The organism is Sporosarcina sp. P17b, from assembly GCF_002743115.1.
GTDB lineage: Bacteria > Bacillota > Bacilli > Bacillales_A > Planococcaceae > Sporosarcina > Sporosarcina ureae_C.
This window is the reverse complement of sequence record NZ_PDYP01000002.1, coordinates 346,029-398,664: the sequence shown is the minus strand read 5'-3', so window position 1 is coordinate 398,664 and position 52,636 is coordinate 346,029. Positions and strand designations below refer to the sequence as shown.

The following is a 52,636-nucleotide window of genomic DNA, read 5'->3' as shown; positions in this document are numbered from 1 at the left end:
CGTTGGGCTCATAACCCAAAGGTCACAGGTTCAAATCCTGTCCCCGCAACCAATGGTCCCGTGGTGTAGCGGTTAACATGCCTGCCTGTCACGCAGGAGATCGCCGGTTCGATCCCGGTCGGGACCGCCATTTTTATTTAAAAGTAAGCAATGTGGCTCAGTAGCTCAGTCGGTAGAGCAAAGGACTGAAAATCCTTGTGTCGGCGGTTCGATTCCGTCCTGAGCCACCATGAATGCGGGTGTAGTTTAGTGGTAAAACCTCAGCCTTCCAAGCTGATGATGGGAGTTCGATTCTCCCCACCCGCTCCAATAGGGGCCTATAGCTCAGCTGGTTAGAGCGCACGCCTGATAAGCGTGAGGTCGGTGGTTCGAGTCCACTTAGGCCCACCATTCCGCAGTAGCTCAGTGGTAGAGCAATCGGCTGTTAACCGATCGGTCGTAAGTTCGAGTCTTACCTGCGGAGCCATTTTTATGGGGAAGTACTCAAGTGGCTCAAGAGGCGCCCCTGCTAAGGGTGTAGATCGCGAAAGCGGTGCGAGGGTTCGAATCCCTCCTTCTCCGCCATAATTTTTGGCCCCTTGGTCAAGCGGTTAAGACACCGCCCTTTCACGGCGGTATCACGGGTTCGAATCCCGTAGGGGTCATACATAAAAAGGTATTGCACAAACGTGCAATACCTTTTTTCTATATTCATTTTAAAAGAATACATTAGTAAGTATATGTATAGGGATTATCACATTTTAGAATGTGCTGCTTGCTACAAAGTATTGGACTTTCATCCGTATAGTGTATGCTACGCAATCTACAACGTATCAGGTCCAGTGAGTTGACTAAATGAATGAACGTGGCAAAAAAGTATGTACTATGATTACCGCTCATAGTACATACTTTTTAAATATTACTTATCTTTCTCTGCATCGATGTAGCTGTCACCTTTTTTGTAAGGAATGTCGCCCAATGGTGATTCAATTCCTTCCTCATCTAATTCTTCTTCATATTCTACTGCTTCTTCATTTCGAACAATACCGGCTGGTTCACCCGTAATGTCGGAGACTGCAAACTCTTCGTATTCTTCTACACCTTCATCATTTTCGTCATCATACAGATCGTCATAATCACGGTTTTTACTTCCAATAAAGTCAGAAGGGGTATCAGATGTTCCGGACTCGGCAATTTCCTGGAAGCTGTCTTCGTAATCTATTACGTCACCTTCTCTACGGGCAGCAAATGTATTGGGTTCCGCCATGATTAGTAAATCATCTTCAACGGGTCGATCAGTCGGTATATCTTTTTGTGCATCTTCAATGCACACGGTAGTGTACGGGATTGCTTCTAAGCGCTCATGTTGTATTTCCTTACCACATACTTCACATGTACCGTACGTGCCGTCCTCGATAGCCTGTAGTGCGTTCTGGACTTTCTCCAGTTCGCCTTCTGCGTGCGTGTTAAGTGCCATATCTTTTTCACGTTCGTACAATTCGGTTCCCATGTCAGCAGGGTGATTATCATACATGGATAGTTCACCTACATCGTCCTGCGCATTATTTACAATCTCCGTCTCTTTTTCTGTTTCCGTTAGATGGTCTTCCATAGCACGTAGTTCCTTTTTTAGTGTTTCTATTTGTTTAGTAGTTAACAATGTAGTCACGACCCTTTCTATATTGCTTTCTTTATTGAAAAATGAAATCTGAGAAAGCTTTCTTACTTCAGTCTTTCCCTGTTTACAAGGAAGGGTAAACCTTTCCAACAAAAAAACGCCTACCTTTTTAAGTGTAGACGTTTTTGATACAGTTTATTCAGATGAAGTGAGCTATAAGAATGCCAATCCCAAGAAGTAGTCCAAACAGCGTATTGGTCACGCCTGTATCTTTCATAGCTGGCATGACTTGAAGGGGTTGTTCATACTTGCGGAATGTCTTCACAGCGTGCAAAGGTTTCGGGATGCTTAATAGCACAAGTAATGCCCAAGCAGATACGTGGCCAGTCAATACAAGCGCAATGATCCATACATACGATACGATGAAAAATATAGCCAAGATGGTCACTGCGTTATTTCGACCTGTTAGGATGGCCATAGTTTTTCTACCACCCTTGGTATCTTGTACGATATCACGTATGTTATTAGCCAGCATGATCGCACCGACTAGTAGCATGCTTGGTACGGAAAGTAATATTGCATTACCTGTAACGGTTCCTGTTTGAATGTAGAACGCAATCAAGATCAACAACATGCCCATTACGAATCCTGAAACGAGTTCACCGAATGGAGTATAAGCAATAGGATAGGGGCCGCCAGTATAAAAATAGCCGATCAACATAGCAACGGAACCTACTGCGGCAAGCCACCATGAAGTTTCCATGCAAATGTAAATGCCGAGAACAACGGATAGCCCGTAGAGCATGAGCGCTAAATTTAACACGGTCTTCGGCTGTACGCCGTTTCTGACGATCGTGCCGCCAATCCCGATTGAATGTTCATCATCAAGTCCACGTTTGAAATCGTAGTATTCATTAAACATATTCGTAGCCATCTGCAAAAATAAACTGGCTACAAGCATCGCTAGAAATAACGGAAAATGAAGTGGTCCGTATTGTAGCGCAATCATGGTGCCTAAAAAGACAGGCGCAAAAGCGGCAGTCAATGTGTGGGGGCGTGTGAGTTGCCACCAAACTCGCCAGCCGGTATCGGTTTCTATTGTGTGTTGCACGGGTAATCTCTCCTTATATGTGTAGTCATCATCTGATAGTATACAACAAAAATCAGCAGTTAGGTTATATGAAACAATAGTTGAAGATAATTGTCGTATCGTCTCCCATACAGCAAGACATTATATATTAAGTAAAGCGTCCAATGTGCTAGAATAGAGGTACTTATCGTTCAGTGAAAGTATGTCTGAACGTAAATTGACGAAAAATATTTTGTACGATGATAAGGAGAGAGTGGGATGAATCGGAAATTGACCGATCGAATGAGGACGGTTCCAGCAACAGGCGCTGATTCTCGTTTTTTTACGGAAACAATAGAAGTGGAAACACTAAGTCCACTTGCTTTTTTTGAAGCAGGTCTTTCACATTATGGTGAGCATCGTTTCTTCTGGCAGAATGCGGACAAGACAGTAAAACTTGTCGGATTAGGTCAAGCAACGGTATTAACAGCGGAGCTAAATCGTTTTCAATCGATTTCTTTACAGTGGGCAGCACTGTGTGAGGGATTAATTAAAGAAGAGAAAGATATCGATCCCGTGTTATTTGGCGGATTTTCTTTTGATCCTCATACTCGTCAAGATGATGAGTGGAGTGCGTTCCCAGCCGCTTATTTTACTGTCCCTCTATTCCAACTGAAAATTGAAAAAGGGAAAACGTATGTATCCATTAATTATATTACGGAAGAACCGCAAGCGGCGGCTGATTTTGAAGCATTGCGTCAAGAACGTGATCGGCTGATCCATATTGCACAAATAGATGAATTCACGTTCCAAGGAAAGCCTGATGTGATCAAGCAGACTGAGCTAGCAACGGATCGCTATATGGATGCAGTTGAACAAGTAACATCGCATATTAAAGAACAAGAAGCGGAAAAAGTCGTTATTGCACGTAAAATCAAATTAACGTTTGAAGAAGAATTTCAAAAGGCCGCTGCATTGCATACCATTACGAATGAACAATCGGCTAGTTATCATTTCGGACTGCAAATTGGTGATGAGATGTTCTTTGGTGCGACACCTGAGCGTTTAGTCGAAATATCAAATGGACATGCGTATTCTGCATGTGTAGCTGGCTCAATTGAACGTGGAAAAACGTCTCAAGAAGATCAGCAGCTCGGAGAAGTATTATTACGCGATAAGAAAAACCGTGAAGAACATCAATATGTAGTCGATATGATTACGCAAGTGTTCTCGGAGTTCTGTACATCCCTTCAAGTTAGTAAAACGCCTAAACTTCTAAAGGTGCGGGACATCCAACATTTATTCACACCGGTTGAAGGGGAACTTGCGAAGGACATGGATATATTCCGTCTAGTCGAAGCACTTCATCCGACACCTGCGCTTGGGGGAGTTCCACGTCAGAAAGCGCTTGAAATTATTCGTGAAGAAGAGCAGATGGACCGTGGCTTTTATGCTGGACCGATTGGTTGGACGGATTCCGCAGGTAATGGAGAATTTGCGGTGGCAATTCGTTCTGGATTGTTAACTGGCAATGATGCATATTTGTATGCTGGCGGTGGTATAGTAGCCGATTCTACACCGACTGAAGAATATGCGGAAACATGGGTGAAATTCCGTCCTGTGTTACGCGCGCTCGGAGGCCGTTTACATGAATGATCACCAGACAGGATTAACGAGTTATGTGCTTCGCTTAACGGATACGCTTATACGACAAGGAGCAACCAAGGCGGTTATTAGTCCAGGCTCCAGATCGACACCGCTTGCGTATGCGTTTACGAACTCTACAAATATGCAGACGTATATGCATACCGATGAGCGTTCTGCAGCTTTTTATGCACTTGGATTAGTGAAAGCGACTGGGCAACCTGTTGTTTTGCTATGTACGTCAGGAACAGCAGCATCGAACTATCATCCTGCTGTGACAGAAGCGTTTTATGCAAGACTGCCGTTGATCGTCATCACGGCGGATCGTCCGCATGAATTACGTGAAGTCGGTGCACCACAGGCGATTGATCAAATTCGCATGTTTGGAGAGCACGTCAAAGATAGTGTCGACTTCCCTGTGCCTGAAAACAGAGAAGACATTTTACGGTACATGGAACAACGTGCAGTTAGACTTCTATCCATTGCCAAAACTGCACCTCAAGGGCCTGTGCATTTGAATGTGCCGTTTCGTGAGCCATTGCTCATTGACTTGGAAGCCACAGCGCCTGTTAGCCGATTCCAGCAACAGTTAGTAGGGGATCTCGCTGTAACGGAAGAAATGAAAACTGTACTAGAATCGGCCATTGTGCAAGCGAAAAAAGGCATAATTGTAATGGGTGAGCAACCGACGACTCTAGATAAAGAACGTTTCTGGCAGTTCGCTAGAGCACTTCAATGGCCAGTATTATGTGATCCGTTATCCAATCTACGCTCACAAGTACCGACAGATTGTGATGATCTTTGTATCGATCAGTACGATGCCTTGCTAAAAAGTGAAATGTTTGCTGAAAACGTGCGACCTGATTGTGTCATACGATTTGGTCCGCAGCCCATTTCTAAGCCATTACTTTTGTTTTTGAAGAAGACTTGTCCTAAAACGTATATCGTAGTGGATGATTCACCAAATTATCGTGATCCGATTGGTCTGACTACTCACCACTTGCAAGTGAGTGCAGCGAGTATTTGGCAGCAAGTATCTGTACCACGCGAGCGAACAGAATATACGAAACAATGGACTAGAGCCAATCAAATTTCCGCAGACGTAATGAATGAAGATCAATATTTCAATCAAGATGAAGGTCACTTCGTTCGTCAATTTATTGCCAATTTACCGGATGGCTCTGATGTAGTCTGCAGTAGCAGCATGCCGATTCGGGACTTGGATACGCATTTCAAAAAGACGAACCGTGACATTTCGTTGTTCTGCAATAGAGGAGCAAATGGAATTGACGGAGTTGTCTCGACTGCTCTTGGAATTCAGGAAGGTCGTCAACGCAAGACCTATTTATTGATTGGTGATTTAGCGTTCTTACATGACGTGAACGGATTGATTATTTCCCGGTTACAGCAAACTGATTTGACGATTGTTTTAATTAATAACAATGGTGGCGGGATTTTCTCCTATTTGCCGCAAGCGTCAATTGAACAGCATTATGAACAATTATTTGGAACTCCAACTAATATGACGTTTAATCATGTCGCAGCGATGTATGAAGCACAATACGATGCAGTAGATACGACACGAGCATTTGAACAAGCGATGCAAGCAGCTAAAACGGCTAATTTACGAATTATTGAAGTAGCAACAGTGCGTGCAGACAATGTGGAAGCTCATCGCTCCGTATGGCGGGAAATTGCGAAGAGGGTGGAACGCATTGACAACTGAAATGTTGACGATCAGAGGTATTGATACGCATATTGCAAAGTTCGGGGATGAACGGTTGCCTGCAATTGTTTTGTTGCATGGTTTTACAGGTTCGATCGCTACTTGGCAGCAAACGATTGAAGAGCTTGCGGTGGATTATTATGTAGTCGCAGTCGATTTAATCGGTCATGGTAAAACGGAAGCGCCTGAAAAGATGAACCGCTATAGGATGGAAGAGCAAATTGAAGATTTGAATGAAGTCTTGCAGAAGCTTGAAATAACCAATCCCATTCTACTTGGTTATTCGATGGGAGGGCGTGTCGCGCTAGGCTATACGACAACCTACCCTGACAAAGTGAAAAGTTTAGTACTTGAGAGCAGTTCACCAGGCTTGCGTACGTCTGAACAACAACTTGCACGACGCACAGCAGATGCTAAGCTTGCGGAGAGGATAGAACAGCAAGGAATGATTGAATTCGTCAACTTTTGGCAGGAGATTCCGCTGTTTCATTCACAAAAGAAATTGTCTGACTCACAGCAACAAGCAGTGCGTAATGAACGCCTCAATCAACGGCCAATTGGTTTAGCAAACAGTTTACGAGGGATTGGAACGGGGAGTCAGCCTTCATACTGGCAGGCGCTAGAGCAACTTTCACTTCCTGTATTATTGCTTACGGGCAGTGAAGACGAGAAATTTGAAATGATTGCGCAGGACATGATGAAAAGCTTGCCAAATGCGCAGCATGAAACGATAAAAGATGCGGGGCATGCAATTCACGTGGAAAAACCTCAACAATTTGCTACAATGATAAAGAGCTATCTGAAAACAGTGTAAAAATCGAGGAGGAATTTATTATGACCCGTCAATGGGAAACGCTTCGTACATATGATGATATCAAGTACGAAATGTACAATGGTATCGCAAAAATCACGATCAATCGTCCGGAAGTGCGCAACGCATTCCGTCCGAAAACAGTTATGGAAATGATCGATGCATTTTCACGCGCAAGAGATGATCAGCGAATTGGAGTTATCGTGTTAACTGGTGAAGGGGAGAAAGCTTTCTGTTCAGGAGGCGATCAATCTGTTCGCGGTCACGGTGGATATGTTGGAGATGACGAAATTCCACGCTTAAACGTTTTAGATCTTCAACGCTTGATTCGCGTTATTCCAAAGCCTGTTGTCGCAATGGTTGCCGGATATGCAATTGGTGGCGGTCACGTGTTACATGTAGTGTGTGACTTAACGATTGCTGCAGACAATGCACGTTTTGGACAAACAGGACCTACTGTAGGCTCGTTCGACGCAGGATATGGTTCAGGATACCTCGCACGTATTGTTGGGCATAAAAAAGCACGTGAAATTTGGTACCTATGCCGTCAATACGACGCACAGGAAGCACTCGACATGGGCTTAGTCAACACAGTTGTTCCGTATGAGCAGCTTGAAGACGAGACTGTTCAATGGTGTGAAGAAATGCTCGGCAAGAGTCCTACTGCACTTCGCTTCTTGAAAGCAGCAATGAATGCAGATACAGATGGCTTGGCTGGTCTACAGCAATTAGCTGGGGATGCAACATTGCTTTATTATACGACGGATGAAGCGAAAGAAGGACGCGACGCATTTAAAGAAAAGCGTAAGCCGGACTTCGATCAATTCCCACGTTTCCCTTAAACAAATGAAAGCTGCCTAAATTGGGCAGCTTTTTCATTACGTCATTTTTAATTGGAGGAGTTTCACTTGATGATTCCTAATTGGCTTATGCAACGAGCTAAATTGACACCAGACGCATCCGCTCTTGTTACAAAAGAAGGGAACTGGTCATACCGTGAATTATATGAACAATCTCTTGAAATCGCACAACAACTTCATCATCTTGGAGTACAACCTGAGAGTAGGGTGGCGCTACTCAGCCAGTCCAATGAACAAACAGTCCTCTTTATCCATGCATGCTGGTTATTAAGTGTGGAAGTCGTCTGTCTGAATAATCGGCTGACAGAACAGGAATTACGCTGGCAAGTACGTGATTCCGAGGCAACACTTGTGCTTGTTGATGATAAAATAACCTCACTTCCGGAATTGGATGACATCAAAAGCGTATTCTATTCTGCGGTTCGAAAGACTGAACGAAAAGAGTTCACTTTACTGAAACAGTGGACTGAAGATCAGACGCTATCGATTATGTATACTTCAGGCACTACAGGGGTTCCTAAAGGGGTTCGACAAACAGCAGGTAATCATACGTCAAGCGCGCTCGCTTCAGCGCTGAATCTCGGATTGACCGATAAAGATTCATGGCTTTGCATGATGCCACTATTCCACATAAGTGGACTATCGATCGTCATTCGCTCAGTGATTTATGGAATGGAAATGCGCTTGTACGAAAAATTTGATGCGAAAGAAGCTGCTACACAAATCATGGCAGGACGTGTAACAGCGATGTCCGTCGTTGCGCTGACGTTGGATCAAATTGTTCGTGTCATGGAAGCGACTGATAGTAAAGCACATCCGCTATTTCGTACTATGCTCGTTGGAGGAGGACCGGTACCACTGGATTATTTGAATCGCGCGGCAGCGTGTGGATTACCGATACTTCAGACGTATGGCATGACCGAAACGTGTTCGCAAACGACGACTCTTGGAAAAGCGGATGCGGCGCGAAAGCTAGGTTCAGCGGGGAAACCGTTATTTTTCAATCAAGTTGCCATTAAAGATACCGTTCAACCGAGAGAAGTAGGAGAAGTGCTCATAAAAGGTCCTCACGTGACGCCAGGCTACATTGGAAGCCAACATACACGCAATGCGCTGACCGAGGATGGTTGGCTCGTTACAGGGGATGCTGGCTATCTTGACGAGGAAGGCTATTTATTCATTGTCGATCGACGTGCTGATCTCATTATTTCGGGTGGAGAGAATATTTATCCTGCCGAAATTGAAAATGTGTTGCTAGCGCATCCTGCTATAAAGGAAGCGGGCGTATGTGGTAAAGAAGATATGGAGTGGGGGCAAGTACCCGTCGCATTTCTCGTCGGTTCAGTTACTGAGGAAGAACTAGTAGAATTCTGTTCGAAACGTTTAGCACGTTATAAACTTCCAAAAGAATTTCGATTTGTAGAGCAACTGCCACGTAACGCATCAAATAAATTAATGCGCTTCGAATTGAAAAAATGGTTATAAAAAAACAGTGGAGTTTTCATCCACTGTTAGTTGCCTAATGCTTTTTTCAGTACTTCCAAATTTTGTTCCATGAGAGTGAAGTACGTTTCTTCTTTTTGTATGTCTTCTTCAGTAAGTACACTCAAATTATGCAAAGTTATCGCTTCGGCATCCAGTTCTTTTTTGATGACTTCAGCCAATTTTGAGCTGACGTTTTGTTCAAATAAAATATACTGGATGTCTTGTTCTTTTGCTTCCTTTACAAGTGAAGCTAATTCTTTTTGTGATGGTTCATTCTGAGAATCAAGACCAGATACTGCAAGTTGCTGTAACCCGTAAGCATCTGCCAAGTAGCCAAACGCTGCATGGGACACAAAGAATGTTTTGTTTGGTGACGCATCAGCCATAGTCTTAAATCCACGATCCAATTCTTCTAATTCATCATATAACGCATCAAAATTTTTCTTGAATGCCTCTGCATGTTCAGGTAATTCATCGGACAACTCTTGCGTGATTTTCTCTGCAAGTTTCGTGCTGAGATAAGGAGATATCCAAACATGTGGATCAACGGTATCCTCATGCCCATGCTCGTCATGATCATCTTCTCCATGCTCGTGAGAATGCCCCTCTTCTAATTCCTCGGGATCAATATAGTCGGCGATTGGAACGAACTGCACATCTTCATTTTGCAACGTCTTCTCCGTCTTTTGCACAAAACCTTCGAGTCCAAGTCCGATATAGAAGAATAAATCTCCTTTTGCCAACGCCATCATATCTTTCTGTGTAGGTTCAAACACATGCTCATCTGTCCCAGGCGGATAGATAGATTTCACGTCAACATACTCTCCACCAATGCGTTCAGTGAAGTATTGCAATGGGTAGACTGTCGTATAGACGAGTAATTGATCGGATGACGAATCATCCGGTTCGGTCGATGCCTTATTGGTACAACCACTTAAAACGAGTAGTAAAGCAGCGCCTAGCAACAGCAAACGATTTTTCATTAGAAAAGCCTCCGTGACGTAATCGGAATGATTACTATTTAGATTATTTTCTCATCATACAAGATATGATATATGTTTGCAACCTAGTACTGCTTGTTTCTATTCGTTTTTTTGGGAGGTACCGGATCGAATCCACCTTTATGAAAAGGATGACATTTTAAAATCCGCATGACTGCAAGCCAACTACCTTTCAGTGCTCCGTGTGTTTCAATTGCTTCTACCCCGTAATGTGAACAAGTCGGATGAAATCGGCAAGAGGGTGGTGATAAGGGAGAAATGAACTTTTGATAGAATCGGATCAATTGTATAAATACTTTCTTTAGCATATCCATCACCTTCTGACGTAATAAGGTTTAGTTTACCTATAGATGTGGTAAATTAAAAGAGAGAAGCATAATACAATTTAAGAGGAGTGTTTTTTTTTATGTCTAAAGAATTAATTCAAGAACTAAACAAACAAGTATCTACTTGGTCGGTGTTGTATGCGAAACTTCATAACTACCACTGGTATGTAAAAGGAAATCAATTCTTCACATTACACGCAAAGTTTGAAGAATTATATAACGAAGCAACAGCGCATATGGATGAAATCGCAGAGCGTGTGCTAACTTTGGGTGGCGAACCGACTGCAACACTATCACAGCATTTGACTGAATCTGTTATCGACGAAGCAAAAGGCACAGAAAAAGCGAATGAAATGGTACAGACACTAGTAGATGATTTCGATAAAACAATGAAATCATTGAAAAAAGGGATGGATTTGGCAGCCAAAGATTCTGATGATATGACAGAAGATATGTTGAACGCAATTTATCAGAGCGTAGAAAAGCATCAGTGGATGTTGAATGCGTTCCTTGGCGAAACAAACGAATAAAACTCTTTATTCAACAAAAAATTAACCGATAGTAAGAAGTGAACACCAGAAAGGAGTTGAACGTTATGGATATCAATTCAATTATGTCCAGCCAGTTGAGAAGCTTGCAATCAACCGTTCAAATGAGCGTCATGAACAAGGCCCTTTCAATGGAAACTTCTGCTATGAATGATATGTTGAATGGCCTCGAAAATCAGCCTGTCGCGCACCCCACAAAGGGCGCTTCAATTGATATCAAGGCTTGATTGGAAAACACACATCTCGTATGATTAGAGATGTGTGTTTTTTAACGGATGCAATCAAAAAGAGTGTTAAACTATATGAAAAAACAAGACATAGTAGGAGGTAGATTAAATATGGCTCAAGGCCAATTTCTACGTAATTTAATTATCGAAACACCTTCCAAACCTGGTAATTTGGGTAAGGTGACGATGGCAATTGGACAGTTAAATGGAGATATCGGTGACATTCAAACGATTAAAGTTGGTACGATTTCTACAATCAGAGAAATCGCACTATTATGTAATGATAAAGAACATTTAGAGGAAATTGTCGAAGCAATAGATAATTTGAAACATGGCATTAAAGTTCAGGCGATTACAGATGATGTACTGCAAATGCATGAGGGCGGTAAAATTCATATGAAAGCCACACATCAAATCCGTTCTCTTGCTGATTTACGCAGAGTGTACACACCGGGTGTGGCTAGCGTATGTAAAACGATTCACGAAGATCCCGAACAAGCCAATTATTTCACAGGCATTTCAAATTCCGTAGCAATCGTGACAGATGGTACAGCCATTTTGGGACTCGGAGATATTGGTCCAGTAGCAGGTATGCCTGTCATGGAAGGAAAGGCCGTATTATTTGATCAATTCGTTGGCATTAGCGGTATTCCGATATTACTTGATACGAGTGATCCGGATGAAGTAGTAGCTACGGTCAAACATATCCATCAAGGCTTCGGTGCAATTTTATTAGAAGACATAGGTTCTCCACATTGCTTTGAAATCGAAGAACGTCTAAAAAAAGAATTGCCGATTCCGGTTATGCATGATGACCAGCATGGCACAGCAGTCGTAGCATTAGCAGCAGCACTCACTGCCTGTAAACATGTCGGTGCAGATTTAGCTAATTCTTCGGTTGGACAAATTGGACTAGGCGCGGCAGGTTTAGCCATCAGTCGTATGTTTATGGCATATGGTGTAAAGGAAATGAGAGGAACGGATCCAAACCCTCACGCTAAAGAAATGTTAGCAGGGCACGGCGGTACTGTTGTCGATTCGATGGAGGAAATTATGGAGACTTGTGACCTGATCATTGCCACAACAGGTGTAGCTAACTTGATCAAGCCTGAAATGGTTCGTAAAGGTCAAATTATTTTGGCTTTATCCAATCCAAACGCGGAAATTGCTCCGGATGTCGCATTGGAAGCAGGCGCGGCTTATGCAGCCGATGGTCGTCTAGTGAATAATGTTCTTGGCTTCCCGGGTATCTTCCGTGGCGCATTAAACGCGAATGCCAAGTCCATTACATATCCAATGCTTATTGCCGCAGCTCTGGCGATTGTCGATAGCACAAAACGAGACGATTTAGTACCACATCCTTTAGATCCTAACGTACACATTAACGTGGCGTTGGCGGTTGAAAAAGTAGTATATGAAGAGCAAGATCAAGATCAAGAAATATAATACGAAGACCTATTGACGAGATGCCGTTAATAGGTTTTTTTTATGAAGAATATTTTCTTCGTAACGAGCCATGCTACGGTAAAAAGAAAGTAGGATGATTATGACAGAAGAAAGATATCCAATGTATATATCACTGAATCACAAATTAGTTCACGCGGATCCTCACTCCTCAACATGGGAATATAAAGTAGAAGTGACAAAGGAAGTATATCCTGTATTTGAAAAACTATTTTCTCAAATGGAACAATTAGAATTCCAAAACTTTCTCCGATCCCATTTACCGTATATTCCATATCACTATGACAAAGACAATGATAGGGTGGATTTGCGCTTAAAGAAGGTCTTTGCATTGATCCATGAATACACAGACGATGAGTCCAAACGTTTTATCGAGCAACTGCCTCTATTTCGTTGAATCTTCACTTACCTTTCCGCTACACTAGAGGAAAGGAAGTGATCCATAATGCTGAAATTTGAAGATTTACAGGGAGCCAATGTCGAATTGACGTTTGGACTGAACTCACATCAAATTGAATCTCGCCATGTGCTCGTTCTCATTAAGCACAACGAGCGTTGGTTATTGACTAAACATAGAATACGCGGCATTGAATTCCCAGGTGGAAAAGCAGAATGGGGAGAGACCATTGAACAAGCGGCAATTCGGGAAACAATGGAAGAAACAGGAGTCACTATAGAAAATGTGCATTCATTTGCTGAGTACGTCGTCTTTACCGATCCACCTTTTTGCAAAGCTGTTTTCACAGGGGATATTACGCATATAGAAAAGAACTTTACGTTAATGGAAACGGAAGGCGCGGTTTGGATGACAGACGCTGAGTTGGACGCTTGTACAGAACTTAGTTTTCATATGAAGGATCGTGGAATGAGTGAACTGAGAAAGTGGGTGGAAGCGAATGGTCGAACAAACTAATGGGAAAATCATTCGAAGAAGAGATTATCCTTCCCCAAACCCACACGTCAAATTGGAGGAAATTACCTATAGTTCTGACGGTTTGCTAGTAAAAGGCCTGTTAGCTACACCAAGAGCGGAAGGCCGCTATGACGGTTTGCTTTATTTACGTGGCGGCATTCAACATGTCGGGATGGTTAGACCGGCTCGTATTGCACAATTTGCGTCCCATGGTCTTGTGGTGTTCGCTCCTTATTACCGCGGCAATCGTGGCGGTGAAGGGAAGGATGAATTTGCAGGCGAAGACCGCAATGACGCAGTGGTGGGAGTTGATGTGCTGAAACAACAAAGTAGTGTCAACTCAGATCGAATTCATCTATTTTCCTTTTCAAGAGGCGGTATTATGGCGCTCTGGACTGCTATTATACGTGAAGACCTAACGTCCGCGGTAGCATGGGCAGGCGTCTCAGACGTAGTCTTCACATACAAAGAGCGACAGGATATGCGCCGCATGATGAAGCGTGTCATCGGTGGTACTCCAAATAATCAACCCGATGCGTATCGTGAGCGTACAGCTTTATTCCGTGTACAAGACATCGATATACCGACGCTAATTATTCATGGGACGCTGGATACAAATGTTTCATTTGAACAGGCGTTATTGCTCGAGACTGCTTTGAGTGAGGCGAATAAAGAGTTTGAAACTTGGTATTTGGAAGGCTACACGCATTATATTCCACCTGAAATGAATCGGCGGCTTGTGAAAGATGCAGTGGATTGGATGAAGCGGCAGAGAAGGGGATAGGTCAAACTTGGTAGATGTTTTTTGGGGGGCGTTGCTCGACATTGGTCTGTGTATGGAAAATAGTGAGGGGCATGCTTTGGACTCGCGCAGGCACGTGGGGGATTGCCTCCAGCCATGAGCCAACTAGCGGTGGAGCTGCTAGCTGTCTCATGGCCACGGCCTACCCCGCAGTTGTGCCTGCGCTACTGAGTGGTTAGCAAGTTTGTTTGTGGTTTATAGGAGATAAAACCAGTGACTGGGTAGTACTAGTTCCTATTCTTGCAAAACAAGTATCTGAACTGCCCTACACCCAATCTAACGTAGGCGGCTGACAGTGGTAGGCGTAGTAATGAGACAGCCAGGTGCACTTCCTGTCTGGCTCATTGCGGAAGCCATCCACCACCGCCGAAGTGGCGCCAATGACAGCCCCACTTACTTTGCCAGTCAAATCACTACTTTTGCATAAAATAAGGAAGAGTAAGGGTTCGCAAAACAGCTACCTAACATCGTATCCTACTTACTTGTATGAACAAATAATCCGCGCACTCGAAAAACAACTATCTGAACTGCCCTACACATAATCTAACGCAGGCGGAAGCCATCCATCGCCCCACTTACAATGTGGGTCAAATTTCAAACCAAAAAAGAGGCTGACCCAGAATTCTGGGTCAGCCTCTTTCAGCTATCATTACTTAATAACAGGTGGTCCACCTTTAATTGCGATGTCCTCTGAAACGTGGCTGAACTTCTTGAAGTTCTCACGGAAAGCATCAGCTAAGCGATTTGCTTCTCTATCGTATTCGTTCGGATCTTCCCAAGCATAACGAGGGTGTAGAACATTACTCGGTACACCTTCGATTTCAAGCGGCATATTCAATCCGAAGATTTCGTTCTTCTTTGTTTCTACATTATCTAATTTACCAGCGATTGCAGCGCGTACCATTGAACGTGTATAGCCTAAGTTCATACGTGAACCTACACCGTAGATTCCGCCAGTCCAACCTGTATTCACAAGGAATACTTTTGAGCCGTGCTCATCGATCTTCTTGCCAAGCATCTCTGCGTATGTTGCAGCAGGAAGTGGTAAGAATGGTGAGCCGAAGCAAGTAGAGAATGTTGGTTCAGGAGCAGTAATTCCACGCTCAGTTCCAGCAAGCTTGGAAGTGAAACCGCTCAAGAAGTGGTACATTGCCTGTTCTTTTGTAAGGATCGAGATCGGAGGCAATACTCCGGAAGCGTCGGCAGTTAGGAAGATAATATTCTTAGGATGACCAGCAACAGACGGTGTCACGATGTTATCGATATTTTCGATAGGGTAAGCGGCACGTGTGTTTTCTGTCAATGATTTATCATCATAATCTGGAATGCGCGTTACTTCATCCAATACAACGTTTTCTAAAACTGCACCGAAACGGATTGCTCCGAAAATTTCAGGTTCTTTTTCTGCAGAAAGATTGATACATTTTGCGTAACATCCACCTTCAATGTTAAATACGCCGTTATCAGACCAGCCATGCTCATCGTCTCCGATTAGTTTACGGTTAGCATCTGCTGAAAGAGTAGTTTTACCTGTTCCAGAAAGTCCGAAGAACAAAGCAACGTCGCCTTCTTCACCTACGTTTGCTGAACAGTGCATAGAAAGAATACCTTGTTCAGGTAGCAAGAAGTTCATAACAGAGAAAATAGATTTTTTCATTTCTCCTGCGTACTCTGTTCCACCAATCAAAACAATTCGTTTCTCGAGTGATACGATGATGAAAGTTTCCGAATTAGTGCCATCCACTTTTGGATCCGCTTTGAATGAAGGGGCAGCCAAAATTGTGAATTGCGATTCGTGTGCTTGTAATTCTTCTTCTGTTGGACGGATGAATAGCTGGTGAACGAATAGGTTCTGCCAAGCTAATTCATTGATTACTTGGATAGACAACTGGGAGTCTTTATCCGCGCCTGCAAATCCTTTAAAAACGAAGAGCTCGTCTTTTTCCTTCAAATGATCAATGACTTTCGTGTATAATGAATCAAAGATCTCTTCTGAAATTGGGCTGTTCGTGCTACCCCAATCTACTTTATCCTTAGACACTGCATCTTCAACGATGAATTTGTCCTTAGGTGAGCGTCCTGTGTACTTGCCTGTACGTGCAGTAATTGCGCCGTCTGCTGAAAGTTTAGCTTCGCCTCTTGCTGCTGCTTTTTCCGTTAATTCTGCTACAGACGCTTGGATCGTCACGTTGCTTCCACTAAGAAGACTTTTTAAACTATCATCAATTTTTGCAGATATCATATTTACATACCGTCCTTTGCGTAGTCGATTTATTTATCTTGATAAGAATATCCTAATTCGTAAATAGTATAACACATTAAGAATATTAATCTATACTAATGGAAAACTCAAGTGATTTAGAATAAAAAAATTGACAAAATCCAAACTTTTTAATAAGATGTGACATGAACGGATACTCTTATCCCGAGTTGGTGGAGGGTACAGGCCCTGTGAAACCCGGCAACCTGCAATAGACAGTAGTCTAGCGCGAAGGTGCCAAACCTGAAGCAAGGTTTAATTCCTTGGACGATAAGAGTGAAAGGTGCTGCGCGTGAAATTTTGCCTTTTACTCATGGATTGAATGTGAGTGAAGGGCTTTTTATATTGTCTAGCCCTGAATCCTTATGGTATATGCTTGACGTCTAGGCGTGGAACTTTACCAGGGACTTATGAGAGTACCGTATCATGATGCTTAATATAGGGGGAAACAAAATGACAAACCGTCGACTGTTTACATCAGAATCAGTTACAGAAGGCCATCCAGACAAGATGTGCGACCAAATTTCAGACGCAATTTTAGATGCGATCCTAACCGAGGATCCAAATGCGCGTGTGGCATGTGAAACGAGTATCACGACTGGACTCGTATTAGTAATGGGAGAAATCACTACGACAACGTACGTGGATATTCCAAAAGTAGTTCGCGATACTGTAAAGGAAATTGGATATGTTCGTGCGAAATACGGCTTTGATTACGAAACATCTGCTGTACTTACATCTATTGATGAGCAATCACCTGAAATTGCTGCTAGTGTCAACGTGGCACTTGAAGCGCGTGAAGGGTCTATGACAGATGAAGACATAGATGACATCGGAGCAGGTGACCAAGGTTTAATGTTCGGATATGCATGTAATGAAACACCGGAACTTATGCCTTTACCAATTAGTCTTTCTCATAAATTGGCACGACGTTTAGCAGAAGCACGTAAGGAAGAACTAATTCCTTATTTGCGTCCTGATGGCAAAACACAAGTAACAGTAGAGTATGATCAGGATAATAATCCAGTGCGAATTGACACGATTGTTATTTCCACACAACATCATCCTGAAGCTACACTCAAACAAATCGAGAAAGATATTAAAGAAGTAGTCATCGATGCAGTCGTTCCCATAAACTTGTTGGACGAGCATACGAAATACTTCATTAACCCTACCGGCAGCTTCGTCGTTGGTGGTCCTCAAGGAGACTCCGGTCTAACTGGACGTAAAATCATCGTTGATACGTACGGTGGTTATGCACGACATGGTGGGGGAGCGTTCTCAGGTAAAGATGCTACAAAAGTGGATCGTTCCGCTTCTTATGCAGCTCGCTATGTCGCAAAGAACATCGTGGCAGCAGGATTAGCCGAGCACTGTGAAGTTCAGCTGGCGTATGCTATTGGAGTAGCAAGCCCGGTTTCTATCTCGATTAACACATTCGACACGGGTAAACTATCCGAAACGCAATTAGTGGAGTTCGTACGTGAATTGTTTGACCTTCGTCCGGCAGGAATTATCAAAATGCTTGACCTACGTCGTCCAATCTACAAACAAACAGCTGCATACGGTCACTTTGGCCGCACGGATATCGAATTGCCATGGGAGCAGACGGATAAAGTGGAAGCGTTGAAAGAACTTGCGAGTAAAGTACGTGTGAAGCAATAATGGAGTGCAGAAAGGGGAAAACATTTCCTCTTTCTGCATTTTTTATTTATTTGCCGGCGTAATATGAAAAGGAATCAATTCATAATCTGCCTCTTCATAAGCTACTTGCAATCCTTTATCCTTAATATCTTGTTTCAACACGTTCTTTTGCTTCACTTCCACATCAAACGAACAGCGAAATGGATAAACCTCCACCTTAATAGTGTGCTGATCTGCAAAATAGATCCCAATTCGTCCTATCGGTAATGCAGGGAAAATGCCTGTTGAAGGAATGCCGTCGCGAAAGAATACATGTTCATTCGCTTTGTCGACACCTGGATCATTCACACAACAATATAAGGAAAAGTTATCTCCAAGCTGAAGCAAAGCAAAATGCTTTTCAAATAATTCCTTATCAAAACCCTTGATTTCTTTACACAATCGTTCACGACGATTCTGTTCTCCCTCGATAAATAGCTTAGCTTCTTTTTTGTTATTACTCTGTATAAACTGTTCATAATGAAGACTACAAAGCATGGCTGCATAGTGGTCAATCTTTTCTACATCATCGATTCCTTGACGATAAAGTACTGTTTTAGGGGGAAGTGGGAAGTCAGTGAATCGAAAAGGTACCGACTTCGCATCATTCCAAAAAGGCTGTTTATCAAAAGGAGCCCAGCCGATGTCGTGGTTACGAATGGCAGTCAATACGGAATGACGCCATTGATCTTCAGGAAACATATCCTTTTTCCAGTGTTTCATTAATTCACCGGCTAGGTGTCCATGATGATGTTGTTGCACAAAGCTAAATGTTTTCTCGTGTTCACGTACAATCATCAACTCATCCTTTCTTGTCAGGAGGGACGCTATCATTTTTTATGATCTCTTCTTTAATTTCTTCCTTTACTTTTTCAATTTTCTCCATTTCTTCCTGATACATTTCTTCTGCTTCTGTTGTCCCGACAATCAGGGGCTCTTCATTGAAATCGATGCGTTTGCCATATCGTACAAGTTCATAAATAATCATACCGTTATTCGGTTTACCATTTACGGTTTTCATTGGAATGGAGTCAAATAAAACGAAATAGAAGGCGTAGAATATAAAACGACTCCAAAATGTTTTGGACTCTTCAAGAAAGCCATTTGCAATCAGCGCATTTATTGTGACTGCCACGATCACGTTAATCAAAATCGGCCCAGCATATATACATATATACACGAAATTACTTTTTCTCTTTACTGAATCAAAAGAAAACCAGCTATTTACATGATAATATTTTCGTATATCTAAAACACCAAATTTAAAAAGCCTGGGTCCAGATCCAATAGTGAGTCTGGCATTTTTCACACCGAAGAGACCACTAATTATAAAATAACCAGCTTCCCTTATAAACGTAACGACAGGTAGAATGATAAAACTTGAAATGACCAAGCTAAGGAGATCCGCTAAACCGAACATATCGTGTCGACTCCTTCTATAAGTTCTTCTAATGATTCAATAGCTCTAACAGTAAAATACCCATTTTCCGCGAAATCAATCGTTTTGGTATTACTGTTTTATAAACATGCCATAATAAGTCATGTTTGATTTATGTAAGAGCGGGAAAATATAAAACATTAATCGAATACATGTAGTATTCGGAGGAGGAATAGGATATGGCGAAAATAGCGGTAGAAGTACCATTTGAAGACATTAAACAAGCATTAGAGGAAAAAGGACATGAAGTGAAGATGTTCGCAAGTGATGAACATGTAAGCGGCTATGATATGGGCGTAGTACGTGCCTTGAGCGATGTCAACATCGACCAATTCGACTTCCCCGTGGTAAGCGTTGAAGGCAACTCCGTACAAGACATTGTAGAAGATGTTGAAAAAAGATTACATCGTTAATAATTGAATACATCTATTTTAGGACTTGAGAACAAGTGGCTGGGACTAAACCCCAAAAAATGCATGAAGGATTATTCTTTTCCTTCGTGCATTTTTTTGACTACATATTTATAAAAGTAACTTTTAAGATATAGGAGTGTACCGGAGCGGACTATTTCCTAGTTATGTCCCAGTCTCATGTTCTTCATTTTTTTGCAAAGTAAATAAAAAAAACCCACTATAAGTGCATACCTATGCTGTTTATTCATGATACCGTGGTATCACTTTAATTATTATTAGTTGACAAGACCCCATAGGAACAGTAAGCTGTTCGGCGTTGACTCGTCAGTCAATCAATAAAAGAAGTGAGTTGAAAAAACCTTATGTCTTCTCGAACAAGTGAAAAATTTAAAGAGCTACGCGACAATCGACAGCAACAACTAAAAGAAGCCGCGATTGAATTATTTGGTACGAAAGGATACGCTGCAACAAAAATTAGTGAAATTACAAACAAGGCCGAACAAAGTCATGGCTTGTTTTACCACTACTTCAAATCAAAAGAAGACCTGTACGTCACAGTGATTCTCGAGTTATTAACTGAATTCGTCCATATAGTTGATAAAGCAGAGGAAAAACATGACAGTCCTTTAAAACAATTGGAATGGCTCACTGAAGCAACTCACTCTGGCTCATTACGTGATGGAGTACACCGCCATATCCTGATCATGCAAGCTTTGTATTCTGATTATTTAACACAAGAAGTGAAAGAAGAAATTGTGGAAAAATATCGATTCATGGTCGAAAGAATTGAACATATTATTATTAAAGGACAAATTTCTGAGGAGTTTATTGAAGGAGATGCAGAAGAATTAGCTGTGTATCATTTATCATTAGTACATGGCTTATTATTAACAAATGCTCGCAAGATTTCACCTATTAAAGTGTCAGCCGAAAAAGTATTACGCCAACTAAAACGTCATCCAGAGCAGGGGGATGACCAATGAACCGCATGTTGAAACCAACAATCATTTCTATCTCGATGGCAACAGTAATGGCAGGAGCCGCTATATCTCCTGCCCTTGGATTGATTGCCGCAAACTTCCCAGAAGCCAGCCCCGTAATTATCAAGTTAATATTAACGGCACCTTCATTATTGATCATTCCACTTACATTCATCTCTAGTTGGTTAACGTCAAGGATACCGAAACGTACAGTTGCTCTAATCGGCTTATTCATATATGTCTTGGCAGGGGTAGGCGCACAGTTTACCAATACGATTGAAATGCTACTAGCCTTTCGATTTGTGCTAGGAGCTGGTGTCGGCTTAGTCATGCCGCTTGGGATTACGTTAATTAGTGATCATTTTAGAGGCCGTGAACAAGTGAAGATGATGGGGTATAATTCTGCATTCAGTAACTTCGGTGGGATCATCACTATGATGCTAGCAGGTTACTTAGCGGCTATCAGTTGGAGAGCTCCGTTTAATGTGTATTTAATGGGTGTCGTGATTTTCATTCTGGTCTTTATATTCTTGCCGAAAGACACACCGCTCAAACAAGATAAGAGTGTAGAGAAACGGAAAATGCCGCTAACTGTTTTTGGCTATGCAGCTGCTTCCGCAGGTATTATGCTAGTTTACTATTCGGTTGCCACGAATATGGCACTCTACTTGGAGCAAAGCAATATAGGTGGCTCAGCATTGGCAGGAACAGTGATTTCTTTTACAACTGTAGGGGGGATGATTACTAGCCTGACGTTGATTCAGCTACAAGATATCTTGAAATCTTATATCATGCCAATCAGTATATTCTTAATGGGGATTGCATTCACTGGTTTGGCTTTAAGTCATTCTGTCCCACTCATTTTAGCTTGTACATGCGTAATTGGTTTTGGACAAGGAATTTTGTTCCCTATGATTAACGTTAAAGCATTAAGTTTGGTCAATCCACTTCATAGTGACCGTGTGATTGCGATAGTATCGAGTTCCATTTTTATCGGTCAGTTCAGTTCGCCTTTAATATTGGACGGAATTGCTAAACTAGCAGGCTTCCCGACAATTCGTTTCCAATATTCCGTGATAGGAATTGTGCTAGGGATTTCGGTTTTACTCATCATTCTGTATAAGATTTTAAGAAAATCTAAAGTTTCAACGATAGAAGCGTAAATAAAAATGAGACGTGCCCAATTGGACGCGTCTCATTTTTATTTACATTTGAATGTCAGTTTGTCCGAAAGCTTCATATTCCTGCTTTAATAATTGAAGCGGTAATTCGTACAGTTGTTTCCCATCAATTTTAAATACCCCATTTGAAACGAGCTCCTCAATCATTTTGTCTCGTTTTGATTCACTTACCTTTTTGTTTGTTTTCATCGTACATTTCCTCCTTGATTCCCCCTCTAAATATAGCCGATATTTCTTTGAATTAAACCGTATAATCTATAGTTGGAACTTTCGGACTGTCCGAATAATTGATTTGTGTTATTGGGGTAGTGTAATAGGGACTTGTGATTTATAGTAGATTTACAATAGCGATAGAATTAAGGGTGGATGCTATCATATACGACGCTAATTGACAAAAACATTCGGTTGGAAGCATATTTTGTCTGATTACGAAATGAATCCATAAACTGATGAAATAGCATCGAGTGCTTCATTATTTACTTTGACAGACGTGACTTTTGTGAACTGTAATAGTAGTAGAGCAAATGACGAATGGGTGGCATAGTAATGACAGAGAGGAGAAGAAATTGCATGTTAAATGGCTGTTTTTGTGTTAAATGTTGCTTAGGGGTACCATTATGAGGGAAGAATAGATATAATCTAGTTCGTGCATTAAATTGTTATTTACCATAGGAGGTCGCTATGTTTTTCATTGAAGCAAAACGGGTGACGGTTGTAATTATAGGATCGCTACTTATGGCTCTATCATTAAATTTCTTTCTTATCAATGCAAATGTCTATGCAAGTGGGTTTGCGGGTGCAGCCCAGTTAGTATCCAGTGTTCTAAAGGACCACTTGGATATGACCGTCAGTACAGGTGTTTTATTATTGCTTTTCAACATACCAGTCTTTATTCTTGGTTGGTTTAAAGTAGGAAAAGGTTTCACGATTTACAGTATATTATCCGTTGCGTTTGCAACACTATTTCTTGAATTGTTGCCACTACGATCTATATCAGATGACATTATGCTGAATGCGGTATTTGGTGGAGTACTGGCGGGTGTCGGTGTAGGGATATCCTTAAAGCTAGGTGCATCTACTGGAGGAATGGACATCGTTGCGATGATTCTATCCCGTATGCAGGATAAACCAATCGGTGTCTACTTTTTATTACTAAACGGTATTCTTATCGTATTCGCAGGTATTTTATATGAACCGGAAAACGCACTTTACACAATGGTTGCGCTATACGTTACGACGTCAGTGATTGATATGATTCATACGCGACATGAAAAAGTAACCGCGATGATCATCACACGCAAAGCAGACGATCTCCAACAAGCAATCCATCGTCAAATGGTACGAGGAATCACCATACTACCTGCTAAAGGTGCTTACTCAAAAGAAGATAAGAATATGCTGTATGTTGTTATCACAAGATATGAACTATACGATTTGGAACGGATTATCAACGAAACAGATCCGCAGGCCTTCACGAATATCGTACAAACAGTAGGGATCTTCGGTTTCTTTAGAAAAGAAAATGAGAAGCTAGCTTAGTATAGAATATTTAACGTAAATTTTATCTATAGTATTTTATATGAAGGCAAACTCCAAAAAATGAGTTTGTCTTCATTTTTTTATACCGGGATTTTACTGTAAAACTATTAGTTTAGGAATATTTATTTTGTAGAACATAAATAGCATAGATTTGTTGAATTCTTGTGAAAACATTGGAAAGCATACGGATATTGTATATACTTAAGAGTGACTATCATTATGCAAGTTATAATTAATTAACATCATAACCGCCACTGTGCGTAGTAAAGTTGGTATTATCGTATATGAAAACATCTATATGGCTAAGAGAGATTCGTCGTCGGGCAAATAGCTGGTTCATCATTACTATGCTTGGCGCACTCGTTATTATTATGCCCGTCGCTTATGTGGTATTAAGTTTCTTCCAGCCGACTGGCGAGAACTGGGAACATATTAAAGAATTTTTGCTTGCTGACTATATAAAAGGGTCAGTTATTTTAGTTGGTTCTGTCGGAATCCTCTCGACGACTATCGGATTGGTGCTGGCTTGGATCATTGCAGCATATGAATTTCCATTTCGTAAGCAGTTTAAATGGCTATTAATTATACCTTTAGCTATACCGCCGTATATAGCGGCTTACACATATAGCACGATGACAAGCTATACGGGCGTCATCCAATCGTTTTTCCGTAATCATTTTGATTATCAATTTACACCTGGCGCAATTGAGATTATGTCACTGCGTGGAGCGATTTTTGTTCTCACATTATTTCTTTATCCTTATGTCTATATGATTGCGCTCAATTATTTTGAAAAACAAAGCGCTTCCTATATTGAGAGCGCTAAAACTCTTGGTTTGAATGGTATACAAATGTTTTTCCGTTTGGCACTCCCCATTGCACGACCTGCGATTATTGGAGGATCGATGCTAGTCATCTTTGAAGTATTAAGTGATTATGGTGTAGCCAGTTTCTTTGGTGTACGAACGATATCGACGGCGATTTTCCAGACGTGGTTCGGGATGTATGATATCAATGCAGCTATGCGATTGGCTGCCTGGTTGCTTGTCATTATATTGGGGATTTTCATGCTCGAGCGTTTTTTACGCAAAGGTCGGAAGTATGATACGAACGTGACACAGAGCAGACCACTCGCACGCAAAAAGTTACGTGGCTGGACTGCTTGGCTAGCATTCCTTTCTTGTTCTATTATTTTCTTGAGTGCCTTTTTAATTCCTTTTGTTCAACTGATCTATTGGTCACTAAAAACATATGAAAAAGTATGGCGCTCGGACTTTATCAGTTTAATAACCAATAGTTTATTGGCTGCTTTTATCGGTGCATTAATTATTAGCTTCTTTGCAATCTTGGCTGCTCGTACGATTAACTTGTATCCATCGACTTCGTCTAATTTACTTGCGCGTATTATGACGTCCGGTTATGCAGTACCGGGAGCGGTCGTCGCAATAGGTGTCCTTGCGTTATTTATTACGTTAGATGAGAAACTAGCATTTATTTATCCAAAGTTATTCGGTGTAGAATCGGGCACACTTGTCTTAAGCATGTCGATTGCTATGTTGATCACAGGATACGTTATACGTTTTATGGCACAAGGGTTTAATGCAATTGAATCGGGTTATACGAAAGTTCCCCCGTCTTACCGAGAAGCATCATTCTTATTAGGGCGCGGTTTAACATACACGTTTTGGAAAGTGGAGTTTCCATTATTACGTGGTTCGATTTTAATTGGATTCGCTCTAGCCTTCCTTGAAATTATGAAGGAATTGCCTCTGACTTTATTATTACGCCCATTTAACTTTGATACGCTTGCGACACGAACCTATCAATACGCGATTGATGAACGAATTTATGAAGCGGCTCCATCCTCCTTGTTATTAATTTGTTTAAGCATCGTGTCGGTGATTATTATTTTGAAATTTGAGGAGAAGTGAGAAATATGTTCGTGGACATTCAAAACTTATCATTTCAGTATTCAAAAAAACAGCCGCCAGTTATTGATCGCTTTTCATTTACGATTGAAAAAGGGGAGATTATCGGGATTGTAGGTGCGAGCGGTAGCGGGAAAAGCACATTACTGCGATTACTTGCAGGTTTGGAAGATCCTACGGGGGGCAGTATTGAACTCGACAGCAGACTCATAGTAGGAGACAACACGTATATAGAAGCAGAAAAGCGCGGTGTGGGAATGGTGTTTCAGAACTATGCATTATTTCCTCATCTGACAGTAAGCGAAAACATTTGCTTTGGCTTGCATAAATTAAAGCGGGCCGAAAGAAAGGAACGCTTGGATGAAATGTTAGAACTAGTCCAATTGCGTGATTTCGCAAAGCGTTATCCCCATGAACTAAGTGGGGGACAACAGCAACGTGTAGCACTTGCCAGAGCATTGGCACCTTCACCCTCCATTCTGTTGATGGATGAACCATTCAGTAATCTGGATACGAATCTAAAATCGTTGATTCGAATGGAAGTACGAGATATTTTGCAAAAAGCGAATATCACGTGTCTATTCGTCTCTCATGATCAAGCGGATGTGGACGCAATTTGTGATCGGACAATTTATATTGATTGTGCATCATATGTTGGTTCTGATAAAGAGACTGTAACCTTATAACGTTGTACTAGAGAGAGCCAGATAAACTTCGGGCTCTCTTTTTATATTTACAGAAATAAAAGAAAGATGAAAGCTCGACTTATACTCGGAATTGTATTACAATCACTTTAACGATGAAAATGATTCTCATTACCGTGTATAATAGGTGAGATGAGTGAGAAGATAAGGGGAGAAAAACATTTGAAAAAGTTTTTATGGGCATTCGCTCTACTAATGCTTGCAGCAATTTTGGGCGCATGTAACGCAAGTTCAGATAAAGAGGAACAAAAGGAAGACCCAGCAAAAGAGGAAACTCCTGCTGAAGATGCAACAGATGCAAAAAAAGATGAGAAAACAGATGGAGAAGTAAACGTCTATACAGCTAGACATTATGACGTAGATGCCATTCTTTATGAAGATTTTACAAAGCAAACTGGCATTAAAGTAAACGTGATCGAAGCAAAAGCACCGGAATTGATGGAGCGTTTAAAACGCGAAGGGCAAAATACACCTGCCGACCTATTCATCACGGTTGATGGCGGGATCTTGAACACTGCAAAAGAAGAAGGTCTATTGCAACCGGTTGAATCTGAAGAAATTGAAAAAACAGTACCAGCCGAGCTTCGCGACACAGACAACCAATGGATTGGATTATCTACTCGTGCACGTGTGATTGTCTATTCAAAAGATCGCGTGAAGCCTGAAGAATTATCTACTTACGAAGATCTTGCAACAGACAAATGGAAAGACAAATTACTTGTTCGTTCATCTGACAGCTTGTATAACCAATCATTAATGGCGTCATTGATCGCAATTGATGGCGAAGAAAAGGCTAAAGAGTGGGCGCAAGGAATTGCGGATAACTTAGCGCGTGAGCCTGAAGGCGGAGACCGCGACCAAGCACGTGCAATCGTTGCAGGTGTTGGTGACGTAGCAATTATGAATAGTTACTATGTAGGTCGTATGTCGGTTTCAGACGAAGCAGAAGATGTGAAAGTGTTCGACCAGATCGGCGTGTTCTTCCCGAACCAAGAAACAACAGGAACACATATTAATATTAGTGGAGCTGGCTTAATTAAGCACAGTAAAAACAAAGACAATGCAGTGAAGTTGATTGAGTATTTAACGACTGCCGAAGCACAAGAACAAGTCTCAGAAGAAAACTTTGAGTTCCCTGTGAACGAAGAAGCTAAATTACCAGAAGTAATGGCTGAATGGGGTACATTCACACCACAAAAAGTGGACTTCGCAGACTATGGCAAGTACAATCCGAAAGCTGTAGAATTGATGAATGAAGTAGGCTGGAAATAAGTACAACAAAAAAGCAGCTCTTTGGCTGCTTTTTTGTTTCTAAAAATACATGTAAATTACTGGTTTTTTAAGTAGTAGAAACATTTCGGGTCAATCCTAAGTCATATATATAGTGAAAACTTGTAATTAATTAGATTACAGCAAGTAAACTTCTTATGAGTTTAAAAGGCGGGCCATGCGAACCGTCTGTTAATCTATGATATGTTAATGAAGTATGTATTATATAAAGGGATGTACTTGACAAGGCGTCCGCTTGTCACGGGCGCCACGATTAATTATTTTCTTGTAACGCTTTATATAATTGACCTTTACGTGCATACTCATTTACGATTCTTGTCATGTCTGCGCGATCTTCATCAGTCAATTCACGGACAACACGTGCCGGTGAACCAAGGGCTAAAGTGTTCGGTGGAATTTTCTTGCCAGGCGTCACTAAACTACCAGCACCGATGAAAGCACCTTCACCTACTTCAGCTCCATCGAGTACGGTGGCGCCCATACCGACAAGTGCTCCAGTTTTGATCGTACAACTATGCAACATCGCTTTATGACCAATTGTCACGTCATCTTCAAGAATTAGTGGGAATTTTGGGCTTTGATGTAAACAGCAGAAATCTTGCACATTTACTTTTTTGCCAATAATAGTAGGGGATACATCCCCACGGATTACCGTGTTGAACCATATAGATGACTCCGGTCCAATCGTTACATCACCGGAAATCGTTACGTAGTCAGCAATATAAACGGATGGGTCAATTTTTGGTAATTTACCTTCGTATGGATAAATCAATCAAATCTCCTCTTTTCTAAATAATCATGTATAATTTATCCTAACAAACATTTAGTTATTGCGAAACATAAGAATGAAATAGATAGAATAAGATAGTCTGATTAGGAGTGATATCTTTGTGGAAATGGGAAGCAGAAGGTAAGGCGAAAGGTGTTATTGTACTTGTACATAACGCTTATGAACATCATAGAAGATATGCGTGGCTCATACAGAAATTTCAAAGCGATGGTTTCCATGTTGTAGCAGGAGACTTACCGGGTCATGGTAAAGAAAGCGTGGAAGTACATGCTGAAGCATTTAAGGATTATCGCAGATTTATCAAGAAAATGATTCGTAGTGGTTTAGATGATAATCTACCTGTGTTTTTATTTGGACATGGATTAGGCGCAACATTTTTACTTCGTTTATTGCAAATGGAACGAATTGAATGCGCTGGAGTGATCTGTACATCACCTTGGCTACATCTAGAACATCATCCGCCCATTCGTGCGAAAATGTTTACGAAATGGTCTCAATCGATGACGTTGGATCATGAAATTACACCCGAACTTTTATCGCGTAATCCCGAATTCTTGGAGCAATATGCGGAAGATCCGATGTATGTACCGATCGTTACGGGTGGTTGGTATCGCGAGTTGCAAACACTGATGAAATCCGTCTTGCAACCAGATTTAATCATTCAAGATGTACCTATGTTACTTCATACAGGAGAAGCAGATCAAATCACCAATACCGATTACACACGTAAATGGGCATTCGCACAAAATTTATCCGAACTTCAATGGAAGCGATGGAAAGACGTTCAACACGACGTCATCCAGGCACCTGAACAAGAAGGGGTCTATTTATATACACAATCATTCATCAATAATGTGCTGCATTCTCTTGGATATATTATCGAATGAATGCCGGTCGTGAAAGACTGTACATAGGCGTGGCTGGAGCTATTGGAGCAAGCACAAGACTGCTGATTGGTCAGCTATTGATCATCAGCGGTTCTTTTCCTGTGGCGACCTTCACGATCAACATGATAGGGACGTTTATCCTTTGCTATATTGTGGAACGTGCACGTCTTGTAGGAAGTCTTAGCCCTCTAGCAGTGACAGTTATAACTACGGGATTCCTCGGTGCATTCACGACGTTTTCCGCAGTCAGTGTAGAAACCGTTGAATTGCTACGTGATGGATTTCATGTACTTGCAGGTGTCTACGTAAGTACTAGTGTAGTAGGTGGATTAGCTATGGCGGCGCTTGGATTTTTCTTGGCTAGGAGGCGGTTGTCATAATCTGGCATCTTATCGCAGTAAGTTGTGGCGGATTTATAGGAGCGCTTTTACGTTTCGAGATATCCTCCAAGCTCAATCGTGACCGTTTACCGTATGGAACACTACTTGTTAATTCAGTTGGCAGTTTCTTCATCGGTTGGATCATCGGTTCAAACCTTTCATACGGTTGGACGTTATTTTGGGCTACTGGTGTAGCAGGTGCTTTAACGACCTATTCTACCTTAATGAAAGAAATCTGGACGTACTGGACTGAAGGTCAGAAGATTCGAGCGGTCGGTTATACACTAGTAACGTTCACAGTAGGAATAGGCTTGGCCTTTTTAGGTTTTGGCTTATAGAAAAGAGGTTCTGATGAATAACAAAACAACGCAAAAAACGGCGCAAAATAAACGTAAGAAAATGATTACTTCATTCTTAATCGCAGTAGGAATTGCGATTGTAGCTATATATTTCCCAGAGCTATTTGACGATGAAGAAAAAGAACCGAGTCGTCAAGGTTTAATTCCTGTCGAACTAGTTAAAACAATTGATGGCGATACGATCAAAATCATGTACGAGGGTAAAGAACAAAATGTGCGATATTTATTAATTGATACACCCGAAACAAATCATCCACGTCTTGGCAAGCAGCCGTATGGACAACAATCAAAGGTTCGGAATCAGGAACTATTGCAAAAAGGTCAGCTCGAAATCGAGTTTGATGTAGGTGGGAAATATGATAAATACGACAGATTATTGGCGTATATTTACGTAGACGGCAAGAGTGTGCAAGAACAGTTATTGAAAGAAGGATTGGCAAGAGTCGCTTATGTGTATCCACCGAACACACGGCATTTGGATGCGTTTGAAAAAGCCGAGCAACAAGCGAAAAAGTCAGGTATCGGAATTTGGACGTTGGAAGACTACGCCACAGACCGAGGTTTTGACAGTGAAAAATATCCTGCAGATTCTGTGAAGATCCCTGTATACGGTGAAACGCAGGACTTCAAGAACTGTACAGAGCTTCGTCAAGTATATCCGAAGGGCGTTAAAAAAGGTCACCCGGCATATAAAGAACAGATGGATGGCAATAAAGATGGACGAGCTTGTGAATAAAATAAAGACTGAATAAGTCACATGACATCATGATATTATGTGACACTTATGGTCAACTACCTACGTGTTTTTATGGGCAAACATTAATGAAAAAATGAAAAGAATGAAAACAAGTCCTCGTTATCAAGGATTTGTCTTCATTCTTTTTTCATTAAAACACTTCATTATAATTTGTCAGTTCTCGTAGTGCGCGTTCTTCAGTAGGAATCCGGACGGACAGCATCCAGACATTCAGCAATAGAAATAGTGCCGCCGTGAAGTACGCACTGAATAGTAAAGGCAATACAATTAGTTCAGTTGTTACAATGACATAATTGGGGTGACGAATCCAACGGTAAGGTCCTTTTTTCTGTACGTTCGCTCCAGGTAGTATGAGAATTTTAGTGTTCCAGAACTTTCCTAACGACGATAGACACCAGACACGCAGTACTTGCATCAATAGGAAGACTACGAGTAAGATGCTCCAGAATGGTGAGAGTGGACGGTCGAATACTAGAACTTCGACTAGCAAGGAAATGAAAAATGCAGTATGCATTAAAACCATCCATTTATAGTGAGACGCGCCGATTTCTATTGCACCTTGATTGCGGATCCACTTCTCGTTGCGATTAGCGACGACCAATTCGACTAACCGTTGAATGACGACGATGATAAAAACGAACAGGAATAGCCTGCTCATCTCATTGCCACTCCAACAATAATAATTCTCCGCAGAAACCTGGTCCAAGTGCTGCCATTAAACCGTATTCCCCTTTAACAGGCTGTTGTTCGATAAAATCCTTAAGTACATAGAGCACAGTAGGAGACGACATGTTTCCGTGATATTGCAATACTTTTTTCGACGTAGCAGTTTGCTCTTGATCCATATCCAGTGCTTTTTGATACGCATCTAACACTTTTTTACCTCCAGGATGCGCAACGAAATGCTGTACATCTTCCATTGAAAGATCATGTTCTTCCACGAATTGATGGACAAATGGTCCTAACCAACTCTTAATAACGTTTGGAATACTCTTTGAAAATACAACATGCAAGCCGTCGTTTTTAATATCCCAGCCCATCACGTCCTCTGAGTCAGGCATAAATCGTGAAGAAGTTGCACGGATATGAGGCATCGGACGCGTGCTTTTGACGGTGGTCTGTTCTCCAGAAACAAGTGCGCAAGCTACACCATCAGAGAATAACGATACACCGACCAAGTTACTTTTTGATACATCGTCTCGTTGAAATGTTAAGCTGCAAAGCTCTATAGCGAGAACGAGAACATTTGATTCAGGATAGGCTTTACAGTAATCAAAAGCACGGCTCATACCCGAAGCTCCACCTGCGCAACCGAGGCCCCAAATAGGGATACGTTTAATATCATGTCTAAATGGTAATTGATTAATAAGACGTGCATCGATACTTGGTGTGGCGATTCCACTACTTGAAACAAAGAATATCGCGTCAATTTCAGCTGCATTCACTGGGCGCTCCAGTGTTGTCGTATTGTTGAGGCATTGTTCGACCGCCTGCTTACCAAGTGAAATAGCATGTTGAATATATAAGTTGTTTTTTGTTTCGAAATCATGTGGCTCCGCGTACCATTCTAATGGCATACATACTTGTCGTGAGTCAATTTCACCGTTTTGAAACACTTGTAATAAGCGGTCTATATCTTTAAATGAATCCGAAAATAAAGAACGAGCAAATGTCATAGCCTCTTCCTGTGGCAAATCAACAGGTGGGCTGACTGTACTAACAGATTGGATGATTGGCATAGGGTTACCTCCGTTTAAATTGATGGCGAGCTTGAGCAGTGAATTATGCCGTGGCTTCTTGTAAACTATATGCAATAGAAGAGGAGGACTTGTCTTGAAGATACAATTAAGTATATTAGATCAATCTCCCATTACATCCGGCAGTGATGCCCATGAAGCTTTTCAGCAAACTACTTTCTTGGTGAAGAAAGCCGAAGAACTAGGCTATAGCCGCTTTTGGGTGTCTGAACATCACGATGCTCCAACTCTAGCAGGTTCATCCCCTGAAATTCTGATGGCGCATTTGGCTACAGTCACTTCGACTATCCGAATCGGGTCAGGCGGTGTCATGCTACCTCACTATTCCCCTTATAAGGTGGCGGAAAACTTCAAAGTGTTAGAAGCTTTGTTTCCTGGGAGAATTGATGCGGGTATAGGGCGAGCACCAGCGGGAATGCCTCGAGCTACTTATGCTCTCAATAACGGTGAATATCTGAATCGCGATCAATATCCTCAACAAATTGATGACTTGCACATGTATCTTCATGACGCATTACCTAAGGATCATCCATATGAAGGATTGAAAGCAACTCCACTGACAAATAATGCACCACCCGTCTGGATGTTGGGCACAAGCAAAGAGTCAGCGAGTTTAGCGGCTCAAAAAGGTTTACCTTACATGTTTGCACAATTTATCAATAGTGAAGGGGGAAGGGCAGCAGCGAAGTTTTATCGAGAGCATTTTAAACCTTCTGCGTTTACGTCTTCACCTAAACAAGCGGTAGCAGTATTTTTGTTTTGTGCAGAGACGGAAGAAAAGGCAGACTGGATTGCGTCTTCATTGGATCTGTTAATGATTATGCAACAGCAAGGAATGAAAGTAGAAGGTACACCTTCACCAGAACAAGCAGCAGCATATCCATATAGTCAACTGGAACGGGAGTTGGTTCAATTAAACCGTGAGCGTATGATTGTAGGGACACCAGAATCAGCTCGTAGGCAGTTGGAACAAATAGCGCAAGATTTTGGAGCAGAAGAAATCATGCTCGTTTCTATTACATATAACTTTCATGATAAACTAAAATCGTATGAACTGATTATGCAAGAAATTCTGAAAGGGGAGAAGACTGATGAATTTAATTGACACAAAAAATCAGCTGTCTGAAAAGAAAAAGCATGTGGAGAAAGTAGCGAATGTCGACAATGCAACTTTTATGAATATTCAATTGCGTACAGGAGAGGAAGTAGCTGAGCATGATGCGAATAAAGAAGTATTCATCATCGTGCGTAAAGGAAAGGTACGGTTCATAGTGGAAGGCGAGCCGGTGGATGTCACACCAGATAATGTCTTGCATATGGTACCGTTAGAAAGACATAGTTTACACGCAGTAGAAGACTCTGATGTTTTAGTTATTCTCGTAAAGCCGTAAAGATTATACAACAAGAGATCGCAAGTACTCTTTGCGATCTCTTGTTGTATAATATGGTCTAATTTAAGGTTGAATGGTTTTACATAATTCACGCAAACTAGTAATGAATCCTTCATTCTGCTCAGCAGTTCGTTTTTTGGGACCTCGTAAACGACCTCCTGCCCGGCGGATTTTCTGAGCTTTATGACGTGCCGCGAGTAATTGATCAATATTGTCATTTGTATACCATCTACCGTTCTGGTCAAGTGGTAATCCTTGTTTGGCCAATGCCATAGCGGCCAATCCGTAGTCTTGAGTGACGACGATATCCCCTTTTTTTATACGGTTCACCAATACAAAATCGACTGCGTCGGCACCTTTGGAAACAGTAATTGTTTCTGCGCCTTCCCGGTGCATTTCATGTGCAGTGTCACATATTAACACACAAGGTAGGTCGTACTCTTTAGCAATCGCAATCGTTTCGTTGATTACTGGACAGCCATCCGCATCTACTAAAATCGTTGTCACGTAGTACCTCTCCTTCCTCTACACTTAATAGGTTTAGTATAACAAATAACGGGAAAGATAAGTAAAAATGTACGATTGAGGTGATGAAATGGCTGATTTATCAAAAGAACAACAAACGACTGCAGAGCAACGTGAGCAATATGGGCGCGAAATGGATGCGAAGAATGCTGCCATGGAGAACGTTGAAATTCCACTTGAAAGCAGAGAGTTGGCAGAACACGCAATTCCACCGCCGTTAACAGAAGAAGAAGTACGAGCAAAAGTCGGTAATCAGAATTTCAAAAATGCGACTGATGATAGTGCCCCTACATCAATAGGGAGCTAATAAAGCTATGAGAAACACTAGGGACATCATGGATGTTCCTTTTTTTGCGTTAAAAGCTACAAATGAAACCAACCTGTTAGGTATATCGTATACATACTATACAACTAGATAACGGAGTGATGAAAAATGAATGAAGGATATTTTGTAGGATGGGGCACGTTAGCTTTAATTAATGCAGTATTAGCGCAAGGGAAAAATAGAAGTGGATTGAACTGGTTTATACTTTCTTTGTTTTTAGGACCGCTGGCAACTCTCTTCTTAGCGCTATCAGGTAAAAAGTGATAAACTATTTAGGAAACCGAAATAGTGAAGGGAGCTATTATGACTATGAAAATTAATGTAGAAATTTTATTCGCAACTGATGCACAAATAACGAAGAACCTGTTGGTGAAACAATTTGTCGACAATCAAGCTGGAGGATTTTCCACGTTTGTACATGATGGAAAACAGCTAGTCGTTATAAAAAATAAAGAATGGAAAACAGCAGATGCAATTCGCTGTATTGCAGGTGAAATTTCTCGCAGTCTTGCGGCACAAAAAGTAGATTCTGCCTCGATTCAAGCAGATCAGCTAGGACATAAGTGGTCGTCTCAAGATGAAGCAGTCACAGCTTTCGTCGAAGGATGGCATCTTGGTGCCTACAACTTTGACCGCTATCAATCTAAAAAAGCGGACCCTGTCACTACGTTAGATGTTAAAGGTGCAGACAAAGAAGCAGTCAAATCAGGAGAAGTGCGTGCAGCAGCTATGGCATTTTCTCGTGACTTAATGAATGAACTTTCCAATGTGCTCAATCCAGAGACATACCCAGAAGTATTAAAAGATCATTTCAAAGGGACAAAAGTGAAAATCGATGTTCTTGGTAAAAAAGAAATTGAAGAACGCGAAATGAATGGTGTATTAACGGTATGCCGCGGTAGTAAATACGAGCCTTCATTCGTAGAACTGACTTTGCAGACGGATGCATCAAAGCCACTTGTTGCTCTTGTCGGAAAAGGCGTAACGTATGATTCGGGTGGTATTAGCTTGAAAGGCGGACGTGACGACAGTGATATGCGTATGGATATGGGCGGATCAGCTGCTGTGAGCGGTGCCTTATCACTTCTAGCTCATTCAGATGCAAAAGTGAATGTTGTCGTGCTGATTCCAATGGTTGAGAATACACCTGGACCTGATGCTGTTATGCCGGGAGAAGTGATTCAATACAAGAATGGTATTAGCGTACAGGTCGGTAATACCGATGCAGAAGGCCGTTTGATTTTAGCTGACGGATTGATTCGCGCAGGTGAATTAAACGCAGACTACACTGTGGATATCGCTACATTGACTGGCGCAGTTGTGGCAGCGCTTGGTACGGAAGTAGGCGGAGTGTTTGGTGACGAAGAGTTGTCTAATAAAATGAAAAAAATTGGCGATCAAAACGGTGACTTCGTTTGGCCACTTCCTTTAATTGATGAGTATGAAGAAACACTTGATAGCGCCTATGCAGATTGCAACAATATGAGTTCTCTAACTGTGGCAGGTTCGATCACAGCTGGTCTCTTCTTGCGTAAGTTCGCACCGAAGAACAACTGGTTGCATGTCGACATGGCCGGCGTTATGGATAAGCAGAAGTCAAAGGGGTATTATACGAAGTCAGCAACGGGCTACGGAGCACGTTTGCTTGCGGATTATACGGTGTCATTGACTAAATAAGTACTATTTAAAAGGATGTCCTAACTGGGCATCCTTTTTTTGTGTTGGTTGGGAGTATTGGAAGAGGAGCACTAAATAGTGTTTGCGTGGGGATGGAAGCTCCAGTTGATGCACATTTTCCATATCAAAAAATAAGAACAAAAAAGTGATCGAAGTCATAAAACCATAACTTCGATCGCTTCTTTTCAAAGACTCATAAAAACAAGGCAGGGGATGCGATTCCTGAGAGGATGATTAGCAAGGATACCGACGCAATAATGGCCGGCTTCATAAATGCAGGTTCTTCCTGCACGAGCTCCTTGATCGCATAAATTATAGAAATAACAAAAACGAACGGCCAGACGAACCATGTCCATAGATAGAGGACACTCAAAAGCTTCATAATACTAATAAACATAGACTTCACTCCTTGGATAGTAATAAGAGCTCACTGTAAAAAAGAATGACGTGATAAATAAATGCTCTGATACTTTTGTTTCCCCTATTTTACAAAATTCACACTCTTCCAATAAAAAATATAAGTAGGATATCCAAGTCAGTAGAAACTATTACATTTTCTTTACTGTTTTTGTATACGTAAACGAATCGTATTATGTCTCCTTATTTATTGAAATGTTATTACGAGGAGGCAATAAGAGTAATGTGTGAAAATAAATATTTGCTGCCATGAGACCAATACCGGCATATAAGACAATCAGCGACACGGAATTCAGTCCGGGCAGTAGAATCAGAGGGAATAATGCGCCAATTAGAAGACCAGCCACTGAATAGAAAACTAGCTTCTTTACATACTGCGACTTTTTATTTTTCATTAATTTATCAATCATGATAGATAGCGGAATTCCAATCAGTAAAAAGATAGGCCCTGCGTATAACATGACAAATACCATTGTTTCAGCGTACCCAAAATAATAGGTATTCGGTTCGCGCTGTGATTCAGGTACATAGGAAATGGCTGAATAAATAATTGCGAAAAAGATAGCGGCTATAATTGCTGTTATAAAACGTTTCATAATCGTACCTCCAATCTGTCTTTATCATATTTCAGAAAATAGTTATACACAATGAAAAAGACGAGTGAGAGAAAAACTCACTCGTCTTTCATTATTTACATAGGACAACTTCACGCGAAAACGTACCTTTATGTGCAAGGCAACGATCCGCTATCTCAAATCCAGCAATTTCGAGCATTTCATCCATATTTTCAATCGTAATAATTAAACAGCTTTTGGCAAAACGTCGAGCTTCTTTCAAAATTTCGAGTTGGCCTTCTGCTGTAATATGCGTAAATAAATTATACGGCATATCGATAATGGCCACATCGTATTCTTCGTCAACTTCAGCAATTGGACCTATTGTGACATTGCCTTCTAAATTGAAGTAGTCGATGTTTTTCCTTGAGCCATAGACGACAAGCGGATTAATATCGCGACCTTCAATAGGGATTCCCATAGATAATGCTTCAACAAGGACAGTGCCGATTCCACAGCAAGGATCGATGACGCGTTTCCCTTCAGGGTGCGGTACTGCAATATTGACGGCAGCTCTAGCGAGACGTGTACCAAGCGCAGTGGAATACATGTGGGGCTTCTGCTGGTGAACATGCCAGTCAGAAGAACTGTAAAGCACATTTCCTGCGTACCAACGACCGTCTAATTGCATAATCCCGATGAATACTTCAGGATGGTCAAGTTCAGGCTCGCCTTTGATCTGCAATCCAATTGTACGCTCAATTTCACGACGCGTGTCATGACCAATTTTAGCTGTCGTTGATAGCGTCATATCATTCAAGCAGACGGTCTTAAATAATTGATCGGTCTCCAGCTTAGAAGCTTTGTCTGCCAGCATTTCTAAACTGTCTGCATCCAGTAAGATTTCGAGTCGCGTTTGTATGAACGGGCTTCGTGACGGATCAACGCCAATATCACTTATAATCACGTTGTCTTCTACGTCATAACCGAAAAACGCTCGCATTTCCATTCGACATAATTCCTTTTCATCGCGGTGCCGAATATACGTATATATAAATTGCGAAGCCATTAGTTATTTGCTCTCATTTTATGCAAATCGCCAAGTACTTCAAACAGAAGTTGTAGTGCATCTTGAATAGGCATCGTCTCATCAAACCCTTTGAGAGAATCAAGCGGAATATTTAATTCCCAGAAGCCTTCATTGTCGGAAAAAGAAATACTAAAGCCATGTAGATTATGCTGAAGTTTTTCCTCAATAAATGTACGAATAGTTTCGCCTTCTTTTTTCTTACCTTGCAAACCAAATAATGCCATATACGTTTTGAAAATGTCATCTACTTCAAGTGCCAGCGAATCCACTTTGATCTCATCGAAGTCAGGGGACTCGACAAAAAGAAATTCAGCTATATTAGATTTCAAATAAGAGATGGGTTCTTGTAAAAAACGCTCATCTGCAAAGCGTACGGTTTCCTCTGTTTCCTTTACACATACTTCTATTGTTTTGATTGTTACTGTACTCATTTTATTCACTCCTCGTTAGTAAGTATACCGGATTGTTTTTCGGGATACCACGGATTTAAGTGAATTAATACTTCATCCACGTCTTCATTTTTCGCCATGATCAAATTACGTAATCTACTCGAGATAATATGGCCTTCTTGTATCGTCAAATCACCATTAATACCGATTCGAATATCAACCAATACATAATGTCCATGTTCTCTTGCGCGCAAGCGATCAATTCGTTTTACTTCCGGAATGGAATGAATCAATTCTTCAAACGCGATTAAACGCTCATCACAGACGCTTTTTTCCATCAATATATCAATACTCTCTTTACCGATCTCCATAGCGATTTTAAAGACCAGAATAGAGACAATAATACCCGCGATGGGATCTCCATACGTGAGTAGCGGCCATTCGTAAGCATCTCCGATTAAGGCAAGTCCAATACCTACTACTGCAGCAAGTGAAGCATAAACATCAGCTAAGTGGTCATATGCCGTCGCAATTAGCCCTTTACTGTTTTCTGCTTTACCTATACGTATTGTATAAATATAGAGTAAATACTTCCAAATTAATGACACGAACGCGGTGAGTAAGGCGATCCTACTTGCTGTTGCAGGATCTTCAAATAAGGCCATGATCGCTTCGAAAGCAATATAGATTGCAGCTAACCCTAAAATAATAGCGACTATGCTTGAACCAATGACTTCCGCTTTGCCGTGTCCATATGGATGATCTTCATCTGCAGGACGTTTTGAAATTTGCATGGAAGTCAGTGCGGCTGCAGAAGCTACCACATCACCTGCGTTGTGAAAGCCATCCGCAAGTAAAACCGGACTTCTAAAAACAAATCCGACGACCAGTTTTAATATAGTCAAAATCACATTACTCAATAAACTGATCCAGATAGCCATAATCGCAGAAGTGGAATGCTCACGTACTTGAATGGTCATAAATGTTTCCCTCCTCTAACAGTGTTTCCTCGAAGCAACAAAAAAACCTCGCTTAATTTGGGCGAGGTCATACATGATTTTAATTGTTGGATTGGGACAAAGTTTCTCATTGTCATCACTCATTCATTTGTAGTTCAATCATTATCCCATAGCTATACGGTTTATGCAAGAATGTACTACATTACTCAGAGTAGAAAAATGTCGTCTACTGTGTCAAAATAAAAGAATAGAAAAGATACAAGATCATGATGAACATAATTTCTATACAATGATACGTATAAAAATACGAATTGAGAGGTTTGATGAATAATGAAGCTTTGGGGCGGTCGTTTTAGTAGTAAAGCAGATGAAATCATGGAGAAATTTAATAGCTCTTTACCCGTTGATTATCGTTTATATAGAGAGGATATCGCAGGTAGTATCGCACACGTAACGATGCAAGTTCATTCAGATTTATTGTCACCTGAAGAAGGTGAATTGCTAGTGGATGGTTTGCAGTCGATTTTGGCGGATATCGAATCGGGTGAATTGCAAATCGAAGGCAATTATGAAGATATTCATTCGTTTATTGAAATGAATCTCACAGAGCGAGTAGGGGAGACGGGTAAGAAATTGCATACAGCCCGCAGCCGAAACGATCAAGTAGCAGTCGATATGAGACAGTATGCTAGAAATCAAACTTCTGTCGTGATGGATGCGCTGCAAGTCTTAATTGATTCACTTGAAGCAAAGGGAAGAGCAAACAACGTTATTATGCCGGGCTACACACATTTGCAACGCGCGCAGGTCGTCACTTTCGGACATCATCTAGGTGCTTATGCACAAATGTTCAAACGCGATAAAAAACGTGTGCAAAATGCGGCCGAGATTTTGAATGAAAATCCACTTGGCTGTGGTGCACTTGCCGGTACGACGCATGATATTGATCGCCAAGTGACGACCTCATTACTAGGGTTCGATAAGCCGGTAGATAACTTTCTAGACGGTGTCAGCGATCGTGACTATTTAATAGAATTGATGTCCGACTTCTCGTTAATCATGATGCACATGAGTAGATTGAGTGAAGAGCTTATTCTTTGGAGTAGCCAAGAGTTCCGCTTTATCACGATTTCAGATGCTTACTCAACAGGAAGTAGTATAATGCCTCAGAAGAAAAATCCAGATGCGGCAGAACTGATCCGTGGTAAAACAGGACGAGTATATGGTTCTTTATTCGCTTTACTGACGACGTTGAAGGGTTTGCCATTAACATATAATAAAGACATGCAGGAAGACAAAGAACAATTCTTTGATGCATTGGATACTGTTCTTGACTGCTTAGAAATTATGTCTAAAATGATCGACACTCTACAAGTCAATGCAGAGCATATGAAAGCTGCAATTAAAGGTGGATTCTTGAATGCGACAGAAGTAGCGGACTATTTAGTCGCAAAAGGTACGCCATTCCGCGACGCGCATGAAATCGTCGGTAAAATCATCATTTATTGTGAACAGGAAAATAAAGCGATCGAGGACCTGACAGTAGGCGAACTCAAAAACTTCAGCGACCACATGGAAGAAGACATCTATGAATACATCGATTATGAATCCATTATTACAAAAGGGAATAAGGGATTGATGAAAGAAATGTAATAAGCATATAAAAAGCCTGCGGAATGTCCGCAGGCTTTTTACTATTCAACGCGAGGCTTACCTTGAACGGAAGCGACAATAAAACCTATTGCACCAAACATAACTGCAGGCAACATCCATCCAACGCCTTGCTCATATAAAGGTAAGAATTCCAATATATATGTAACCGGTACCAGATCGATATTAAATGCTCGTAACACATCAAAGAATCCAATAAGACCTGCTGCTAGTAAACCATAATTATATACTTCATGATAGCCTTTGAATAACGGATGTAACAATCTAAAAGTAATTAAGACTATGGCTAGAGGATAAACTCCACCTAATACTGGAATCATTACTGCAAGCAATTGCGTGAGACCGACATTCGCAACTAACACAGAAAACGAACAAATAATAAAGACGAACGTTGTATAGGAAATCTTAGGCGCGACTTTAGAAAGATAGGTCGCACTAGCAGTCGTCAATCCAACCGAAGTCGTTAAGCAAGCTAGTGTTACTGCAAGTCCAAGTAAGTATAAACCGTTATTCCCCATCAAGGCATATGCAAGTTTTGCTAAAATATCTCCGCCGTTCGTGGCGCCTTCTGCTACAGAGCGGCTCGTCATCCCTAAATAGGCCAATCCAGCATAGACAAAACTCAGTCCGATAACTGCTATGGATCCAGCTTTCATCGTAATAGAAGTTATCGCCTTTCTATCTGTAATCCCTTTCGCCTTCACGGCATTAATGACGATAATGGCAAAGACTAGCGCTGCCATTGCGTCCATTGTTCCATACCCTTCTATAAATCCTTTGTAAAAGTAATCTTCTGCATAAGATCCTTGCGGCGCGCCCGCTTTGCCTACTGGATTGATCATACCAATCACGACAATAAACATTACGATAGCTAGCAATATCGGAGTTAATATACTTCCGAAACGATCGACTATTTTATTCGGCTTAAGTGATAGCCAAATTGTTACTGCAAAAAATACAATGGAGAAGAGTGCCAATGCTAACCTAGAATACGAATCCGGTACAAATGAAGAAACGGCAATTTCGAACGAAACAGTCGCTGTACGCGGAACACCGAAGAACGGTCCGAGTGCTAAATATACAACCAATGGAAAAATCATGGCGAATACAGGTGATGCTCTTCCAGCTAAATCACTTAATTGATTGCCACTCATAGTGACTGCAATTATGCCAAGATAGGGAAGGCCGACTCCTGTTATTAAAAAACCAGCCAGTGTGATCCAAGTTTGTGTTCCTGCTAGTTGACCTAGCAGCGGTGGGAAGATCATATTTCCTGCACCGAAAAATAGAGCAAACATCGTCAGCCCCAATTTGAACGTATCGAATTTTGTAAATCTATTCATTTGGTATTCCTCCTGAAGTACTTAGAAAAGCGTATGTATTTAGATAATTAATTCTACAATAATAAAAGTGGCCATAAAAAAGGATTCTCCTAAGAGAATCCTTCATAAGATTACCCCATAATGTGGTAGCCAGCATCGACATAGATGACTTCGCCTGTCACACCGCTCGACAAATTACTTAGCATTGCTACCGTCATATCTGAAACTTCTTCAGGTTTGACGTTACGTTTTAGTGGCGCGCGTTCCTCAATTTGACTAAGGATGGTATTAAAAGAAGGAACACCTTTTGCGGACAATGTGCGAACTGCTCCAGCAGAGATTGCATTGACACGAATATTTTGTTCACCTAGCTCAGATGCCAAGTAGCGTACAGAAGCTTCAAGAGCTGCTTTTGCAACACCCATTACGTTATAGCCTTCAAGAACTCGTTCCGCTCCTAAATAACTCATCGTAATGATCGCTCCGCCTTCAGTCATATAATGGCGGGCTTCACGTGCTGCCGCAACTAATGAATAAGCACTGGAATCTTGTGCGAATGCATATCCTTCACGAGTCGTTTCCACAAATGGATTATGCAAGTCTTGTTGATGTGCAAATGCGATAGAGTGGACTACGCCATGAATAACACCAACTTGTTCGCCAATCGATTTGAAAGCTTGCTCGATGCTTTCATCACTATTCACATCACACTGCACGATTTGTGTAGCTGTAAATTCACTTTTAGCTAAAGCTTTTTCTAATTTATCACGAGAGCGATCTTTACGGTATGTGAAAATGACATTCGCACCAACTGAGAATAATGCTTTTGCTACTCCCCAACCAATACTTCGTTCATTTGCTACTCCCATAATGACAATATTTTTACCAGACAACTTTAATAAATCTACCATAATAGCCTCCCGAAAGTTTATTATTCATTTCATCATATTATGCACTCCATAATAATAACATATAGTACAGGTGAAGTTGTAGCTTTTCTATATGGAAAAAAAGAGATGTGTAAATTGACTGTTAATAAATAAAAATACAGTTGACTTTATAATTATACATACGTATACTTATGTTTAATGAATAATGAGGTGATGGCGTTGAAGGTTGGAATCGTAGGAGCGTCTGGATATGGTGGCCTAGAATTGATTCGGTTACTGCAAAACCATCCGGAAATTGAACAAATTGATTTATTCACTTCCTCAGAAGTGGGGACTATCTTTTCTCAAAAATATCCGCATCTCGTGAAAATTCACGATCAGAAGATGAAAGCTATTGAACCGGAACATATTAGTAAACTTGACACTGTGTTTTTCAGTACACCAGCTGGCGTTACGACCACATTACTTCCTCCGCTAGTAGGGGCAGGCGCGAAATTAATTGATTTGTCAGGAGATTTTCGCTTGAAAGATCAAGCCACATTTGAGCAATGGTATCAAAAAGATGCACCTCCGCTTGATTATTTGCAGAAGAGTGTATATGGGCTTCCTGAATGGAATAAGAATGAAATTGCTGATGCAGAAGTGATTGCGAATCCGGGTTGTTACCCAACAGCGGTTCTTCTATCTTTACTGCCGTTGCTGAAAAATAAACTAATCGATGGAAGTCAATTAATTATCGATGCGAAAAGTGGAGTATCTGGTGCGGGCAATAAACCAAGTCAGGCAACACATTTCAGTGAAACAAATGAAAACTTCTCTATCTATAAGATTCATCAGCATCAACATATTCCGGAAATTGAACAGGCAATGAATATATTCGCTGATCAGCCGGAACCAATTATGTTTACTACGCATCTCGTACCTATGACAAGAGGGATCATGACTACAAGTTATGCAAAAGTGAATGGACAAGTAACTGAAGAACAACTCGTAAACTGTTTGCAAGAAACGTATAAAGATAGTCCGTTCGTTCGTGTTTTGACAGATGTACAAAGAATTAGCACGAAACAGGTATATGGCTCCAACTATTGCGATATACATGTCAAAGTAGATCCACGTACAAATCAGGCAACGATTATAGCAGTTATTGATAATGTCGTAAAAGGTGCTGCTGGACAAGCAATTCAAAACATGAATATCCAATATGGACTTGATGAAAAAACAGGAATCGATATCATTCCATTGTGGATTTGAACTATTAATTTGTACACAAGAATTGAGGGGGAGCACTACTATGGAAACTATCGAAAGCATGAAGCGCATCTCGCGTAAAAATATTATCTCACCAAAAGGATTTAAGGCAGTCGGGATTCACTGTGGGCTAAAACATAAGAAAAATGATTTGGCTCTATTGGTCAGCGAAGTGCCAGCGAGTGTTGCAGGTGTCTTTACAACGAATGTAATCCAGGCAGCTCCACTTCAAGTCACAAAGAAAGTCGTCTATGAAACACAAAAGATGCAGGCGATTGTTATTAATTCAGGTAATGCGAATGCATGTACAGGTAAGCAAGGCATGCTAGATGCTATGACTATGCAACAAAAAACTGCTGAGCATTTGGGGATTGAATCCAATCTCGTAGGAATTGCTTCAACAGGTGTAATCGGTGAACAAATGAATATGGTGCCTTTACTTTCAGGCATAGAAAAGCTTCAACCAATGGATACACTTGAAGGTTCCATTCAATTTTCGCAAGCGATTTTGACAACGGATACTGTAACAAAAAATACAGCATATGCGACAGTAATCGATGAGCGTGAAGTAGTAGTAGCAGGTGTAGCCAAAGGTTCAGGTATGATCGAACCAAATATGGCGACGATGCTAGGCTTCATCACAACCGATGCTACTATCGAATCTGAACATTTACAGACAGCATTAAAAGAAATAACTGATGTTACGTTTAACTCCATTACAGTAGACGGTGATACATCGACGAATGATATGGTACTTGTCATGGCGAATGGTCTTGCAGGCAATCGCACATTAACGCCAGATCATCCTGAGTGGCAGTCATTTGTTGATGCATTGCATGCTGTATCACGTGATTTGGCAAAAATGATCGCAAAAGACGGAGAAGGTGCTACAAAGCTGATTGAAGCGAAAGTAACAGGTGCAGTTTCCGATGAACAAGCCCGTCAAATTGCAAAATCCGTTGTAGGATCACCGCTTGTTAAGACGGCAGTATTTGGCTGTGACGCAAACTGGGGTAGAATTATTGCGGCAGTTGGATATAGTGGAGCCACAATAGATCCGGAAGACATCAAGATCTCTATTGGTGACACGGTAGTAGTAGAAGGTGGCGAACCAATTCCGTTTTCAGAAGAAAAGTTATTAATTTATCTAAAGCAGCATGAAGTTAAATTTGCAATAGAATTAAACCAGGGAACTGGTAAGGGAATGGCATGGGGGTGCGATTTAACATATGACTACGTCCAAATCAACGCAACATATCGTACGTAAACGACAAGTAATAAAACTAGGTGGCAGTATGTTAGATGAATTAAGCGATACCTTTTTCCAGTGTGTGAAAAAGTTACAACAAGACGGAATTCAAGTAATTATTGTTCATGGTGGGGGACCAAGTATCAATCAAGAGCTTGCAGATCGTGGAGTCACTTCGTCCGTGGTGAATGGATTTCGTGTGACATCCGCTGAAGCAATCGGTATTGTTCAATCGATTATGATTGGTCAAGTGAATCCTTCGCTCGTTCATCGTTTCAATCAAGAAGGAGTCAAGGCGGTTGGGCTAAGTGGATATGATGCAAACTTATTTACGTGTGATTTGCTTGATTTTGATACGTATGGCTACGTGGGGAAAATTAAATCTGTTGAAACAGAAATTTTGGATACATTATTGGATGCAGGTATTACTCCCGTCATCTCTTGTGTCGGTAAGACGGAATCAGGAGAACCATTGAACGTTAATGCAGATACAGTGGCGAGTCGAATCGCATTAGCTGTCGAAGCGGAAAGTTTATTACTGGTGACAGATACATCAGGTATCCGAATTCAAGATCAACCTCAAACAGAAGTGGAACCACAAGCTATCTATGGGTGGATTAAAACAGAAGATATTTACGGAGGAATGATTCCTAAAGTAATGGCAGCGATTGATTGCCTTGAGGCGGGAATTCCATCTGTAAAGATTGTGTGTCAAAAACTAAACGGCACGGTCATTACCAATGAGGGGGCAATCGCGTGACTTCTTTATTCAACAACTATGCAAGACGTGCGGTGCATCTAGTCAAAGGGCAAGGTACCGTAGTAACAGATGATAAGGGGAAGGAGTATTTGGACTTTACAAGCGGCATCGCAGTCGTTAGTCTAGGACACGCTCATCCTGCAATCGTCAAGGCATTGCAAGAACAGAGTGAGAAACTTTGGCATATTTCGAATCTATTCGAAAGTCCAGAGCAAGAAAAGCTCGCAGAATCGTTAACGAAAGACACGGATTTGTCGTATGCTTTATTTTGTAATAGCGGAGCCGAAGCGAATGAAGCGGCGATTAAACTTGCACGTAAACATACAGGCAAGCATCATATCTTAACTTTTAAACAATCATTCCACGGTCGGACATTCGGTGCAATGGCGGCAACGGGACAAGATAAAATCCAACAAGGCTTCGGCCCAATGCTTGAAAGCTTTGAAGCATTACCTTTTAATGATGTCGAAGCTCTGAAACAAGCAGCTAACGGTAGTGTAGCAGCCATCATGCTGGAAGTGATTCAAGCAGAAGGTGGCGTCAACTCTATTGAACCAGCATTCGCTGAAGCAGTTATGGCAGTATGTAAAGAATTTAATATTCTTCTACTCATTGACGAAGTTCAGACGGGGATTGGACGCACAGGAACTCGTTATGCTTACGAACAGACCGCTCTAAAGCCTGACATTGTTTCACTAGCTAAAGGTCTTGGTGGCGGTTTCCCAATCGGTGCGTTGTTAGCAGGAGAAAAGCTATTCGACACATTCGGCCCTGGCACACACGGTACTACATTCGGTGGTAATCCATTAGCCGTTGCGGTTGCACAGACAGTAATCGATCATGTATTTGATCCTGCATTCTTAAAGGACGTTCAAGAAAAGTCAGCTTATCTGAAGCAACAGCTTCAAGCAGAATTACCTGTAGGAAAGTATTCTATTCGAGGTAATGGCTTGTTAGTTGGAATTCATTCGGATCAGGAGATTGGTCCATTTATACAAGAGGCGGAGAAGCAAGGGTTGTTGCTTGTGCCTGCTGGAACAAACGTGATCCGTTTGTTGCCGCCGTTGACGGTTTCGAAAGAAGAGATCGACGAAGCAGTAGCAATTTTGAAGAATGTCTTGTCGTGATGAATATTTGAATTAAGGTAGTCAGCGAGCTGCTATTCAGTTAATTAGGGATGTCCCGGAAGTCACAGTACTTCAAGGGGGATCCTTTTTTTCATGGGTTTAAATGCAAGAGCAAGAGCAAAGGAGCAGTGAGTGAGTTTGTGAGTGTTTCGGGATGGAAGCTCCAGTTGGCGGACGCTTTCCCATGGGCTCTCGGTGAGCCAACCAGTTCGCTGCGCTCTCTTTTGGTTGTCTCTCCTTTCGAGCTGATCCATCGGGGAGTCGCCGCCAACTTCCGCTTCCATCCTAGGATGATAGTGTGAGTACTTAGATCACTCCCTGTAGTTTGTATATGACTTATTGTTTTATTTTATCTTATTTAAGTTCAAATACTAGGGCTCAAGTTATTGTTCAAGTTCAATACCAGTTACAATCCTAACTTTAATGCACAACACAAAGTATCAACTACTAACATTGCAAGGGATTGGAGCGAAGGAGGGGCGACTCCGGGAGGATCAGCGTGTGCCTTGAGACCCTGGACGTAGCGCAGCGAAGGAAGCGGCTCAAGCCACGCCCTCCGGAAAGCGTCCCCTCCGTAGCGCAAATCCCCAACCCCAAGACACTCTTTTGAATTATTTCTATACAAAGAATTATCGCTCAGGTATAGTTAAGGCAATACAATTTAAGAGAATGGAAGTGTCCTAGACTTGAAGAAAATTTGTGGAATAGTGCTAATGATGATGCTGGTCGTCTCTGCATTCCCAGTCGCCTCTTTTGCCGCCGTATTCCAAGACGTACGTCCACAACACTCTGTAGCTGCTGAAATACAATACTTAGTTGAAAAAGGAATCATCATAGAAAAACCTAGCACTACATATCGTGTGAACGAACCAATCACACGGCTCGAAGCTTCAGGAATGATCCAGCGTGCATTAAACATACCCGTAGGCAATAGACCAGATGCCAAATTATCCGACGTTCAAACGTCGCATCCGCACTATGCACTTATTGCTGCAATGGTGGATGAAGGAATCTTTATGGGGAACGAGAAAAAAGAATTTCAACCCTATGGAAATTTGAAGCGTGGCCAAATGGCGGCGGTGTTCGTTCGCGCATTCGATCTGGCAGGTACGTCTACGTATCGATTCCGAGATGTGCCCGCAACATACTGGGGTTTATCAGACATACAAAAGTTATCTGTAAATGCCATTACGACAGGGTATCTAGATAACACGTTCAAACCGAATCAAACATTAACTCGTGGACACTTTGCGGTATTTCTTGCGCGAATTCTGGAGCCTAGTTTCAGAGAGCAGTCCGCTTGTTATAAACCGAACAATACCCCTGTGCAAACAGTAAATGTACCCGTTACAACACTTTGGAAAGAACCAGGAAAGACTCGGAAAGTAGATGCTTTCTCTACAGCCAAAACACCTGATATTACGAAATGGGTTGCAGCGATGAATTTGCGCGAAAAGCAGTGGTTAGTAGGTAAACTGGAGACTCAAGCACTTTACGGTCAAACAGTAAAGGTCTTACAAACAAAAGGAGACTGGGTCCAAGTAGCAGTAATCGATCAAAGCTCACCTAAAAACGCAGAAGGTTACCCAGGTTGGATGTTGAAAAACCATTTGACAACGTTATATCCTAATTATGCGATATGCGATACAGCTATGGTGACGAAGAAATCAGCGGCACTGACAATGGATGAGAATGGAAAACAATTCTTCCGTTCAATTAGCTTTAATACCACATTGCCTATCGTTCATGTAATGGATCACAAGCTCGCTGTCCAAACGCCTGCGGACGGAATTAAATATATTGATAAAAATGCGGTGAAGATAGTTGCGGCGGATGGTATTATGCCACAACCGACGACACGGCAAATAATGGATACAGCCAAGCTTTTTGACGGATTAACGTATTTATGGGCAGGTACTTCAGGATTTGGCTTGGACTGTTCTGGATTCACGTATTCTGTCTATCGCCATCATGGTATCGATATACCACGCGATGCCTCTGTACAAGCACTAAATGGAAAGCTAGTGCAGAAGAAAGATCTTCAACCGGGTGACTTAATGTTCTTTGCTTACAATAAGGGGAAAGGAATCATCCATCACGTGGGAATGTACGCAGGAAACGGTCAAATGATTCATGCACCTAACCCAAAACGTACAGTAGAGATCATCCCGATGACAGTAGAGCCATATAAATCGGAGTATGTTTCAGCAAGAAGATATTTGAAATGAAAAAGCGCACAGACAATTTGACGTCTGTGCGCTTTACTATTTTACAGCTGACCTTCAAATAATAAATCATCGGCTTTTAAATCAATAATCTTCAAATGGTTTTCGTGTTTTATGAAAATGCTTTTATAAACCTTCTGTCCGCTTTCATTTTCAAATAAAGTAACACGCTTGTTTTGATTGTCCACTTCCACTTGAGCAGTTAACTCATCCATCGGAATATATTCTGTCAATATCTCAGCCTCTTCATGTCCCAATAAGTTAGAGTTAGCAGGCTCGTATGGAACATTTGGTTCTTCGGCTGGTATTTCTTTAGCAGGTGCTTCTTCTGTAGTAGTTTCAGTCTCAGCAGGTTCAGTTACTTCAGTTTCTGCCGGTTCTTCTTCAGGCTCGATCACATCCACCGAGATATCCTCATCTTCTACAGGTTTTGTTTCCCCATTGTTACCACATGCAGCTAAAAATATAGCGAGTGTAGGTAAAAGCCACCACTTCTTCAAATGCATTCACTCCTATTTAACTTTATTAAGTGTACACAGTGTAAAAGTAACCCCAGCTTAAATCAAATGAGATGATTGTAATGCCCATGATAAAGAGGAAATGCTCCTGTAAAAATAGAATGAGTAAAGTAGGATGTTTATGCGTTAGAATATAGCCTTTAATTATTAATTCAGGGGGAATCGTTATGAAGATTGTTGTGCCATTGGATGGATCAAATGCTGGATTTAAGGTCGTACACCACGCAATAGAATTGGCAAAATTATACGATGACGAAGTAGTTTTATTAAATATTCAACCAACACTACAAGAACTGGGCTTGGCAACCATTAAAAAAGGTGGGTATATGTTGCATGGACAAGACGTCATATATTCTGCAAAAGTACGTACAGGTATACCTGCTATGGAAATTATCGCGGAGTCAAATGATAAAGAAGTTCGTTATATTGCGATGGCAATAGGAAAAGGAAAAGCGGAAGCAATCGGCAGTGTCAGCAAACAAGTATTGCAGTTAGCCAAATGCCCTGTGCTTTTAATTTCTGAACATGCGGAGTGATGGGGTATCATTAAAATAGGGTGTGACCTTTATCACAACTTATGCTATATTCAGTATATAGTATAAAAGAACCTAAAGAGGTGTTGTTAGTGGAAAAAATATTAAGCACATCTTCTGCAAGAAAAGCATTGACTAAAGTGGAACAAGTGACGAAACGTATACAGCCGTTAATTGAAAATGAACAATCATTTACTTTAAATTATCAACGACTTCATCAACTATTGGACGAACAGTTACAAGATGACGAATACTTTGTGATTGTCGATGAAACCGGCCGCAGTTATATCCATACGAATCGATTATGGGAAGGTACAGTATTTTCTGATACGGTCGGCTTGCGTGCTGCTAATACAACTAAGCCGTTATTACAGGTATATGATCGGAAATCGGGTGAGCGACTTATTGATGCCTCGATGCCAATTATCCGAGTAGCGGGTAGACAATTTACACTTCGATTAGGACGCATCAATCATCAGAAGTATATTCTATATGGAGCGACAGCAGCTGTTCTGTTACCAGCTGTGGCTATGGCAGCACTTGCATATACGTTTGATTTAACTATTCAACAGGGTGCCGCATTTGTTATTACGTCTTTAATTCTTTCAGGCTTTTTCACTACTGCGCTTTATAAGATTGTCATGAAAGGTGTAAGATCTTGGAGAAAAGTCACGAGAAAAATTTCATCGGGGGATCTGACAGCTGAAGTAACGGAACGATCTAGATCAGAATTTAATCAAATTGGTTTTGAAATTAATAAGATTGTCATCGGTACAAAAAATATCGTTACAGAACTAGACCGTTCGTCTGAAATTGTGGACAGAATTAGTGAGGTGCAAGCATCTGAAGCGAATCGATTATCGGATGTTTTCACTTCCTATGGTGAAACAATGCAAAGTTTCCAAGGTGGGACAGAGCAACAATTATCTTCACTGCAATCTGCC

The 52,636-nt window shown here is 41.3% G+C and carries 58 protein-coding genes, 7 tRNA genes and 1 riboswitch (1 of these 66 running past the window's edge); of the genes, 45 read left to right on the top strand and 20 right to left on the bottom strand.

The window, feature by feature from the left end; translation table 11 throughout:
* The first annotated feature begins 54 nt into the window (after positions 1 to 54).
* From CSV76_RS03945 to CSV76_RS03915, 7 genes are all read left to right on the top strand, one after another.
* Positions 55 to 130: transfer RNA gene (locus CSV76_RS03945), tRNA-Asp, on the top strand.
* A gap of 24 nt (positions 131 to 154) precedes the next feature.
* Positions 155 to 230 (top strand) — tRNA-Phe (locus CSV76_RS03940).
* A gap of 5 nt (positions 231 to 235) precedes the next feature.
* Positions 236 to 309: transfer RNA gene (locus CSV76_RS03935), tRNA-Gly, on the top strand.
* 4 nt (positions 310 to 313) lie between these two features.
* Positions 314 to 390: transfer RNA gene (locus CSV76_RS03930), tRNA-Ile, on the top strand.
* A 1-nt stretch (position 391) separates the two neighbouring features.
* Positions 392 to 466, top strand: a tRNA-Asn gene (locus CSV76_RS03925).
* A gap of 7 nt (positions 467 to 473) precedes the next feature.
* A tRNA-Ser gene (locus CSV76_RS03920) sits at positions 474 to 564 on the top strand.
* Positions 565 to 572: 8 nt separating this feature from the next.
* A tRNA-Glu gene (locus CSV76_RS03915) sits at positions 573 to 644 on the top strand.
* Positions 645 to 898: 254 nt separating this feature from the next.
* Here CSV76_RS03915 and CSV76_RS03910 read toward each other — a convergent pair.
* Positions 899 to 1,648 carry a TraR/DksA C4-type zinc finger protein gene (locus CSV76_RS03910; RefSeq protein ID WP_233204398.1) on the bottom strand — a complete coding sequence of 250 codons (750 nt, stop codon included), beginning with the start codon at positions 1,646 to 1,648 and terminating at the stop codon, positions 899 to 901.
* Between the two features lie 148 nt (positions 1,649 to 1,796).
* Positions 1,797 to 2,708, bottom strand: coding sequence for a 1,4-dihydroxy-2-naphthoate polyprenyltransferase (locus tag CSV76_RS03905; protein WP_085426767.1), 912 nt, complete (start codon positions 2,706 to 2,708; stop codon positions 1,797 to 1,799).
* 237 nt (positions 2,709 to 2,945) lie between these two features.
* On the opposite strand from CSV76_RS03905, the gene CSV76_RS03900 reads away from it, so the two are divergent.
* From CSV76_RS03900 to CSV76_RS03880, 5 genes are all read left to right on the top strand, one after another.
* Positions 2,946 to 4,322, top strand: coding sequence for an isochorismate synthase (locus CSV76_RS03900; RefSeq protein WP_099624794.1), 1,377 nt, complete (start codon positions 2,946 to 2,948; stop codon positions 4,320 to 4,322).
* A complete protein-coding gene (menD, locus tag CSV76_RS03895) occupies positions 4,315 to 6,036 on the top strand; it encodes a 2-succinyl-5-enolpyruvyl-6-hydroxy-3-cyclohexene-1-carboxylic-acid synthase (RefSeq protein ID WP_099624793.1) in 1,722 nt (573 codons plus the stop codon). The genes CSV76_RS03900 and menD overlap by 8 nt, the downstream gene beginning before the upstream one ends.
* The gene (menH, locus tag CSV76_RS03890) at positions 6,026 to 6,850 is read left to right on the top strand and encodes a 2-succinyl-6-hydroxy-2,4-cyclohexadiene-1-carboxylate synthase (RefSeq protein WP_233204397.1); all 825 of its coding nucleotides are present in this window, start codon (positions 6,026 to 6,028) and stop codon (positions 6,848 to 6,850) included. The genes menD and menH overlap by 11 nt, the downstream gene beginning before the upstream one ends.
* A gap of 20 nt (positions 6,851 to 6,870) precedes the next feature.
* Entirely contained in the window at positions 6,871 to 7,689 is an 819-nt protein-coding gene (menB, locus tag CSV76_RS03885) for a 1,4-dihydroxy-2-naphthoyl-CoA synthase (RefSeq protein ID WP_085426764.1), read from the top strand.
* Positions 7,690 to 7,758: 69 nt separating this feature from the next.
* Positions 7,759 to 9,192 (top strand): o-succinylbenzoate--CoA ligase, encoded by a 1,434-nt coding sequence (locus CSV76_RS03880; protein WP_099624792.1) that lies wholly within the window; start codon positions 7,759 to 7,761, stop codon positions 9,190 to 9,192.
* Positions 9,193 to 9,218: 26 nt separating this feature from the next.
* On the opposite strand, the gene CSV76_RS03875 is transcribed toward CSV76_RS03880, so the two are convergent.
* Together CSV76_RS03875 and yidD are read right to left on the bottom strand one after the other, a co-directional pair.
* Positions 9,219 to 10,175: a metal ABC transporter solute-binding protein, Zn/Mn family gene (locus CSV76_RS03875; RefSeq protein ID WP_099624791.1), complete on the bottom strand. Its 957-nt coding sequence runs from the start codon at positions 10,173 to 10,175 to the stop codon at positions 9,219 to 9,221.
* Positions 10,176 to 10,258: 83 nt separating this feature from the next.
* Positions 10,259 to 10,501, bottom strand: a complete 243-nt coding sequence (yidD, locus tag CSV76_RS03870) for a membrane protein insertion efficiency factor YidD (protein WP_099624790.1) — start codon at positions 10,499 to 10,501, stop codon at positions 10,259 to 10,261.
* A 98-nt stretch (positions 10,502 to 10,599) separates the two neighbouring features.
* Between yidD and CSV76_RS03865 the strand changes: the two genes are divergently transcribed.
* The 8 genes from CSV76_RS03865 (at position 10,600) to CSV76_RS17825 (ending at position 14,900) form a co-directional block, all read left to right on the top strand.
* Positions 10,600 to 11,049, top strand: a complete 450-nt coding sequence (locus tag CSV76_RS03865) for a Dps family protein (RefSeq protein WP_085426760.1) — start codon at positions 10,600 to 10,602, stop codon at positions 11,047 to 11,049.
* A gap of 65 nt (positions 11,050 to 11,114) precedes the next feature.
* Positions 11,115 to 11,294: a putative motility protein gene (locus tag CSV76_RS03860; RefSeq protein WP_029055127.1), complete on the top strand. Its 180-nt coding sequence runs from the start codon at positions 11,115 to 11,117 to the stop codon at positions 11,292 to 11,294.
* A 111-nt stretch (positions 11,295 to 11,405) separates the two neighbouring features.
* Complete coding sequence (locus CSV76_RS03855) at positions 11,406 to 12,740, top strand: NAD-dependent malic enzyme (RefSeq protein ID WP_099624789.1); 1,335 nt, start codon at positions 11,406 to 11,408, stop codon at positions 12,738 to 12,740.
* Between the two features lie 100 nt (positions 12,741 to 12,840).
* Positions 12,841 to 13,155, top strand: coding sequence for a transposase (locus tag CSV76_RS03850; RefSeq protein ID WP_232319584.1), 315 nt, complete (start codon positions 12,841 to 12,843; stop codon positions 13,153 to 13,155).
* Positions 13,156 to 13,203: 48 nt separating this feature from the next.
* On the top strand, positions 13,204 to 13,671 hold the full coding sequence (locus CSV76_RS03845) for an NUDIX domain-containing protein (protein ID WP_099624788.1): 468 nt from the start codon (positions 13,204 to 13,206) through the stop codon (positions 13,669 to 13,671).
* Entirely contained in the window at positions 13,655 to 14,455 is an 801-nt protein-coding gene (locus CSV76_RS03840; protein ID WP_085426757.1) for an alpha/beta hydrolase family protein, read from the top strand. The genes CSV76_RS03845 and CSV76_RS03840 overlap by 17 nt, the downstream gene beginning before the upstream one ends.
* A gap of 71 nt (positions 14,456 to 14,526) precedes the next feature.
* The gene (locus CSV76_RS17830) at positions 14,527 to 14,652 is read left to right on the top strand and encodes a hypothetical protein (RefSeq protein WP_255396868.1); all 126 of its coding nucleotides are present in this window, start codon (positions 14,527 to 14,529) and stop codon (positions 14,650 to 14,652) included.
* Between the two features lie 116 nt (positions 14,653 to 14,768).
* Entirely contained in the window at positions 14,769 to 14,900 is a 132-nt protein-coding gene (locus CSV76_RS17825) for a hypothetical protein (protein ID WP_255406927.1), read from the top strand.
* A gap of 222 nt (positions 14,901 to 15,122) precedes the next feature.
* On the opposite strand, the gene pckA is transcribed toward CSV76_RS17825, so the two are convergent.
* Positions 15,123 to 16,715: a phosphoenolpyruvate carboxykinase (ATP) gene (gene pckA, locus CSV76_RS03835; protein WP_099624787.1), complete on the bottom strand. Its 1,593-nt coding sequence runs from the start codon at positions 16,713 to 16,715 to the stop codon at positions 15,123 to 15,125.
* 175 nt (positions 16,716 to 16,890) lie between these two features.
* Positions 16,891 to 17,010: riboswitch (SAM riboswitch) on the top strand.
* 176 nt (positions 17,011 to 17,186) lie between these two features.
* Here pckA and metK point away from each other — a divergent pair.
* Positions 17,187 to 18,398 carry a methionine adenosyltransferase gene (gene metK / locus CSV76_RS03830; protein WP_099624786.1) on the top strand — a complete coding sequence of 404 codons (1,212 nt, stop codon included), beginning with the start codon at positions 17,187 to 17,189 and terminating at the stop codon, positions 18,396 to 18,398.
* A 42-nt stretch (positions 18,399 to 18,440) separates the two neighbouring features.
* On the opposite strand, the gene CSV76_RS03825 is transcribed toward metK, so the two are convergent.
* The gene (locus tag CSV76_RS03825) at positions 18,441 to 19,214 is read right to left on the bottom strand and encodes a DUF3891 family protein (RefSeq protein ID WP_158232735.1); all 774 of its coding nucleotides are present in this window, start codon (positions 19,212 to 19,214) and stop codon (positions 18,441 to 18,443) included.
* Between the two features lie 4 nt (positions 19,215 to 19,218).
* Positions 19,219 to 19,836, bottom strand: coding sequence for a hypothetical protein (locus CSV76_RS03820; protein WP_099624784.1), 618 nt, complete (start codon positions 19,834 to 19,836; stop codon positions 19,219 to 19,221).
* A 197-nt stretch (positions 19,837 to 20,033) separates the two neighbouring features.
* Between CSV76_RS03820 and CSV76_RS03815 the strand changes: the two genes are divergently transcribed.
* The 3 genes from CSV76_RS03815 (at position 20,034) to CSV76_RS03805 (ending at position 22,410) form a co-directional block, all read left to right on the top strand.
* On the top strand, positions 20,034 to 20,267 hold the full coding sequence (locus CSV76_RS03815; RefSeq protein WP_085426750.1) for a YkuS family protein: 234 nt from the start codon (positions 20,034 to 20,036) through the stop codon (positions 20,265 to 20,267).
* Positions 20,268 to 20,629: 362 nt separating this feature from the next.
* Complete coding sequence (locus CSV76_RS03810; RefSeq protein WP_099624783.1) at positions 20,630 to 21,250, top strand: TetR/AcrR family transcriptional regulator; 621 nt, start codon at positions 20,630 to 20,632, stop codon at positions 21,248 to 21,250.
* Entirely contained in the window at positions 21,247 to 22,410 is a 1,164-nt protein-coding gene (locus tag CSV76_RS03805; RefSeq protein WP_233204395.1) for an MFS transporter, read from the top strand. The genes CSV76_RS03810 and CSV76_RS03805 overlap by 4 nt, the downstream gene beginning before the upstream one ends.
* Before the next feature lie 42 nt (positions 22,411 to 22,452).
* Here CSV76_RS03805 and CSV76_RS03800 read toward each other — a convergent pair whose 3' ends face one another.
* Positions 22,453 to 22,617: a Fur-regulated basic protein FbpA gene (locus CSV76_RS03800; protein ID WP_085426748.1), complete on the bottom strand. Its 165-nt coding sequence runs from the start codon at positions 22,615 to 22,617 to the stop codon at positions 22,453 to 22,455.
* A 492-nt stretch (positions 22,618 to 23,109) separates the two neighbouring features.
* On the opposite strand from CSV76_RS03800, the gene CSV76_RS03795 reads away from it, so the two are divergent.
* The 4 genes from CSV76_RS03795 to CSV76_RS03780 all read left to right on the top strand — a co-directional run bounded on the left by CSV76_RS03795 (position 23,110) and on the right by CSV76_RS03780 (position 27,871).
* A complete protein-coding gene (locus tag CSV76_RS03795) occupies positions 23,110 to 23,967 on the top strand; it encodes a YitT family protein (protein WP_085426747.1) in 858 nt (285 codons plus the stop codon).
* Between the two features lie 284 nt (positions 23,968 to 24,251).
* Positions 24,252 to 25,898, top strand: coding sequence for an ABC transporter permease (locus tag CSV76_RS03790; RefSeq protein WP_085426746.1), 1,647 nt, complete (start codon positions 24,252 to 24,254; stop codon positions 25,896 to 25,898).
* A gap of 5 nt (positions 25,899 to 25,903) precedes the next feature.
* On the top strand, positions 25,904 to 26,581 hold the full coding sequence (locus CSV76_RS03785; protein ID WP_085426745.1) for an ABC transporter ATP-binding protein: 678 nt from the start codon (positions 25,904 to 25,906) through the stop codon (positions 26,579 to 26,581).
* 150 nt (positions 26,582 to 26,731) lie between these two features.
* On the top strand, positions 26,732 to 27,871 hold the full coding sequence (locus CSV76_RS03780; RefSeq protein WP_369823278.1) for a Fe(3+) ABC transporter substrate-binding protein: 1,140 nt from the start codon (positions 26,732 to 26,734) through the stop codon (positions 27,869 to 27,871).
* A 271-nt stretch (positions 27,872 to 28,142) separates the two neighbouring features.
* On the opposite strand, the gene CSV76_RS03775 is transcribed toward CSV76_RS03780, so the two are convergent.
* Positions 28,143 to 28,661, bottom strand: coding sequence for a gamma carbonic anhydrase (locus CSV76_RS03775; RefSeq protein WP_099624782.1), 519 nt, complete (start codon positions 28,659 to 28,661; stop codon positions 28,143 to 28,145).
* A gap of 107 nt (positions 28,662 to 28,768) precedes the next feature.
* On the opposite strand from CSV76_RS03775, the gene CSV76_RS03770 reads away from it, so the two are divergent.
* The 4 genes from CSV76_RS03770 to CSV76_RS03755 are packed head-to-tail and all read left to right on the top strand — an operon-like array spanning position 28,769 to position 31,041.
* Positions 28,769 to 29,566, top strand: a complete 798-nt coding sequence (locus tag CSV76_RS03770; protein ID WP_232319581.1) for an alpha/beta hydrolase — start codon at positions 28,769 to 28,771, stop codon at positions 29,564 to 29,566.
* On the top strand, positions 29,563 to 29,946 hold the full coding sequence (locus tag CSV76_RS03765) for a fluoride efflux transporter FluC (protein ID WP_099624781.1): 384 nt from the start codon (positions 29,563 to 29,565) through the stop codon (positions 29,944 to 29,946). The genes CSV76_RS03770 and CSV76_RS03765 overlap by 4 nt, the downstream gene beginning before the upstream one ends.
* Positions 29,943 to 30,284 carry a fluoride efflux transporter FluC gene (locus CSV76_RS03760; RefSeq protein WP_099624780.1) on the top strand — a complete coding sequence of 114 codons (342 nt, stop codon included), beginning with the start codon at positions 29,943 to 29,945 and terminating at the stop codon, positions 30,282 to 30,284. Before CSV76_RS03765 ends, CSV76_RS03760 begins: the two co-directional genes overlap by 4 nt.
* A gap of 13 nt (positions 30,285 to 30,297) precedes the next feature.
* Positions 30,298 to 31,041, top strand: coding sequence for a thermonuclease family protein (locus CSV76_RS03755; RefSeq protein WP_099624779.1), 744 nt, complete (start codon positions 30,298 to 30,300; stop codon positions 31,039 to 31,041).
* 151 nt (positions 31,042 to 31,192) lie between these two features.
* On the opposite strand, the gene CSV76_RS03750 is transcribed toward CSV76_RS03755, so the two are convergent.
* Together CSV76_RS03750 and CSV76_RS03745 are read right to left on the bottom strand one after the other, a co-directional pair.
* Complete coding sequence (locus tag CSV76_RS03750) at positions 31,193 to 31,720, bottom strand: isoprenylcysteine carboxyl methyltransferase family protein (RefSeq protein ID WP_099624778.1); 528 nt, start codon at positions 31,718 to 31,720, stop codon at positions 31,193 to 31,195.
* Between the two features lies 1 nt (position 31,721).
* Positions 31,722 to 32,801 carry a type III polyketide synthase gene (locus CSV76_RS03745; protein WP_099624777.1) on the bottom strand — a complete coding sequence of 360 codons (1,080 nt, stop codon included), beginning with the start codon at positions 32,799 to 32,801 and terminating at the stop codon, positions 31,722 to 31,724.
* A 94-nt stretch (positions 32,802 to 32,895) separates the two neighbouring features.
* Here CSV76_RS03745 and CSV76_RS03740 point away from each other — a divergent pair, with 94 nt between their 5' ends.
* Together CSV76_RS03740 and CSV76_RS03735 are read left to right on the top strand one after the other, a co-directional pair.
* Positions 32,896 to 33,924 carry an LLM class flavin-dependent oxidoreductase gene (locus CSV76_RS03740; RefSeq protein WP_099624776.1) on the top strand — a complete coding sequence of 343 codons (1,029 nt, stop codon included), beginning with the start codon at positions 32,896 to 32,898 and terminating at the stop codon, positions 33,922 to 33,924.
* Entirely contained in the window at positions 33,911 to 34,210 is a 300-nt protein-coding gene (locus CSV76_RS03735) for a cupin domain-containing protein (RefSeq protein ID WP_099624775.1), read from the top strand. The genes CSV76_RS03740 and CSV76_RS03735 overlap by 14 nt, the downstream gene beginning before the upstream one ends.
* Positions 34,211 to 34,273: 63 nt before the next feature.
* On the opposite strand, the gene CSV76_RS03730 is transcribed toward CSV76_RS03735, so the two are convergent.
* Positions 34,274 to 34,717 (bottom strand): YaiI/YqxD family protein, encoded by a 444-nt coding sequence (locus tag CSV76_RS03730; protein WP_085426735.1) that lies wholly within the window; start codon positions 34,715 to 34,717, stop codon positions 34,274 to 34,276.
* Positions 34,718 to 34,805: 88 nt separating this feature from the next.
* Between CSV76_RS03730 and CSV76_RS03725 the strand changes: the two genes are divergently transcribed.
* The 3 genes from CSV76_RS03725 (at position 34,806) to CSV76_RS03720 (ending at position 36,737) form a co-directional block, all read left to right on the top strand.
* Complete coding sequence (locus CSV76_RS03725; protein ID WP_099624774.1) at positions 34,806 to 35,042, top strand: hypothetical protein; 237 nt, start codon at positions 34,806 to 34,808, stop codon at positions 35,040 to 35,042.
* Between the two features lie 126 nt (positions 35,043 to 35,168).
* Entirely contained in the window at positions 35,169 to 35,324 is a 156-nt protein-coding gene (locus CSV76_RS17515; protein ID WP_169535198.1) for a hypothetical protein, read from the top strand.
* Positions 35,325 to 35,369: 45 nt separating this feature from the next.
* Complete coding sequence (locus CSV76_RS03720) at positions 35,370 to 36,737, top strand: leucyl aminopeptidase family protein (RefSeq protein WP_085428978.1); 1,368 nt, start codon at positions 35,370 to 35,372, stop codon at positions 36,735 to 36,737.
* 193 nt (positions 36,738 to 36,930) lie between these two features.
* Here the strand turns inward: CSV76_RS03720 and CSV76_RS03715 are convergent, their stop codons facing one another.
* The 5 genes from CSV76_RS03715 to CSV76_RS03695 all read right to left on the bottom strand — a co-directional run bounded on the left by CSV76_RS03715 (position 36,931) and on the right by CSV76_RS03695 (position 40,167).
* Positions 36,931 to 37,134 (bottom strand): hypothetical protein, encoded by a 204-nt coding sequence (locus tag CSV76_RS03715; protein ID WP_085426733.1) that lies wholly within the window; start codon positions 37,132 to 37,134, stop codon positions 36,931 to 36,933.
* A gap of 193 nt (positions 37,135 to 37,327) precedes the next feature.
* Positions 37,328 to 37,750 carry a hypothetical protein gene (locus CSV76_RS03710; RefSeq protein WP_099624773.1) on the bottom strand — a complete coding sequence of 141 codons (423 nt, stop codon included), beginning with the start codon at positions 37,748 to 37,750 and terminating at the stop codon, positions 37,328 to 37,330.
* A gap of 91 nt (positions 37,751 to 37,841) precedes the next feature.
* The gene (locus tag CSV76_RS03705; protein ID WP_099624772.1) at positions 37,842 to 38,777 is read right to left on the bottom strand and encodes a TRM11 family SAM-dependent methyltransferase; all 936 of its coding nucleotides are present in this window, start codon (positions 38,775 to 38,777) and stop codon (positions 37,842 to 37,844) included.
* Positions 38,777 to 39,229: a hypothetical protein gene (locus CSV76_RS03700; RefSeq protein ID WP_085426730.1), complete on the bottom strand. Its 453-nt coding sequence runs from the start codon at positions 39,227 to 39,229 to the stop codon at positions 38,777 to 38,779. The genes CSV76_RS03705 and CSV76_RS03700 overlap by 1 nt, the downstream gene beginning before the upstream one ends.
* A gap of 5 nt (positions 39,230 to 39,234) precedes the next feature.
* Positions 39,235 to 40,167 carry a cation diffusion facilitator family transporter gene (locus CSV76_RS03695; protein ID WP_099624771.1) on the bottom strand — a complete coding sequence of 311 codons (933 nt, stop codon included), beginning with the start codon at positions 40,165 to 40,167 and terminating at the stop codon, positions 39,235 to 39,237.
* A 309-nt stretch (positions 40,168 to 40,476) separates the two neighbouring features.
* On the opposite strand from CSV76_RS03695, the gene argH reads away from it, so the two are divergent.
* Positions 40,477 to 41,799 (top strand): argininosuccinate lyase, encoded by a 1,323-nt coding sequence (argH, locus tag CSV76_RS03690; protein ID WP_085426728.1) that lies wholly within the window; start codon positions 40,477 to 40,479, stop codon positions 41,797 to 41,799.
* A gap of 41 nt (positions 41,800 to 41,840) precedes the next feature.
* Here argH and brnQ read toward each other — a convergent pair whose 3' ends face one another.
* Together brnQ and CSV76_RS03680 are read right to left on the bottom strand one after the other, a co-directional pair.
* Positions 41,841 to 43,160 carry a branched-chain amino acid transport system II carrier protein gene (gene brnQ / locus CSV76_RS03685; RefSeq protein ID WP_085426727.1) on the bottom strand — a complete coding sequence of 440 codons (1,320 nt, stop codon included), beginning with the start codon at positions 43,158 to 43,160 and terminating at the stop codon, positions 41,841 to 41,843.
* 110 nt (positions 43,161 to 43,270) lie between these two features.
* On the bottom strand, positions 43,271 to 44,050 hold the full coding sequence (locus tag CSV76_RS03680; protein WP_085426726.1) for an enoyl-ACP reductase FabI: 780 nt from the start codon (positions 44,048 to 44,050) through the stop codon (positions 43,271 to 43,273).
* Between the two features lie 198 nt (positions 44,051 to 44,248).
* Here CSV76_RS03680 and argC point away from each other — a divergent pair, with 198 nt between their 5' ends.
* From argC to CSV76_RS03650, 5 genes are all read left to right on the top strand, one after another.
* Positions 44,249 to 45,283 carry an N-acetyl-gamma-glutamyl-phosphate reductase gene (gene argC / locus CSV76_RS03675; RefSeq protein WP_198166257.1) on the top strand — a complete coding sequence of 345 codons (1,035 nt, stop codon included), beginning with the start codon at positions 44,249 to 44,251 and terminating at the stop codon, positions 45,281 to 45,283.
* Positions 45,284 to 45,323: 40 nt separating this feature from the next.
* A complete protein-coding gene (gene argJ, locus CSV76_RS03670) occupies positions 45,324 to 46,547 on the top strand; it encodes a bifunctional glutamate N-acetyltransferase/amino-acid acetyltransferase ArgJ (RefSeq protein ID WP_085426724.1) in 1,224 nt (407 codons plus the stop codon).
* A complete protein-coding gene (gene argB, locus CSV76_RS03665) occupies positions 46,510 to 47,289 on the top strand; it encodes an acetylglutamate kinase (protein WP_085426723.1) in 780 nt (259 codons plus the stop codon). Before argJ ends, argB begins: the two co-directional genes overlap by 38 nt.
* Positions 47,286 to 48,416, top strand: a complete 1,131-nt coding sequence (locus CSV76_RS03660; protein ID WP_085426722.1) for an acetylornithine transaminase — start codon at positions 47,286 to 47,288, stop codon at positions 48,414 to 48,416. Before argB ends, CSV76_RS03660 begins: the two co-directional genes overlap by 4 nt.
* A gap of 686 nt (positions 48,417 to 49,102) precedes the next feature.
* On the top strand, positions 49,103 to 50,644 hold the full coding sequence (locus tag CSV76_RS03650) for an S-layer homology domain-containing protein (protein WP_143560343.1): 1,542 nt from the start codon (positions 49,103 to 49,105) through the stop codon (positions 50,642 to 50,644).
* Between the two features lie 41 nt (positions 50,645 to 50,685).
* On the opposite strand, the gene CSV76_RS03645 is transcribed toward CSV76_RS03650, so the two are convergent.
* A complete protein-coding gene (locus tag CSV76_RS03645; RefSeq protein WP_099624768.1) occupies positions 50,686 to 51,141 on the bottom strand; it encodes a hypothetical protein in 456 nt (151 codons plus the stop codon).
* Between the two features lie 185 nt (positions 51,142 to 51,326).
* Between CSV76_RS03645 and CSV76_RS03640 the strand changes: the two genes are divergently transcribed.
* Entirely contained in the window at positions 51,327 to 51,695 is a 369-nt protein-coding gene (locus CSV76_RS03640) for a universal stress protein (RefSeq protein ID WP_099624767.1), read from the top strand.
* Positions 51,696 to 51,784: 89 nt separating this feature from the next.
* Positions 51,785 to 52,636, top strand: the 5' portion of a protein-coding gene (locus CSV76_RS03635; RefSeq protein ID WP_199170375.1) for a methyl-accepting chemotaxis protein. Its footprint extends 765 nt past the window's final position; 852 of the gene's 1,617 nt are visible here — the first part of the coding sequence; the start codon lies at positions 51,785 to 51,787; the stop codon falls past the right edge of the window.

Bases quoted from the DNA above. Each gene is read 5' to 3' on its own strand.
- CSV76_RS03845 (WP_099624788.1), top strand. From the start codon at position 13,204: ATGCTGAAATTTGAAGATTTACAGGGAGCCAATGTCGAATTGACGTTT.
- brnQ (WP_085426727.1), bottom strand. From the start codon at position 43,160: ATGAATAGATTTACAAAATTCGATACGTTCAAATTGGGGCTGACGATG.
- CSV76_RS03755 (WP_099624779.1), top strand. From the start codon at position 30,298: ATGAATAACAAAACAACGCAAAAAACGGCGCAAAATAAACGTAAGAAA.
- CSV76_RS03795 (WP_085426747.1), top strand. From the start codon at position 23,110: ATGTTTTTCATTGAAGCAAAACGGGTGACGGTTGTAATTATAGGATCG.
- menD (WP_099624793.1), top strand. From the start codon at position 4,315: ATGAATGATCACCAGACAGGATTAACGAGTTATGTGCTTCGCTTAACG.
- CSV76_RS03865 (WP_085426760.1), top strand. From the start codon at position 10,600: ATGTCTAAAGAATTAATTCAAGAACTAAACAAACAAGTATCTACTTGG.
- CSV76_RS03785 (WP_085426745.1), top strand. From the start codon at position 25,904: ATGTTCGTGGACATTCAAAACTTATCATTTCAGTATTCAAAAAAACAG.
- CSV76_RS03880 (WP_099624792.1), top strand. From the start codon at position 7,759: ATGATTCCTAATTGGCTTATGCAACGAGCTAAATTGACACCAGACGCA.
- metK (WP_099624786.1), top strand. From the start codon at position 17,187: ATGACAAACCGTCGACTGTTTACATCAGAATCAGTTACAGAAGGCCAT.
- yidD (WP_099624790.1), bottom strand. From the start codon at position 10,501: ATGCTAAAGAAAGTATTTATACAATTGATCCGATTCTATCAAAAGTTC.
- CSV76_RS03765 (WP_099624781.1), top strand. From the start codon at position 29,563: ATGAATGCCGGTCGTGAAAGACTGTACATAGGCGTGGCTGGAGCTATT.
- CSV76_RS03735 (WP_099624775.1), top strand. From the start codon at position 33,911: ATGAATTTAATTGACACAAAAAATCAGCTGTCTGAAAAGAAAAAGCAT.
- CSV76_RS03790 (WP_085426746.1), top strand. From the start codon at position 24,252: ATGAAAACATCTATATGGCTAAGAGAGATTCGTCGTCGGGCAAATAGC.
- CSV76_RS03875 (WP_099624791.1), bottom strand. From the start codon at position 10,175: ATGAAAAATCGTTTGCTGTTGCTAGGCGCTGCTTTACTACTCGTTTTA.
- CSV76_RS17515 (WP_169535198.1), top strand. From the start codon at position 35,169: ATGAATGAAGGATATTTTGTAGGATGGGGCACGTTAGCTTTAATTAAT.
- CSV76_RS03745 (WP_099624777.1), bottom strand. From the start codon at position 32,801: ATGCCAATCATCCAATCTGTTAGTACAGTCAGCCCACCTGTTGATTTG.
- CSV76_RS03810 (WP_099624783.1), top strand. From the start codon at position 20,630: ATGTCTTCTCGAACAAGTGAAAAATTTAAAGAGCTACGCGACAATCGA.
- CSV76_RS03700 (WP_085426730.1), bottom strand. From the start codon at position 39,229: ATGAGTACAGTAACAATCAAAACAATAGAAGTATGTGTAAAGGAAACA.
- CSV76_RS03855 (WP_099624789.1), top strand. From the start codon at position 11,406: ATGGCTCAAGGCCAATTTCTACGTAATTTAATTATCGAAACACCTTCC.
- CSV76_RS03780 (WP_369823278.1), top strand. From the start codon at position 26,732: ATGAGTGAGAAGATAAGGGGAGAAAAACATTTGAAAAAGTTTTTATGG.
- CSV76_RS03900 (WP_099624794.1), top strand. From the start codon at position 2,946: ATGAATCGGAAATTGACCGATCGAATGAGGACGGTTCCAGCAACAGGC.
- CSV76_RS17830 (WP_255396868.1), top strand. From the start codon at position 14,527: ATGCTTTGGACTCGCGCAGGCACGTGGGGGATTGCCTCCAGCCATGAG.
- CSV76_RS03860 (WP_029055127.1), top strand. From the start codon at position 11,115: ATGGATATCAATTCAATTATGTCCAGCCAGTTGAGAAGCTTGCAATCA.
- argJ (WP_085426724.1), top strand. From the start codon at position 45,324: ATGGAAACTATCGAAAGCATGAAGCGCATCTCGCGTAAAAATATTATC.
- CSV76_RS03815 (WP_085426750.1), top strand. From the start codon at position 20,034: ATGGCGAAAATAGCGGTAGAAGTACCATTTGAAGACATTAAACAAGCA.
- CSV76_RS03720 (WP_085428978.1), top strand. From the start codon at position 35,370: ATGAAAATTAATGTAGAAATTTTATTCGCAACTGATGCACAAATAACG.
- CSV76_RS03840 (WP_085426757.1), top strand. From the start codon at position 13,655: ATGGTCGAACAAACTAATGGGAAAATCATTCGAAGAAGAGATTATCCT.
- menB (WP_085426764.1), top strand. From the start codon at position 6,871: ATGACCCGTCAATGGGAAACGCTTCGTACATATGATGATATCAAGTAC.
- argB (WP_085426723.1), top strand. From the start codon at position 46,510: ATGACTACGTCCAAATCAACGCAACATATCGTACGTAAACGACAAGTA.
- pckA (WP_099624787.1), bottom strand. From the start codon at position 16,715: ATGATATCTGCAAAAATTGATGATAGTTTAAAAAGTCTTCTTAGTGGA.
- CSV76_RS03725 (WP_099624774.1), top strand. From the start codon at position 34,806: ATGGCTGATTTATCAAAAGAACAACAAACGACTGCAGAGCAACGTGAG.
- CSV76_RS03705 (WP_099624772.1), bottom strand. From the start codon at position 38,777: ATGGCTTCGCAATTTATATATACGTATATTCGGCACCGCGATGAAAAG.
- CSV76_RS03850 (WP_232319584.1), top strand. From the start codon at position 12,841: ATGACAGAAGAAAGATATCCAATGTATATATCACTGAATCACAAATTA.
- CSV76_RS03820 (WP_099624784.1), bottom strand. From the start codon at position 19,836: ATGTTCGGTTTAGCGGATCTCCTTAGCTTGGTCATTTCAAGTTTTATC.
- CSV76_RS03710 (WP_099624773.1), bottom strand. From the start codon at position 37,750: ATGAAACGTTTTATAACAGCAATTATAGCCGCTATCTTTTTCGCAATT.
- CSV76_RS03800 (WP_085426748.1), bottom strand. From the start codon at position 22,617: ATGAAAACAAACAAAAAGGTAAGTGAATCAAAACGAGACAAAATGATT.
- CSV76_RS03680 (WP_085426726.1), bottom strand. From the start codon at position 44,050: ATGGTAGATTTATTAAAGTTGTCTGGTAAAAATATTGTCATTATGGGA.
- CSV76_RS03640 (WP_099624767.1), top strand. From the start codon at position 51,327: ATGAAGATTGTTGTGCCATTGGATGGATCAAATGCTGGATTTAAGGTC.
- argH (WP_085426728.1), top strand. From the start codon at position 40,477: ATGAAGCTTTGGGGCGGTCGTTTTAGTAGTAAAGCAGATGAAATCATG.
- CSV76_RS03695 (WP_099624771.1), bottom strand. From the start codon at position 40,167: ATGACCATTCAAGTACGTGAGCATTCCACTTCTGCGATTATGGCTATC.
- CSV76_RS03825 (WP_158232735.1), bottom strand. From the start codon at position 19,214: ATGATTGTACGTGAACACGAGAAAACATTTAGCTTTGTGCAACAACAT.
- CSV76_RS03750 (WP_099624778.1), bottom strand. From the start codon at position 31,720: ATGAGCAGGCTATTCCTGTTCGTTTTTATCATCGTCGTCATTCAACGG.
- CSV76_RS03805 (WP_233204395.1), top strand. From the start codon at position 21,247: ATGAACCGCATGTTGAAACCAACAATCATTTCTATCTCGATGGCAACA.
- CSV76_RS03715 (WP_085426733.1), bottom strand. From the start codon at position 37,134: ATGTTTATTAGTATTATGAAGCTTTTGAGTGTCCTCTATCTATGGACA.